Source organism: Pseudomonas sp. W3I7, from assembly GCF_030816095.1.
In the GTDB taxonomy this organism is placed as follows: Bacteria; Pseudomonadota; Gammaproteobacteria; order Pseudomonadales; family Pseudomonadaceae; genus Aquipseudomonas; species Aquipseudomonas salomonii.
This window is the reverse complement of record NZ_JAUSXP010000001.1, coordinates 3314046-3371716: the sequence shown is the minus strand read 5'-3', so window position 1 is coordinate 3371716 and position 57671 is coordinate 3314046. Positions and strand designations below refer to the sequence as shown.

Here is a 57671-nt window from a genome sequence, read left to right as displayed (position 1 = left end):
GGCCGTGTTGTTCGTTGGAGCCGATGGGGATCACCACCGTGCGGCTGCGCTCCAGAAACTGCCCGATCTCGATCCAGGTGGATGTGTGTAGAAGCATGCGACGCTCTCTTTTATCTGTGGGGACAGGCTAACCACCACGGATTGTACGACTACTCGCCACTTGTTGGGGCTTGCAGTTCAAGTACGTCGAAGACTTCAGCCAGCGCTGGTCCGGGTACCAGGAGAACATGAACTGCCCATCCTTGAGTTTGTCTACCACTTGGCGCGCCACTTGCGGGCGCACGGCCGGGCAGCCCTGGCTGCGGCCGATACGGCCTTCGCGCCTGCTCCAGGCCGGGTTGACGTAGTCGGCCGCATGGATCACCAGCGCGCGGTCGCGGGCCTGGTCATTGAAGCCCGGCTCCAGGCCGTCCATGCGCAACGAGTAGCCGTGGGTGCCCAGGTAACTTTCCTGGGTGCGGAACAAACCCAGGCTGGATTGGTGGCTGCCTTCTCGATTGGAAAATTGCGTGGCAAAGTTTTCCCCGGATTTGGCACCATGGGCCACCAGGTCGCGCAGTACCAGGGTCTTCTTGCGCAGGTCGAAGATCCACAGCCGACGGGCGGTCGAGGGCTGGGAGTAGTCAATGACGGCCAGGCGATCCGAACGCTCTTCGCCGTTATTGACCGCGCATTGCACCGCGCTCAGGGCGCTTTTCAGTACCGTGGGATTGAGTTCTGGAGCCGAGCGCGCCAGGCTGCTATACAAAGTAGGAGGGTTGGCAGTGGCGGCGAGCGTAACATTGCTCAGCGAAGCCAGGGCCACGGCGATCAAGCCGGCGCGGCAAATTAAAGTCAGCATGTACAGTACATCCCCCCCGCTGTGGATTGGAGTTGAGTCAATTGTTCAAAAAACACGCATGTTACTTGAGCATTTGCCTGCTCGTTGCACCACTGGTCGCGACAGCTGATGAGCTGCCGGTGGATGCCGTACCGGTGGTTTCGACCAGCCCGGTGCAGTTGGCCCTTTCTCAACTGCCCAGCGTTTGCCCCGACCTTGCCGCGCAGATAGACGCCACGGCCCAAGCGCGCTTGCAGGCGCTCTACCAGCAACAGGGCAATGTGACGCTGTGGTCCGATGAGCGCCGCCACGCACTGCAATCTCAGTTGTTGATGCTGGCCGACGATGGCCTGGAGCCCTCCCACTATAGCCTGCCTATCGTGGAGGCCACGGGTAACATGCTGTGCAGCGATATCGGCAGCAGCCGGCAATACCTGCAAGCCCTGCAGGATTTACATTACGGGCGCCTGCAACAATCGCGTTTCGAGCCGCTGTGGCATTCCCAGCCACCCACCCTCGACCCCAATATTCAAGTGCTGGCCTTCGCCGCCACCGGCCTGCAAGACATGGCCCAAGCCTTTGACCAGGCGCGCCCCAGCGCTGATCTGTACCGCAGTTTGCGCAATACCTATGCCACTGTGCGCCTGCAGCCGTTGCCCCATTGGGACCCGGTCGCCACCGGGCCGCTGCTCAAGCCAGGCATGGACGACCCGCGCGTGCCCGAACTGGCGCGGCGCTTGTACAGCGGTGGCTACCTGGCCCAGGCGCCGACGGGCAACAGCCGGCAGTACCGCGATGAGTTGGTCAAGGCGGTCAAGGCCTTCCAGCTCAGCCACTCGCTGCAGGCCGACGGTGTAATAGGCACAGGCACCGTGGCCGAACTCAATATCAGCCCGGCGATGCGCCGCGACCAGCTGCGCATCAACCTCGAACGCTTCCGCTGGCTGGCCCAGGACCTGGAGCCCGAAGGCGTGGTGGTCAATGTCGCGGGCGCGCAACTGAGCGTCTACCAGAGCGGCATCCCGGTGTGGCAAACCCGCCTGCAAGTCGGGCGTGCCGAGCGCCAGACGCCACTGCTCAAGTCGCGCATTACCCGGCTGACCCTCAACCCCACGTGGACCATTCCGCCGACCATCATGCGTGAGGACAAACTCCCGGCCATCCGCCTCAACCCCGAATACCTGCGCCAGCAAAACCTGCAAGTGCTCGACGCCCAGGGCCGCCCATTGACGGCCGACCAGGTGGATTGGTCGCACCCCGGCAACATTCTGCTGCGCCAGGAAGCCGGCCCGCGCAACCCCCTGGGCCGCATCGTGATGCGCTTTCCCAACCCCTATTCCGTTTACCTGCACGACACGCCGAGCCAGCCGCTGTTTACCAAAGGCCCACGGGCCTTCAGTTCGGGCTGTGTGCGGGTTGAGCAACCGATGATGCTGCGCGACCTGCTGGTAACCCCGGCCGAACGCACACGCACCGAAGAATTGCTCGCCACCGGCACAACCCATGAATTCAGGCTGGCCACGCCGGTGCCGGTGCTGTTGGGCTACTGGACAGTGGAAGTCGATCGCCAAGGCGGGTTGGTGTACTCGCCGGATATTTATGGGCGTGACCCGGTGTTGGTGAAGGCGATGGGGGCGGTGCTGTGATAGAGGCAGGTATCTTCAATCTTATAAGTTTATTTTAGCTTGTGAGCTATAACTAAAAGGTCTTTAGAACTGTCAGATTTGACAGTGGAGTTTGGAATCGATCTAAAGGATTGTTGAGGTTCCATCAAAACTATAAAGGCCAAATCTGATGAATTTTCTTGCTCGTTTATACGTTAAAGTCATCGCATTGGCATTGTTGTCGTGCGTGGCTGTTATCGCACAAGCTCAGAGCTGTACCGATGTATGGAAAACGACCTCTGCGGCAGCAACGTGCATACTTACAGTAAATCCCATTCCTGAGTCCGTGCCGTCACGGACAGCAGATAAGCAAGGTTTGCCCTTCCAAAATTGTGAAATACACGCTTCGTGTTTAACTGGGAAAAGCATTCCTATTGATCCAACTAATATGAAGTCAGTAATGAACGCTGAATACAAGCAAAATGACATCACGGTTTACATTGACTATCTAAGTGGTCTCAAAAACTGTAGTGGGAGATTGCAACAGATGTGTCAGTAAGTTTAGCTCCGACAACTCAAACCTGATTGCCACTTCCTCCATGAATGTATTCCAAGGTGGTGGCAACCGCTTGAGCTGTACTGACGAATGCGGTGTCGATAGTGAACACATTTTCACTCCTGGTTTCATAGTGACGTTCCCATATCGACTGCCATGTGGGCGGTACCAACCCGCTAATATCGCCTGTGCGGCTTTCCACACGGCGCCGATGTTCCCGCAGGTCAGAGCAAACCACTTCAATATCAAGCAGCTCGGCACCCGCTGTCGCCGCCACGGCGTGCCATGCCTCCCGGCTCTCCCTCACCGGGTTCACACAGTCGGCAATCACCGTCTGCCCCAGTCGCAGGTTACTCAAGGCCAGCGCATTCGCCACGCCATAACCGCTGGCACCCACATCGCTGGTCAGTACGTTTGCATCCCGAAGCGCCTGCTCAATCACATCAATACGCAGGTAAACCGCGTTTATTCGACGTGCCAGCTCGCTGGCAATGGTGGTCTTGCCGGTGCCGGGCAGGCCGCTGAATACAATAAGCATGGTCAATCCTTCGAGTAGGGCGCCTGGCCAGTCTAGCGTTGCTTATTTCAAATAGCAGGCGCTGATCCAGTCGGCGGGGCGGGCGGCCAATTGCGCGGCCACGGGTAGGTAGCGCTGATCCAGTTGCGCCGCCAGCCAGAACAACGTGGCGCTGCTTTTGGCATCCCAGGTGCCGCTGTAGCCGGCTTCGCCCACCTTGGCGCGGTCTTTGTCGAACTGTACGTGGGTATGCAGGAATTCCTGGTGGCTGCGTTGCCCGGTGGCGTAAGGCACCAGCCAATCCAGGGCGGCGCGCAGCGACGCGCCATTGGTCTTGAGGTTGAGCCAGTCGCCGCCGTAGGGCTTGGCCGCCAGTGCGGCCTGCACCAGCGGTTCAAGGTCGTAGACCACGTAATGCAGGGCGTCACGGTCCTGGAAGTCGGTGACCGAGCCGTCAGGCAGGATATTGTCGGCCACTTGCTGTTTAAACAGCTGATGGGCCTGCTCAAGCATGGCTCGGTCGTCGAGTGCGGCGGCGGCCAGGGTCACCAACTTGACGCGGTGGCTTTGCCAGTTATTGGTCTGGGTGCCTTTTTTCTGCCCGTGGAATTGCTCGATATGCGCGATGTAGCCATTGCCCAGGCTGCTGATCAAGCGGCGGCTGGCGGCGCGGGTTTCCAGGCGCAAATGGTCGGCGGTCAGCGCATAGGCCGTGATCAGCATATCGAGGTTGGTTTCGTCGATGGGGTTGAAGTCCGGCTGGTAGACATCGGCCCAGGCGGCAAGGTACTCGTCGACTTGCTTGAGGTAACGCGGGTCACCGCTGATGCGCCAGGCCAGCGCCGCCTGGCGCATCAGCGGCCAGTCCTTTTCGGCAACCATGCTTTGCTCGCGAATGCCATGGTTTGGCAGGGTGCCTTCGGTGTGCACATGCGGCAACGGCGCTGGCAGGTCGACCCAATGCCGTTGGGCGGCGGCCAACAGGGCTTTGGTGGCAGGGTTTGCAGCCGCAGGCTGGCAGAGGCTTGCAGCCGTCGTCATCGCGGGCAACGCGGCCAGCAGTAAGGTGAAGGCAAAAGTCGTTTTGTTCATGAGCGGTTCTGTTGGGCAGGGATGCGCCAACGCTAGCACGCGGCTGAAACAGCCTGGATGAAACTCCCGTATGCTTGCAGGCTGATCTCGACCGAGGACCGTCCATGACCTTGCCCTTTGTGAAGATGCATGCCCATGGCGACGATTTCATCATCATCGACCGCCGTGGCCAGGATGACCCGATCACTGCGCAGGTCGCCCGGCGCCTGGGCAACCGCCACACCGGTATCGGCTTCAACCAACTGGCCGTGGTGCTCGACTGCGAAGATGCCCTGGCCCGCATCAAGTTCTGGAACCCCAACGGTACACCGCTGCAAACCTGCGGCAGCGCCACCCGCGGCGTGGCCGACCGCTTGATGCATGAAACCGGCCGCGACACTGTCGTACTGCGCACCGATCGAGGCTTGCTGACCTGTGTGCGGGCCGCCGGGCAGCAAGTGTCGGTGGACATGGGCGCGCCCTCGTTGGACTGGTCTGCCGTGCCGCTGGCCGAAGCGCTGGACACCCGCACCTTGCCCATCGATGGCGCGCCTGCCGCCTGCAGCATGGGCAACCCGCATTGCACCTATTTTGTCGACGACATCAGCGGCATCGACCTGGAAGCCGTGGGCCCGGCGCTGGAAACCCATCCGCTGTTCCCGGCCAACACCAATGTGCATTTTGTGCAGGTGCTGGACCGCTCTCACATCCGCCTGCGGATCTGGGAGCGCGGCGGGGGCGTGCCGCTGGGTTCCGGCTCCTGCTGCTGCGGCGCGGTGGTCAATGGGATTCGGCGCGGGTTGCTGGACGCTACGGTTGAGGTGCAGTGCGACGGTGGCACGGTCACTGTGCAGTGGGATGGGCAGGGCGGTGTGGTGTTGACCGGCCGTGTCGAGCCGGTCATGCAGGGCACGGCGTACCGGGTCTAAAGCGTCACGGTAAAGGTCGTGCCCTTGGTGGCGCAGGAACTCACCACCACGTCGCCACCGTGGGCCTTGGCCAGTTCACGCACGATATACAGGCCCAGCCCCACACTGCGCACCTCGCTGCCTTGGTCGGTGCCACGGGTCATGGGCTCGAACAGCCCGGCCAGCAATGTTTGCGGGATCGCGGCGCCGTGGTTATGCACGGCCACCTGGCAGCCGCTCTCGCCCAGGCGTGAAGTGATGGTGATGGGCATCAACAAGTCGCCGTAGGCCACGCTGTTGGCCACCAGGTTACCAATGATCTGCTGCACCCGGTCGGCATCCAGGCACGCTTGGCCCATACCTTCGGCCTGGTGCTTTAACGTGGCCTTGGGGAAGGCCACGCGCAGTTCATCCACGGCGTGCAGGATCACGCTGTGCAAGTCCAAGGGCTTGGTTTTGATGCTGATCCCGTGGCCGACCCGGGCCTGGGTGAAATCCAGCAGGTCGGCAATCATTCGCTGGGCGCGCTCCGAGGACTGGCCGATATGGCCCAGCAACTGGCGCTCCTTGGGCGTGCGCTCGCTGCGCGCGAGCATGTCCGTGGCCATGCGGATGGCGGTCAGTGGGTTTTTCAAGTCATGGCTGACGATCGCCACCATCTGCTCGGCAAACAACGCGCGGCGCTGGGCGATGGCGTAGGCTTCGCTTAGCTCGGCCTGGGCCTGTTGCAGCGCCAATTCGGTGCTGGTGCGTTCCTGCAACAGGGCTTCGGCAAGCTTGCGCGCATTGAGTAGCTCGCGCTCGTACTTGTCACGGTCGGTGGTGCCGAACAGCGCGATCTCGTGTACCAACGCGCCGGCCTGTTCGCGGGCGCTGGCGTTAAGCAATACGGTCACTTTGTGCCCGTCGTGGTGCACCAGGTCGAGTTTGACTTCGCTCACGCTGCCGCGCATGCGCAGCATGGGTGCCAGGTGAGTCTGGTGGAATATTCGCCCGCCCATGGTCAGCAAGTCCTGGAAGCGCCGCCCGCACAGCTCGGCACTGCGCAGCCCCAGCCATCCGCCGAACAGCGTGTTGGCGCGCAGGATCGTGCCCTCCTCAGTGGTGACGGCCAGCGCACAGGCGGCGCTGTCGAACAGGTCAGCCGACATGGGCCACGGCCCACGGCGCCAGGAAGTCGTCCATCGCCGCCGTGCAGGCCAGGGGCGCGCTCATATGCGGGCAATGGCCGATGTTATCGACCAGGCAATAGGTGCTGTTGGGCAGTACGCTGTGCAGGTATTCGCCCACCGCCACTGGCGCAATCAGGTCGTCACGGGATTGCAGGATCAGCACGGGCGTGGTCAGGCCGATCACGTCCTTACGGTTGTCCGACATAAAAGTCACCCGCGCAAATTGCTTGGCGATGTCCGGTTCGGTGCGGCAGAAGCTGTCGCTCAGCTCGGCACTCAACGCCGTTGGCTCGGGGGAGGCGCCCATGATCACCGGGGCCATGGTGCTGGACCAGCCCAGGTAGTTGCTGTCGAGGGTGTCGAGCAGGTCATCGATATCGCTTTGCTTGAAACCGCCGACGTAACCCACGTCGTCGATATAACGCGGGGAAGGGCCGATCATTACATGGGCGGCGATACGGCCTGGTGCCAGGCGGTCAGCAAGGGTGGCGATCATCGCGCTGACCGAATGGCTGACCAGGATCACCGGGCCGCTGGCGAACGCGTCGATAATCTCGTTCAAATCGCGGGCGTAGCCCTCCAGCGCAGCATATTTGGTCTTGTCGAATGCGCTGAGGTCCGACAGGCCGGCGCCCACCAGGTCATACATCACGACGCGAAAACGCTCGGTAAAGTGCGGCGCCAGATAATTCCACATGGCCTGGTTGCAGCCGAAACCGTGGGAGAACACCAAGGTCGTCGTGCCGTTGCCCATCACACTGACGTTGTTGCGGTGCTTTAGGTTCATGGCGTTCTCTGCTATGGCGCATTGCTATATGTGTGGGCAGTTTAGATAGTCGCGGGCGTGGGGTCACGCGTTATACGTCTATAAGGTAAAGTCGACGCCTCTTCGAAGAAACTTCAGGTAACAAAGCATGCGGCTGTATGTGCGCCAATCCGTCTTGAGCCTGCTGTCCCTGCTGCTGATGGGGCTGTTGAGCATGGCCCAGGCGGACACTTCGCCGATCAAGGTCGCCCTCAACCAGCGGGTGATCGACCTCACCAACTCGCTGGATAACGGCACAACCGAGCGCTTGAAGGCTCAACTCGCCGCCCTCGAACAACGCAAGGGCGCCCAGGTTGCCGTGCTGCTGGTGCCCACTACCGGCGGCGCAACCATCGAGGACTTTGCCAACCAGCTGTTCCGTGCCTGGAAACTGGGGCGCAAGGACGTCAATGACGGCATCCTGCTGGTGGTGGCCAAGAACGACCACACAGTGCGTATCGAGGTGGGTTACGGCCTCGAAGCCACGGTTACCGACCTGCTGGCCCATCGCATCATCGAAGAACACATCACCCCGGCGTTTCGCCAGGGCGACTATGCGGGAGGGATTCAACAGGCCGTCGATGACCTGGGCGTGCTGGTAGACGGCGGCGACCTGCCAAAACCAGTGGGGCCTGAGGTCAACCCGCAGGCTATTGCAGTGTTGTTGGCGTTTATCTTGGGGGGCGTCGGCGGTGTGCTGATCGCCGCCGGCAAGCTGCCTTGGCGCCGGGCGTTAATCGCCACCGTGGCAGTTACGGTGCTGTTGACGCTGTATGGGGGCGGCCGCGACTGGCCGATGTACCTGCTGGTATTGCCGCTGACCCTGCTGATTGGCGGCGCGACTTTCGGCGCGTTGTGGCTGGCGCGCACCGTATTTTATTGCGTGATTGGCGTGTTGGCCTACGTTGCCGGACTGCTGGTGGTGGACCACTTCGTGGCCGTCAACTTCGTCCATTGGCTGGTGTGGCCGTTTGGCAGTGCGTTGGTGCTGGGGTTGTACGTGGGGCTGTTTTTCGTTATCCACCAATCCTGGAAGAATAGCCCGCGCTTCTTCCTGCTGCGGGTGCTGGCGGTGGCAGCGGTGTATGTGGCCGTCGGGTTGCTGCTGGGGCATGGTTACCAAGGCTGGATCATCGCCATACCCGCCGCTTCGGTAGTGGCGTTTATTGTATTTTTGCAGAGCATTTCCGATGGCGGCTCGGGTTCGGGGGGCGGCTCTGGCTCAAGCTCCGGCAGCTCGGGTTCAAGCTCCAGTTCAAGCAGCAGCTCGTCCGGGGGTGGGGGTTCCAGCGGTGGCGGTGGGGCATCCGGTAGTTGGTAAGCGCTAGCGCGGTATGTAGCCTACCCATCCTTTGAAACTGAAGCCGGCGTAGAACAGCTCCACGCCTTCGAATCCGGCTTTAACCATCACCCCTTGAGTACGGAGACTCAATGCCTGTTATCAAGCCGCCGCCCATGATTGTTCGGGATGCCATTGCCGAGGACGCCTTATGCATTGGCGTGCTCGGTATGCAGGTGTTTCTCGATACGTATGCCACCCAAGGCATCCGCGCCTCGATTGCCAATGAGGCGTTGCAAGCCTTTGCGCCGCAGACCATCGCCCAGCTGCTGGCACAGCCCGGTCTCTCGCTGGTGGTGGCTGAGTCGCACGGCCACCTTGTTGGCTTCGCCCAGGTCAAACTGCATGCCACTCATTCGATGATCACAGCACCGGATGCCGCCGAGTTGCAGCGCCTCTACATCCAGGAGCGATTTACCGGGCAGGGCATTGGCTATCGGTTGCTGCAGGCGGCGGAACAGCGCGCGGCCCTGGGCGCCGCGTCTTTATTGTGGGCGACCGTGTGGGAAGGCAATGAACGCGCGTTGGGTTTTTACCCTCGACGTGGTTACGAGGTGCTGGGCTCGCCGACCTATACCTTCCAGGGAGAAACCCACGGCAATCGTTTATTTGGCAAAACCTTGGAGCCCTGCACCTAAGGGCTCAGGGCAGGGGGATGTAGTCGTTCTGCTGGATGATCGGCCGGTGTGCGCCTTGCACCAGGTGAACATAGCGCCCGTCCACCAGATCGATAGGCAGGTAGTCGTCAATGTCCATCACGCCATCGGTATGGGCCTGCGACCAGTGCTGCAATAGCTGCTGCTGGCCCTTGCGCTTGGCTTCCTGTTTGTCGCGGGCCACCACCAGTAAGTAATGGTGGGCCTCGCCGAACACCTTGGCTTCATAACCACCCAGGTTGATGAAGTACAGGTGATGGGCACCGGCAGGCGGCGCCATTTGGCTGAGTTCGACCTTCCAGCCGTCTACGCCATCGACCGCCATCCAGGCGTCGATGTGCATACCCTTGGGGCTGCCGAACCAGCCATCGCGCAATTGCGAGTAGGTGGCTTGCAGCGTGTCCGCCACTGCGAACACCACATCGTGAACTTCGATTTTTGCCCTTGGGTGCTTGCCCCCGAGCATGACCACAAACAGCATTACAGTTCCTGCCTGGTGATTGGGTAAAGGCTAACCATACTTCGATTGAACCCTTTTGTCCGGTCAGTGCCACACTGTTAATTCGCCAACTCATCAGGAGGTTGTTATGCGTACCATTGATCTGGCCGGTGTTCCCGTGCCTGTCATCGGCCAAGGCACCTGGCGCATGGGTGAAAACCCGGACCTGCGCAAAGCCGAAGTCACCGCGTTGCAATTGGGTATCGACGAAGGCATGAGCCTGATCGACACCGCTGAAATGTACGGCGAAGGCGGCGCCGAAGAGGTGGTGGGCGAGGCCATTCACGGCAAGCGCGAGCAGGTGTTCCTGGTGAGTAAAGTCTACCCTCACAATGCCAGCCACAAGGGCGTGCCGCGTGCCTGTGAAGCCAGCCTCAAACGGCTGGGCACCGACTATATCGACCTGTACCTGCTGCACTGGCGCGGCCAGTACCCGCTTGAAGAAACCGTCGAAGCGTTTGAACGTCTGCGCGAGGCAGGTAAGATCGGCCGCTGGGGTGTTTCCAACTTTGACGTCGCCGACCTGCAGGAACTTGCGTCCCCCAACTGTGCGACCAACCAGGTGCTCTACAACATCGAAGAGCGGGGTATCGAGTTCGACCTGTTGCCCTGGTGGCAACAGCACCATTTGCCACTGATGGCGTACTGCCCAATTGCCCAGGGCGGCGAACTGCTGTCCAGCCCGACGCTCAAGCAAATTGCCCAGCGACATGAGGCCACACCCGCACAGATCGCCCTGGCCTGGGTACTGCGCCAGGACGGTGTGATTGCCATCCCCAAGGCGGTGAGCCCCGAGCATGTGCGGCTTAACGCGAACGCCGCGAAACTGGTGCTCGACGAGCACGATCTGGATGCGATTGATCGCGTGTTCGGTGCACCCAAGCGCAAGCATCCACTGTCAATGGTCTAGCAGGCCCGCAGAAACGGTGCCGTCCATGGCTGCCGTTTCTGCGTCACCCAGGGCTAGCCGGCGACCGGGCTACGCCAGTCGTCCGAGCCGGAAGTACCCGCCACTTCGTGCGTCCAGATGATCTTGCGATAGGTGAAATGCACGTCTTCCAGATGCGTGAAGTGCGCGTTTTCCGGTGCCTGGCAGTTGGGCATGCGTGACTGGATGTCGACGATGGTCGCCCCCTCAAGCTCGATGGTGAAATAGTGCTCCTGGGTGCCGGCCGAGGAGGTACGGAACCATTGCAGTTGGCATTTGACTTCCTCGCCACTGGTCAGCGCGCTGAACAGCAGGGGCGATGATTTATCGAAGACCTTGCTGATCATCAGCGGTTTGTGAACGCGCTGGCCAGTTGGCTGACCGGATTGCGGGTCACGGGGAATGATCACCTGATGCGAAAAAGCCTGGACCAGGATCTGGTCTTCATGGCCCTCCTGGTAAATGTTGCCTACCGAGTCCTGGGTGAACGTGCCTGCCGTAATCAGTCCTTGTTTGACACCGGTGATCGAGAGGTATGCGGGTGTTGGCATGACGGGTTTCCTTGCCTGATGGTTGAAGTAGTGCCCAGTCGTAGTTGTGCCGGCTGGGCAAGTTCCTATAACAAGAAACGTGCCTGAAATTAACAAGCCCAGTAAAAGCAGGGGGTTTGCTGGTTATTGAACTTGATTTCATTAAGAAGGTGGTCTTTTAATCAGATTTAAATGAAATTGGTTGCGCAGAAGTGTGCATTAATTTGCTCGTCTAGTTTTTTCGTGTGCTTGTTGGAGGAGAGGGTTAATTGAGCATGGTGTGCTGGTTTTGCTGCGCAAAATGGTGCGCACGCCAATGATTTAAGGGGTTGTAGGAAAATCCTTAAGTGCCGATTTGACACTTGCCGGATGTTATTTGTCCGGCTAGTGTTTGCGAACTTCGTGGAGAGAATGGCGAGGTTTTTATAATCGTGTTTTTTTGCGCCTGAGTGTGCTTCAGGTGTGCAGAATTTAATTGTTTTAAATGGTGTGCGGCCCAAAATGGATTATTCAGGCGCTTTGTGTGGTTATTATATTGAACTTGCCTTAGTGCCCTGTTCGCCAGGTAACTTTGCAGGCGCAGACATGCGCTTTTCAAGTGAATATGAGGCTTTGGAGGCCGAGCTTGGCAAGCTGCAATCGATGCATGTCAGCACCCAGCCGGACTGGCAGGCGGTCATGCAGATCAGCGAAAGCCTGTTGCGTCAGCACACCAAGGATCTGCGGGTGGCGGCCTGGTTGACCTGGGCGTTGTACCAACGCGAATCTTTTCCAGGGCTGTTGGCGGGCCTGGGGTTGATGCGTCATTTGTGTGAGCACCATTGGGCGGTTGTCTATCCGCAAAAAATGCGCACCCGTGGCGCAGCACTGGGCTGGTTGGTGCCGCGCCTGGAGCAGGTGTTTGCACACAGCGTTTCGCTCAAGGATCAACAGCCACTATTTCGCTGCATGCTTGAGCACCTGGCGCACCTTGATCGGCTCTGGTCTGCGCACTTGAGTGATGAGGCGCCGCTGTTGTTGCCGCTGCGCAGGCAGTTGACGCAGCGGTTGGAGCAGGCCGCACAAGCAGAACTGCCAGAAGCCGTTTCGGCGGGTGTGATTGCTCAGGTCAAGCAGGCGGCGACGCGGTTGCTGAGCCCCGAGCCGGCAACAGGTCAGGAAAAAACAGGCAACCCTGCGATAGCCAGCGAAAAAGAGGCCCACAAGTCACTGCGCACATTGCAGGAGCATGGACGGCACTTATGCAACTGGTGGCTGCGCCAGGATGCGACCGACCTGCGCGCCTTGCGCCTTAACCGGGCACTCACCTGGCTGGCACTCAACAGCTACCCGGACGCTGACAGTGACCGCCTCACGGTGCTGCGTGGCCCGACGCCCGACAAGCTCAAGCGCTACCGGGAGCGTTTTGCCCAAGGGCATTACGGCGAACTGTTGCTTGAGCTTGAGGCCAGCCTGGCGGGTGCGTTGTTCTGGTTTGACGGCTTGCGCATGGTCTGGGAATGCCTTGAGGCCTTGCAGGCCGATCTGGCCATGACCGAACTGGAAGTCAGCTTCGCGCTGTTACTGCAACGGCTGCCGGACCTGCCCGAATTCAGGTTTCACGAGGGTGCGCCGTTTGCCGATGCCGCCACCCGGGACTGGATCACGCTTCAGGTCGCTCGGCACTTGCAGCCGCCTGCGCCGTCCGCCGTGGTGGTGGATGCCAACGCCGAACCCTGGGAGGCGGCGTTGCAAGAGGTCATGCCCAGGTTGCGCAAGGACGGGCTCAAGGAGGCAATACACGAACTCAAGCAGGGCATGCGCAGCGCACGCAGCGAGCGCGCGCGTTTTCATTGGCGGCTGGCACTGGCGCGATTGTGCCTATCGGCAGGCAAGCATGAGCTGGCGAAGGTGCAGCTGGAAGGCCTGGACCACGAGCTTCAGCGCGCCAGTCTGGATCGCTGGGAGCCGGAACTGGCACTGCAGGTTGCACAGCTTTTGTATCGCTGTTGCGAGCTTTTGCCGCAAAGCCAGGCCATACGCGAGCGCAAGGAAACTACCCACCGAAGGCTCTGCCACTTCGATGTTGAAGCGGTACTTGAATAGGCTTTTGAACCCCCTCGAAAAAAAGGAGATTTACCGTGGCCAAAGAAGGTTCGGTAGCACCCAAGGAACGTATCAATATCACCTTCAAGCCCGCCGTCGGGGGCGCCCAGGAAGAGGTCGAGCTACCGCTGAAGTTGCTGGTGCTGGGCGACTTCGCCCAGCGCGAAGACCCACGCAAGCTCGAAGACCGCAAGCCGATCGGTATCGACAAGAACACCTTTGATGACGTACTGGCCAAACAGGCACTGGCGTTGACCCTGAGCGTGCCTAATCGCCTGCAGGAACAGCCCGATATCGAAGCGCTGTCGATCCAGGTGCGGGTCAACTCGATGAAGGACTTCACCCCGGCGAACCTGGTCGAGCAGATCCCGGAGCTGCAAAAACTCATGGCGCTGCGTGAAGCGCTGATGGCCCTCAAAGGGCCGTTGGGCAACACGCCGAGCTTTCGCAAGGCGATCGAACAGGCGCTGGCGGATGACGACTCCCGCGCCCGGGTATTGGCCGAACTGGGGTTGAGTGACCCAGCAGCCTGACATTTTCAGTAAAGGACACTGATGCCATGACCATCCCACAGCATGCGCTACCCACCCGAATGGCTGACGAGCACAGCATTCTCGATACCATCATTGCCCAGACACTGCTGAGCGCGGATGACGAGGCCTACAGCATTGCCAAACGCGGTGTCTCGGCGTTTATCGAAGAGCTTGTCAAACCGCACAACAGCGGCGAGCCGGTCAAGAAGCGTCTGGTCGATCGAATGATCGCCGAGATCGACATGAAGCTCAGCGAGCAAATGGATGAAATTCTTCATCACCCGGATTTCCAGGCGCTGGAAGCTGCCTGGAGAGGGTTGCAACTGCTCGTCGATCGCACCAATTTTCGCGAAAACATCAAGATCGAACTGCTGAACGTCTCACGACAGGACCTGCTGGACGATTTCGAAGACTCCCCGGAAACCACTCAGTCCGGGCTCTACAAGCATATTTACAGTGCCGAGTATGGCCAGTTCGGCGGCCAGCCCGTGGGCGCCATCATTGCCAACTACTTCCTTGGGCCAAGCGCGCCGGATGTGAAGCTGATGCAATACGTTTCCAGTGTTGCCTGCATGGCCCATGCCCCGTTTATCGCCGCCGCAGGGCCGAGCTTTTTCGGTTTGGAAAGCTTTACCGGTTTGCCTGACATGAAGGACCTCAAGGATCATTTCGAGGGGCCTCAATTTGCCAAATGGCAAAGCTTTCGTCAGAGCGAAGACGCCCGTTACATTGGCCTGACCGTGCCGCGGTTCCTGTTGCGTACCCCTTACGATCCCCTTGAGTGCCCGGTCAAGACATTTGCCTACCAGGAAAACGTGGTCAACAGCCACGAACACTATTTGTGGGGCAATACCGCGTTTGCCTTTGCCACCCGGCTGACGGACAGTTTTGCCCGCTTTCGCTGGTGCCCGAACATTATCGGTCCGCAAAGCGGTGGCGCAGTGGAAGACCTGCCCCTGCATCACTTCCAGAGCATGGGAGAAATCGAAACCAAGATCCCGACCGAAGTGCTGGTCTCTGACCGTCGCGAGTACGAGCTTGCGCAGGAAGGCTTTATTGCCCTGACCATGCGCAAAGGCAGTGATAACGCGGCGTTCTTTTCCGCCAGTTCGGTACAAAAACCCAAGTATTTCGGTAACAGCGCCGAGGGCAAGGACGCTGAGTTGAACTACCGCCTGGGAACGCAACTGCCCTACATGATGGTGGTCAACCGGCTGGCGCATTATCTCAAGGTGTTGCAGCGCGAGCAGTTGGGTTCATGGAAGGAGCGTACCGACCTGGAACTGGAACTCAACAAATGGATCCGCCAATACGTTGCCGACCAGGAAAACCCCAGCGCCGAAGTGCGTGGGCGACGCCCATTGCGGGCTGCTCGCATCGTGGTCAGTGATGTCGAGGGCGAACCGGGTTGGTACCGCGTCAACCTCAGTGTACGGCCGCACTTCAAGTACATGGGCGCGGACTTCACCCTGTCCCTCGTCGGCAAACTCGACAAAGAATGAGAAAGGGGCAGGGGATACCCGAATATCGCAGCCTGTTTGAGCGTCTCGAAGGCCTGGCACCCGGCAGGGCCGGCAGCGTAGCGTCGATTGCCGCGCACTTGGAGAACATGCTCGGCACACGTGCAGGCAGTGTCTTGACGCTGCCAGACTACGGGCTGCCCGACCTCAATGACATGCGCTTGAGCCTGCATGAGTCATTGAGCCAGTCGCGGCTGTCGATTGAACGGTTCATCCAGGTATACGAACCACGTCTGTCGAATGTGCGTGTCAGGGGCTTGCCCGATACCGGCAACCCTTTGGTCCTGGCGTTTGTGATTGAGGCAACACTGCTCATCGACGGCGTTGTGCAACCGGTGGTTTTTAACGCGCAGTTGGCCGGTGGTGGTCAGGTTGAGGTACAGCCTGATGTCCTTTAACCACTTTTACCAAAGTGAACTCAGTGCCTTGCGCCAACTTGGGCGGCGTTTTGCTGAGCGTAATCCTGCCTTGGCACCCTTTCTCGCGGATTCAGGCCAGGATCCGGACGTAGAGCGTCTATTGGAAGGCTTTGCGTTCCTGACCGGGCGCTTGCGCCAGAAGCTTGCCGACGAGCTTCCAGAGCTGACTCATTCATTGATGCACCTGCTGTGGCCCAACTATATGCGGCCACTGCCGGCCTTCAGCATCCTGCAGTTTGACCCGTTGAAACATGCGTGCACCACGGTCAGCGTAGAACGGGACACGCCGGTTGAAAGCGTGCTGGTCAAGGGTGAGCGCTGCCGCTTTCGTACCTGCTACGCCACCCAGGTGCTGGCGTTGCAACTGAGCCGCCTGGAGTACGTGGCCCAGGGCGCACAAACGCTCCTCAACCTGCGCATGGAGATGAGCGTGGAGGGCAATTTGAGTCAGTTGGCATTCGATCAATTGCGCTTGCACCTTGCGGGTGATCGACAGGTGAGCCAAGGCTTGTATCTGAGCCTGCTGCGTCATCTGGAAGGCATCGAACTACGGCTCTTTGACCCTGAAGGGCTTGTGATCAGTGATCGCGAGGGCCAGCCGTTGTCGCTGCGGCTTGCTGCGAACCAGGTAAAACCGGTGGGGTTCGATGAGGAACATGCACTGATTCCCTATCCGGCGAACACTTTTTGCGGCTATCGCCACCTGCAGGAATATTTTGCATTTGCGGACAAGTATCTGTTTGTCGATGTACTGGGGCTGGATGCATTGCAGGCGCTGCCGCATGAACTGCTCAAGCGGGCCAGGTGTGTAGAGCTGCGTTTCAAGTTAAGCCACCACGCGCATGCGACGTACCGTCCCACTCTGGACAACGTAAAGCTGTATTGCACGCCCATTGCCAACTTGTTCAAACATGATGCAGTGCCCATTCGCCTGGATGGCAAGCAGGATGAATACCTGCTGCTGCCGGGTGGCATAGCGCGGGGCAATGCCGCAGTCTTTTCCGTGGACCAGGTGACCGGATGGCGCCCGGGTGGGCTGGGCTACCAGGCGTATGTGCCATTCGAATCCTTCGAGCATGGCAGTGGCAATGCCACTTCAACGCGCACGCCCAGCTACAGCATTCGTCAGCGCTCGTCGGTGCAAAGTGCCGAACTGGATACCTGGTTGAGTTTTGGCACTGGCCCAGGCCATGAGCAGGAAACCCTCTCGATTGAATTGACCTGCACCAACCACAACCTGCCACAGCTGCTGCAAGTGGGAGAGATCAACCAGCCTTGCGAACAAACACCGGAATTCCTGACGTTTCGCAATATCTGTGCGCCGACGGCGAGCTTTGCTCCGCCTCTGGACCAGGACTTCCTCTGGAAGTTGATCAGCAACATGTCGCTCAACTACCTCTCGTTGACCGATACCAGCGCCCTGAAAGTCATCCTCCAGACCTACGACTTGCCGCGCTACCACGATCGACAGGCACACAACGTCAGTCAGCGAAGACTGGATGCGTTGAAGGCCATCCGTCATCAAGCCGTCGACCGAATGCATCGAGGGCTGCCAATACGCGGCCTGCAGGTCGACCTGAATATTGACGCCAACGGCTTTGCCGGCCAGGGCGACCTGTTTGTCTTCGCCTCGGCACTCAATGAGTTTTTTGCCCTCTACGCCGGCCTCAATTCGTATCACGAACTGCGGGTCACCAGCACACAAGGAGACGTGTATCTATGGCCACCCCGGATGGGTCGGCAGGCCCTGCTTTGACCGCTCTAACACGCACCATTCGCGAGTATTCGTTGTTCCAGGCGGTGCTGCAGGTGATCGAACGCCTGCGCGACAGCCATCCATCGCTGGATGACGACGCGCTCTATGACCTGCTCGAGTTCCAGGCCAACCCAAGCTTGGGGTTCCCTGGGCACGACATTGACCGGGTGGCTTTTTTTGTCGAACACGGACAGTTACGCGCTCGCCTGCGGCTTAACGTGCTCGGCCTGTTTGGCGCCGGTTCGCCATTGCCCGGGTTTTATCAAGAGCAGGCGAGTGGCAGCGTGAGCCGTGGCTTTCTTGACGTATTTCACCATCGCCTGCAGAGGTTGATGCTGCCGATCTGGCGCAAATATCGCTATCGAGCGAGTTTTCGCACCGACGCCAGTGATGCTTTTTCCGCACAGATGTTCGCGCTGGTCGGGTTGGGCAGCCACCAAATTCGCGACGCGGCGCAATTGGACTGCAAGCGATTGTTGCCGTACCTGGGGCTGCTGAGCCTGCGAGTGCACTCGGCCACCTTGATCGAAACGGTGCTGCGTCATTACTTCAAGCACAGCCGTTTGTTCATAGAGCAATGGGTTGAACGCACGGTGGTTATCGCCCAACAGCAACGCAATCAACTCGGGGCGGCCAACAACGTGCTTGGCGAAGACCTGCAGCTTGGGCTCCAGGTTGCCGATCGCAGCGGCAAATTCAGGGTGCATGTCGAGGGCTTGAGCTGGCCACGCTTTCACGCGTTTCTACCCGCTGGCAACGCCTGCAAGCCGTTGTGCTCGCTGGTTCGCCTGATGCTGCGCACGCCACTGGAATATGACGTGCGCCTGGTACTGGCCGAAGGCGAAGTGCGGCCGCTGCATATTGGCGAGCGCAACGTGTGTCGTCTCGGTTGGACCAGTTGGTTGGGGTACGAGAGTGCCGACGGTGTGGTCACTCTGGCCAGCAACTCTGATTAGGGACTGATGATTATGATGAATGTAGACCTGCAACAACTGATCCGGACCTTGACGCCTCAGACGCGCCTTGACCTGGCGCGTTCCGCCGAGCGTTGTGTAACGCGTGGCGGCAAGGAAGTGTTGGTTGAGGACCTGCTGCTGACGCTGCTGGAACATGCCGAGGGGCTTTTGGTAAAGGCGCTGGCGGATGCCGAAATTGCGCCAGGTGAGCTTCAGGCCCTGTTACTGCTCAACGGCGAACAAAGTGCATCGCGCAGCCCGGTGTTTGCCCCGGCACTCGTGCAATGGTTGCAACAAGCGTTAATGGTTGCCCACCTGGAGTTGGGGCAGGTTGAGGTCGGCGCCGGTGCTTTATTGCTGGCACTTCTGCGTCATCCGCTGCAACACGCGGGCAGTGCTTATCAGCCGTTATTGAGCCGCTTGGACGCGCAACGCGTGCGTGATTTTTTGTTGAGCCGGGGCTGCGAAACCGCGCCGTTGCGACCAGGCGAGTCACTGTTGGAGCGCTTTACCCATGACCTGACGCATCAGGCTCGTGAAGGGCGGATCGACCCGGTCCTGTGTCGTGACGCGCAGATCCGTCAATTGATCGATATTCTTGTGCGTCGGCGCAAGAACAACCCGATTCTGGTGGGAGACGCGGGCGTGGGCAAGACCGCCATCGTCGAGGGGCTCGCATTGCGAGTGGTTGCCTCACAGGTGCCCGAGCCACTCAAAGGCGTACGCATACTGACCTTGGACATGGGTTTGTTGCAGGCCGGCGCCAGCATCAAGGGCGAGTTCGAACGGCGGCTCAAAGGTGTGATCGACGAGGTTAACGCCTCACCACAGGCCATAATCCTGTTTATTGACGAGGCACATACCCTGGTGGGTGCCGGCGGGCAGGTGGGTGGAGGCGATGCCGCCAATTTGCTCAAGCCCGCCCTGGCGCGTGGTCAATTGCGCACCATCGCCGCCACGACCTGGTCCGAGTACAAAAAATACATCGAAAAAGACCCGGCGTTGGCACGGCGCTTCCAGCCGGTAAAAGTCGGCGAGCCGAGTGTTGCGCAGGCAGTCTCCATTTTGCGCGGGTTGGTGCCGGTGTATGAAGCCAGCCACGGCGTCTATATACGTGACGATGCGGTGGTGGCAGCAGCACAACTGAGCGCTCGATACCTGGCAGGGCGACAGTTGCCGGACAAAGCCGTCGACGTACTGGATACCGCCTGTGCGCAAGTGCGTATACGCCTGACGACGGCGCCTGAGGCGTTGCAGCAGCTGTGCGCTGAATGGGCTGAGGGCACTCGCCAGCGTGTGGCGCTTGAGCGCGATGTTGAAGCCGGCTTGCCCGTTGACCAACCGGCGTTGCAAGCACTTGCCCAGCGGTTGGACGCTCTCGAGCTTGAGCGCCAGCAAATCGAGCAGCGCTGGATGCAGCGTGAACAGCAGCAAGCCAGCCATGAAGTATGCCCACGGGTAGTCGCCCAGGTCATCAGCGGCTGGACCGGCATCCCGGTTGAGCAGCTGGCCTTGGAGCACAGTGAGCGCGTCCTGGGTTTTGCCGACGCCCTGCGCGAGCGAATTATTGGGCAGGAACCGGCGGTGCAGGCGCTGGATCGTAACCTGCGAGCGGTGGCTGCGGGCCTCAATAATCCTGAGGCGCCGGTGGGCGTATTTTTGCTCGCCGGCCCAAGCGGGGTCGGCAAGACCCAGACGGCGCTGGCGCTGGCGGACTTGCTGTACGGCGGTGAGCGGTTTGTGATCACGCTGAATATGTCGGAGTACCAGGAGCAACACTCGCTGTCCCGATTGATCGGAGCGCCTCCCGGTTACATTGGTTACGGCGAGGGCGGGGTGCTGACGGAGGCCGTGCGCCAGCGACCTTATTCGGTGGTGTTGCTCGATGAAATCGAGAAGGCCGACCCAGAGGTGCTGAACCTGTTCTATCAGGTCTTTGACAAGGGCCTGGCCAATGACGGTGAAGGCCGCGAAATTGATTTTCGTAATACGCTGATCCTGATGACGTCCAACCTGGGCAGCGATTGCATCAGCGCACTGTGCGCCGATGGCCGGCGCCCTGAGGCAGCGGCCTTGGAGGAAGTGATTCGCCCGGTATTGCGCGCTCACTTCAAGCCGGCGCTGCTGGCCCGCATGCGTGTCGTGCCGTATTACCCGCTCGCGGGCGAACGCTTACAGGACGTGGCAAGGCTCAAGCTGGCGCGCCTTGGCCGAAGGTTGCGCGCGCGCGAACTGGTGTTCAGCTACAGCGCCGAACTAGTCACGCACATGGTCGAGCGCTGTATGCACCAGGACAGTGGGGCGCGTTATATCGACCAGTGGATCGAGTCCCACCTGCTGCCGCCGATCGTTGATCGTCTGCTCGGTGCGATGGCCGTTGGCGAAGCCCTCTCGGCCACCCACGCGACGCTGGATGGCAGCGGTGTGCCAGTGTGTGAGTTCAGCCTATGACGCACAGCCCATTCAAGCCGTTGCCTGATTCGCTGGCCTACGCCGACCAACTGCTGGGCTGGTTTACCCGCCTGGGCTTCGAGCGCGAGGAATCGAGGTTGGCGGACCTTTGCGTCACGGCCGCTGCGCAGTTGAGCCAGTGCGACCTGTGCCAACTGTATGCACGGGATGAAACCACGGGCCAGCCGGGGCTGATCGCTCAGTATTTTCCCGACGGGGAACCCGCAGGCCAGCGGGCCGCAAGCGTAGATGTTCAGCACCAGCAGTTATTGCACTACGTCCTTGATCATGGGCGGGAACTGACCATTGATGAACTGTGCAACAGCGCCTATGACAGCGGTTTTCTACCCTTGGCGGCGCTGCCTTGGCACTCGCTGACATGCCTGCCCTTGTTTAATCGGAGCAAGGCGGTGTGCGGCGTTCTGCTTTGCGCCAGCCTGCGCCCTGCGCAATTGCACGGCTACGCCGCTTCTTTGGGCCAATTGGGCAGCTTTGCCCTGGGCCAATCAACCCTGTTGCGGCTTGCCCAGCCCAGGCAAGTCATGCTTGTTCCCCCGTGCAATACACCCTTGACCGGCGCCTATGGCTTGATCGGCAACAGCACTGCGATGGAGGCCACTTGCCGCCTGATCGGCAAGGTTGTGCAGGCCCCGTTTACCGTGCTGTTGCACGGTGAAACAGGTACGGGCAAGGAGGTGGTGGCGCGTGCGATTCACGCCGCCGGCCCGCGCAGCACGCGAGCGTTTGTGGTGCAAAACTGCGCAGCCTTCCCTGAGGGCTTGCTGGAGAGTGAGCTGTTCGGCTACCGCAAAGGCGCGTTCACCGGTGCGGAGCGTAACTATGCCGGGCTGTTTGACGCAGCCGATGGCGGCACACTGCTGCTGGATGAGATTGGCGATATGCCGCTCTCCCTGCAGGCAAAACTGCTGAGGGTTCTACAAGAAGGTGAAGTGCGCCCGCTGGGCGCCAATACCGCTCACAAGGTCGACGTGCGAATTATCGCCGCCACCCATCGCGACCTGCTGGCAATGGTCAGCCAGGGGACTTTTCGCGAGGACCTCTATTACCGATTGGCACAGTTCCCTATCCAGTTACCGGCATTGCGTGAGCGCGACGGCGATGTGCTGCTGCTTGCCCGGCACTTTGCTGAAAAGGTCTGCGCGGCACTCGAAAAACCGCTGGTCAGCTGGTCCAGCGCAGCGCTTGATCAGCTCTCCGGCCACGCCTTCCCAGGCAATGTGCGTGAGCTCAAATGCCTGGTCGAACGGGCGGTGCTGCTGTGTGATGACGGGGTGATTTTACCTGCGCACCTGTCGCTGTCATCGGCGCCCGCAGGTGCAACCCTCGAGGCAACCCTGCGTCAGCGCATGGAGCGGGTGGAGCGGGTCTTTCTGATCGATTGCCTGCACAAGAACCGTGGCAATCGAACGCGCACTGCGCGTGAACTTGGGGTAGCGCGTCGCACGCTGCTGTACCGGCTTGCGCGGTTGAATATCCCCACTCGAGGGGAATGTTGAATGGCGTATTCACGCTGGCGTGCTCATGGGCTCTGCGCTTACCCGTTTGTCTTATCTACCTGGGAGAACCCCGATGCCTGATCGTCCATGGCGAGCCGTGGTGCTTGTGTTGTGTTTGCTGAGCGGCTGCAGCGCCAATTACGTGTTTGATGATGCTGACTATCGTCCTTTGGGTGACCCCCAAGCGACCCGTCGCGGCCAATGAAATGGAGCCTTTCATGCAATTAGTGCTTGAGGTGTGTGAGGGCGGGGGCGGTGAGCCGCCACCGCGCAAGGTGTTCGATGGAATGGGCGGCGTGGTGGGTCGTGGAGCCGGTTGCGACTGGATTATTCCTGACCCCAGTCGCTTGCTTTCCAGTCACCACGGGTTGATCGCTTACCGTGACGCGCGTTATTTCCTGACGGATATCAGCAGTAACGGTATCCGTGAGGTGGGCAGTGGCAAGTCGCTGCAAAAGGGGCAGGCGCGGCTGATCGTGGAGGGTGATGTTTTCCAGTTGGGGCCGTTTGCTGTCCGTGCGCGGTTGATTGAGCGCGTGACATCGCATCGCCAGCCATTATCCAGCGCGGGCGGGGTGATACCCGAGGACGCTTATCTGGGCCTGGACCCCGTTCATGAATGGGATCGCCAATCGATGCACGGGGCGCCGCCGTGCGAGCTGGACGCCTTGAACGACGTACAAGAGGCACCGAGTGCCTGGATGTCGGGTGACTGTGTTGAGCGCGATTACCTGGCCTTACCCGCACAGGCAGACGCTCCGGCAGACAGGGTCGAGTCTGTATTGCCTGACTCGCAGGCGCCCGCGGCCGACGAAGGGTTCTGGGCTCAGTTCGCCACGGCGTTGGGGGTCAGTGTGCAGGCGCTCGATTGCGCTGGCCGCGAGGCATTGGCGATTAAGGCTGCGCATTTACTCAGGCACGCAATTGATGGGTTGCAACAGAACCTGCGCACTCACGAGGAACTGCACAGCGAATTGAGCCTGGACGCGAGCACCTTGATCAAACGTCCGAACGCGTTGAAAGACAACCTGAGCATGGATGCTGTGTTGGCGGCGCTGCTGGGCATGGGGGAGTTGGCGCAACCCAGCGCCGAAGCGGCCATTACGCAGGTGTACCGGCAAATGCAAGTGCATCAGGTCGCGCTGCTCGTTGCGTGCCGCACGGCGCTGCGCACCTCGCTGGCGACGTTTGCCCCCGGCCATTTGCAGGCCGGTTTTGCGCGCGATGACAAGGTGCCAAGGTTCTTTACCGACAGGGCGCATTGGCGGTCCTACCAGCGCCATTATCAACGCTTGGTTGAAGCAGATGCATTGAACTCGGGCCCGTTGCGCGGCGATTTTGCCAAGGCCTATGAGGAGCAGGTACGCCTGGCCTCAGCCTTGTTTGCCACACCGCCAGGAGGATGCCCATGACCCGTGTCGCTCTACCTCTTTTGCTCGTATTGATGCTGCTGGGGGGGTGCAGCAGCCTGTCACCCTTTTCCACACTGACCAAGCTCGACCTGACGCTGGTCGCCAGTGACGAAGTGAACCCCGACCTGCATGGGCGCCCCTCTCCGGTGGTGGTGCAGCTGTTCGAACTCAAGCATCCAGTGGCATTTGAAAACGCGGATTTTTTCACGCTGTATGGGCATGCCGAGCAGGCACTGCCCAAGGACTGGGTGAGCAGCGAGGAACTCGAGTTGCGCCCCGGCGAGCAGGTGGCCCTCAAGCTCAGGAGCGAACCGCAAAGCCGTTACGTGGGCATCATCGCGGCGTATCGCGATTTGCCCCATGTGCAATGGCGTTGGGTGCTGCCGCTGGCGCCACAGCAAGTGACGCGAGCGCACCTGGTGCTTGACCAGGCGGGCATCCGTGCTGGCGACCCGCTCGTCAGCGCCTTGGAGAATTGAGATGCAGATTCATAAAGTCATCTGGCAGGAAGGGATGTTGCTGCGCCCCCAGCACTTGCAACACAACGACCGTTATTACCAGCAGCAGCTCAACCGAACCCGTTTGCTGAGCAGTGATGCCTGGGGTTTCATGAGCCTGGACATCGATCTGCAGTACCTGGGCCTGGGCAAGTTGGTGGTCAATCAAGCCAGTGGCGTGTTGCCGGACGGCAGTCTGTTCGAGTTGACCACCACCATGGCGCCACTGGTACTGGAGGTGCCGGCCAACGCGGGCAGGCAATCGGTGTACCTGGCGTTGCCGATGGCGACCGGCAACCAGGTTGAAACCCGCACGCAGGAGGCGCCGGATGTGCTGGCGCGCTACATCGCCTGTGACGTTGAAGTGGCGGACTCCAATGCGGGCCGGGACGCGCGTTGCCAGATCAGTTGCGCCCGCCCGGATTTGCGCCTGTTGCTGGGTGAGCAGCCGGGTGATGAGGTCTACGTCAAGCTGAAGATTGCCCAGGTGCTGGAATGCTCTGCGCAGGAGGGGCTGCGGATGGAGCCTGATTTTGCCCCGACGTTTATTTATGTGCAGGGCTCGGGGTTTGTTTCGTCCTGCCTCAAAGAAGTGATCAGCCTGCTGGCCAGCCGGGGAGATGCGATTGCTGAGCGGATTGGCGGCAATGGCGCCACGGCGGGCGCGCAGATTGCCGACTTTCTGATGCTGCAACTGATCAATCGGGCCGAGCCGGTGTTGCGTCATTACCTGACTCAGCCGCAAGTGCGTTCAGAGGCGTTGTTTCGCGAGATGCTGTCGATACTGGGTGAACTGGCGACGTTTGCCAGTGACAGCAAACGTGCCACCCAGCAGGTGCGCTACCTCCATGGCGACCAGGGCGCGAGTTTTCGTGGGTTGATGGCGGGGTTGCGCACGGTGCTGTCGATGGTCTTTGAGCAGCATGCCCTGGAGCTGGTACTGCAACAGCGCCAGTATGGGGTGATGGTCTGCCCGGTGGCCGATCTCAAGCTGTTGGGCAGCGCGACATTCATCCTGGCGGTCGCGGCTCAATGCGATTCGGAAGAACTGCGCCATCGTTTGCCGGCCCATCTCAAGGTCGGCCCCGTAGAGCGCATCCGTGAACTGGTCAACCTGCACCTGGCGGGCATCAAGGTCAAACCGCTGCCGGTAGCGCCACGCCAGATCCCGTTTCATGCCGGTAAAACCTATTTCATGCTCGAGCTCAGTGCCCGTGACATCGCACAACTGGAGCAATCAGGTGGTTTTGCGTTCCATGTCGGCGGCGAGTTCAGCGAGTTGGAACTGACCTTCTGGGCTATCAGGAATTGAACATCATGAACATGGACAGTGAATACCCGCCGGATGAGAAAACCGTATTGCTGGACCGTAACGGCCACGGCCCGGCACAGGGGCCGGTAACGGACTTCGTCTCACCACCGCGTTTTGAGCAGTTGGAAGACCGCATGGTCTACGCCGCCGCTGTACAGGGCGCGCAACGTTTCAACGTGGGCCTCAACCCGCTGGTGACAGCGGCCTGGGAACTGATGTCCGAGGTGCTTGAGCTCAAACTCGGCAGCGGCCGGGAGAACCTGCAGACGCTCAACGACCGCCTGGCCGCGAGCCTCACACGTTTTGAGGTCCGCGCCCAGCATGAAGGCATTGAAAGCGCCCAGGTGATTGCTGCTCGCTATGTGCTGTGCAGCGTCGTTGATGAGGCGGTAGTCACCACGGCGTGGGGGAGCCGCAGCGACTGGTCGAAGATCAGTCTGCTAAGCCGTTTTCACAACGAGACCTTTGGCGGCGAAAAGTTTTTCCAGCTGTTGGAGCGACTGTCTCGCGACCCGGTAAAACACTTGGCCATGCTGGAGCTGATGTACCTGTGCCTGTCGATGGGGTTTGAAGGCAAATACAGAGTCATGGAGCGCGGCGTGACCGAGCTTGAGGGCGTACGTGACGCGCTGTATCGCCAGATAAGGCACGTGCGTGGCGCCCCGGTTTCTGTGTCTGCCTGTGCCTCCCGACCGCAGCAGGCACGCCGCAAGCGGCTGCGCACGCTCTCTGCAACCTGGTGTGTGGCGTTGGGCGTGATCGCTTTGCTGGCCATGTATTCGGCAACTGCCTGGGTACTGGGACAGGAGCGAGCCCATGCATTGCAACCCTTTCAATCTTCGGCGCCGGAACTGACTCCGACGCCCTTGTAACGCTGGGAACATTCAATGAACGCTTTTTTCAAGGGCGCGGGCACCCTGCTGCGCATCGTTTGGGTATGGAGCTTGTTTCTGGTGCTTTGCAGCGCCTGCCTGGTGTGGTTTTTCGGGCCTCTGCTGGCGGTGGATGACCACCGGTTCTGGCAGGGCGCTACGGCTCGCCTTTTGACCATCAGCACGTTGTTTCTGCTATGGGGGCTGGCGATGGCTGTTATGGGAACACGCCGAAGCGTGCTGCCCCGGATCGAGGAAGACCAGGCTGACCGTCAGCACCCTGGTCTGGTAGAGGATGAGCGCAAACAGGTGCGGGGACGTTTCAAGGAGGCGCTGCATACCTTGAAAACATCTCGCCAATATGTCGGGCGCAGCCTGCGCGCACGCAATGAGCTGCCCTGGTACTTGTTGATCGGACAGCGAGGCAGCGGCAAGAGTGCTTTGCTGGCGGCCAATGGCTTGCAGCGCCCGCCGGATCACCTTCAGGCCGTATCATCAGGGGCCGGTGCTTACTGTGAGTGGTTCTTCGCCGATCAGGGCGTCCTGATGGAGAGTGCCGGGCGCTACCTGGACCAACCCGACCGCGCAGTCGATGCCGCAGGTTGGTCGACGTTACTCGGGCTGCTCAAATCCAGGCGCCGGGTGCGGCCACTCAATGGCGTGGTGGTGACGTTGTCGGTGGACACCCTGTTGGGCAGCAATGAGCATGATCTGGAGCGCCATGCACGGCATGTGCATTCCCGGTTACAAGATATCCAGCAGAGGTTGCATATCGATATTCCGGTTTATCTGGTGCTGACCCACGCTGACCACATCCCGGGCTTTAGCGCGTTTTTTGATACGCCGCACGACAGCGCCGCAGAGGGCGTACTCGGTGAGCTGATCACTGGCGGCCCCACGGGTGTGCCCATGGCGCAGGTACGCCAGGCGTTCGAGGCGTTGCTGCAGCGCGTGAGTGGCGAACTGGTGCAGCGCCTGCACCAGGAGCGCAATGTCGAACGCCGTGGCCGGATGCTGGATTTTGTGCCCCAGGTGGCACGCATCGGTGAGCGTTTGTGCCTGTTTATCGACGTGGCGTTCTGCGCCCATCGCAATCAGCGCATCCAGGGGTTGCGAGGTTTCTATTTGACCAGTGCTGGTGAGCGGCACGAACGCTTTGTGCAAGGTCTTTTCAACCAAGTGATTTTCGCCGAGGCCGATCTTGCGGGGTTGCACACCGAGGAGCATCAACGCATTCGTTGGCAGCAGGCGGGATGGGCGAGCGCCGTAGCGTTGGCCATCGGTGCGGCGGGCATGCTCTGGATGCACAGCTATGGGATCAACCACCAACGCCTGGAGCAGTTGGCGCAGTTAGGTCAGGTGGATACGTCGGCCCCGACCGATGCGGACCAGACCTTGGCGTTACTGACGTTGCTGGACAACCGCCTGGCGGCGACGCGGGTGTTTCCGCTGGTGTCGGAGGCGGGCGTGCTGGAGAGAGCCGGACTGTTTCAGGGCGAAGTGAGCCGACCGCCGCTAGTCAGTGCCTACAACGATGCCCTGCAGCAAATGGTTGTGCAAGTCGCTTCGCTGCTCGAAGAACAGGTGCGATCGAGCCTTGGGGATCGCGAACGGTTACTGGATAACCTGCGCGCCTACCTGATGCTCAATCTGCGCGAGCGACGTGACGCCGGGTGGCTGGCGGAGCGCGTGGCCAGCCGGTGGTCCGAGCGCTTTGCCGGTGAGGCTGCGACGCAGGCGCGCCTGAGTGAGCACTTCGCCCGGCTGCTTGAACAACCCTTTGCCGCGCCACTCAATGATGAGTTGGTCGCCCAGGCTCGCCAGGTGTTGCGCGGAGAGTCGCTGGCAGATGTGGTGTATCGCGTACTGCGCGAGCAATCGCACACGCTGGAACCCAGCCGCCTCACGGACGGCACTGTGTTCACGGCGCTGGACCAACCGATTGCGGGGTTTTACAGCAAACGCTATGTGCAGTATTTCGACCAGCAAGGCCCGCGACTGGTTAACGCGATTGTCCTGGACAATTGGGTGCTGGGGCAGGCGACTGACCTCAGTGCGATGGAGTTGCGCCGGTTGATCGTCGAGCTGCAACAGCGCTACTTCAGTGAGTACGCCGATGCGTGGAGCCAGGCCTTGGGCCAGGTTCGATTGCGCGAAACCGATAACCTGCGCCAGGACGCCGAACAATTGGCGCGCCTTACCTCGGCGCAATCACCGCTGGTGTTGCTGTTACAGCAGGTGCGTGAAAATACCCGTTTGCTATCCACCGATGACCCGATGGCAGCGGTGCACCAGGAAGTCGGTGACGTGGCGGCTATCGCTCAGTCGATGGCTGCCCGTGTACATGCAGGCGTCTTGCCCAAGCCCACAGGCGATGACGCCGCAAGACGCGCCTTGCAACGCCGTTTCGAGCCCTTGCATCAACTGCTTGATGAGCAGCAAAACCCGGGTGAACAACTGACCCAGGCATTGCGCCAGCTTGATGCTGTGCACCTGCAACTGGCGGCGCTGAATCGCGAAGGGGCGCCGGAGCAGGCGGCGTTCCAGATGGTGAAACGGCGTATGGAAGGGCAACAACCCGGGTTGGGACAGTTACGCGACAGTGCCGCACGTTTGCCGCTGCCGCTCAAAGGTTGGGTCGAGGGGCTTGCCGACGACAGTTGGCGGCATTTGTTCGATGAGGCCTATACGCATGTAAACCAACGCTATCAGAGCGAGGTGTATAGCCTGTATGCCAGGGCTATCCGCCAGCGTTACCCGTTCAATGCCCATGCCAGCAGCGACGTGGCGTTGGGCGATTTCGAGGAGTTTTTCAAACCCCAGGGCGTGCTGGCAAGGTTCCATGACCATTACCTGCGCCCGTTTATCAGCGCCGACGGCGGGCGTTATCGCTTGCGCGGCCTGGAAGGCCAGAGCCTGCCCATGTCACGCGCGTTGCTGGAGCAACTCGGCAAAGCGCAGACCATCCGCCGTGGTTTTTTCGGTGGCGACCCCGCCGAACTGGCGGTTCGCTTTACATTGGCGCCTTATAGCCTGGACCAGGCGGTCAGCCGCGCGGTGTTCAGCTTTGGCGGTCAGCAGCTGGAGTACCGCCATGGGCCGATTGTTCCTGTGACGTTCCAGTGGCCCAGCGAAGTGGAAAATGGTCGCAGCAGCCTGGTCTTGGAGCGCGGCGCACAGCGGCCATTGGGGATCGAGAAGAACAGCGGGGCCTGGTCGTTGTTTCGCTTCTTTGACTTGCTGCACAGCGAGCCCGCCAGTGGGCGCGACGCGCAGCTACTCAAGTCCGATCTTGCCGGTTTGCGTGCCAATTACCTGTTGGTCAGCCAGCGTACACCCAGCCCGTTTCAGATGGACGCGTGGCGCACGTTCCGTTTGCCGGAGCGACTATGACCGCGTCGCAAGCCGCTGCCAACAGCGCGGCACGCAGCCAACGTGGCAAGGCCAGGCCACGCAACGAAGATGCGTTCCTCGACTGCCCCCAGCAGGGTTGCTGGGCGGTTGCCGACGGTATGGGCGGCCACCGCGCCGGACACCGGGCGAGCCAATGGGTGATCGACAGCCTTGCCGCGTTGCCGGCCCAGGGTACGTTCGATCAGCGCATTGATGCGGTGCGGCGATGCCTGCAACGGCTCAATCAGAGTTGGGGGGATAACGCCTCTGCGCCGGCCGAAGGTCGCGACGACAGAATGGGCAGTACCGTCGTGGTCCTGCTGCTGGAGAGCCGGCGCGCAGCGTGTATCTGGGCGGGGGATAGTCGCTGTTACCTGTGGCGAGGCGGGCGGTTATATCAGCTGTCGCGCGATCACTCATTGCTGCGCCAATTGATGGATGAGCAGCGGTTGAGCCTGGCACAGGCCCAGGCGCATCCCGACGCCAGGGCATTGACCCGCGCCGTCGGCGCACGGCACCCGCTGAAACTCGAGGTGCTGGAGTTGGGCGTGCAGCCAGGCGATGTATTTGTGCTGTGCAGTGACGGTGTGTACCAGGCGATGACGCACGCCGAGCTGGGCTGCGCCATGGACAGCGGGACGCCACAACAGGTGGTGGCACGGCTGTTCACCGCGGCGCTCCGCGGCCCGGCGCGGGATGACCTGACGGCCGTGGCGGTGTGCGCATGACCACGGCACCTGGCATGCCCACCTTGCTGGCGGGGCGTTATCACCTTGAGCGCGTGCTGGGTTCGGGCGGCATGGGCGTGGTCTACCGGGCGCGCGACCTGCTGCATGAGCAGTTTGGCGAGCGCTGTTCCAGTGTGGCAATCAAGATGCTCGGCGAGAATCTCCGCCTGGCGCCCGATGCACATGTGCTGCTCTACAGCGAGTTCGCCCTGACCCGCAGCCTGCAGCATGAGCGTGTGGTGCGCATGTTTGCGTTCGAGGTGGATATCAGCACCCAGATGGCTTTTTTCACCATGGAGTTGATGCGCGGCATGACCCTGGACCGGCTGCTGCTGGAGGGGCCCGATGGCTTGCCCTGGCGTGAGTTGCAGCCCCTGGCCGTGCAATTGCTGGATGCCGTGGCGTATGTGCATCGCCAGGGTGTACTGCATGGTGATGTAAAACCGGTGAACATCATGCTGGGTGACGACGGTATTCGTTTGTTCGATTTCGGCCTGGGGCAGGCGACGGCAGAGGCGATGGCGGGGCTGGCGAGTGTGAGTCGTGACCGGTTCAGTGCCTGGACTCCGGCTTATGCGGCGCCGGAGTTGTTGGCGGGCGGTGCGCTGACGGCGAGTGCTGATCTGTATGCGGTGGCGTGTGTGGTGTATGAGTTGGCCCATGGCAAACGCTTGGGCGAGCGTCGGGCCACTGAGCGGCTGGAGCGCCCCCAGCAGATGCCCGCAGCGTGCTGGCCAGCCTTGCGCTTGGCGTTGGCGATGGATCCTGAGCGCCGAACGATCAGCGTGGAGGAGTTGGGCGAGGTGATGGCGCGTTGTCGATGGCGCTGGTTCAGGTAGCTACACAACGTCTGTTAAACACAACGTCTGTGGCAAGTGGGCTGTTGTGGCGAGCAGGCTTGTCCTGCGTTGGGCCGCGAAGCGGCCCCAGTGAAGGCATTGCAACTTTTCTGAAAGAACTCAGCCTCTGGGTTTGGGGCTGCTTCGCAACCCAACGCAGGACAAGCCTGCTCGCCACAGGAGAAATTGGCAGCTTTAACGTTGTGTAGATATCTATGGCTGGCCATCGCAGGCAAGCCAGCTCCCACATTAGCTACCCAGCCAAGTCATGCAGCCGGCAGTACTCTTCCCACCCCAACCCGGCCATCTGCGCGACTTCCTTGTGCACTTCCAGGCGCTGAGCCTCAAAGGCTTCGGCCGATTCGGCCGTCAACTTCAGCGTCAGCTCCCAGGCAAACAGATGCTGGCGCTCAGCCTCGGCCTCGAAAGCCTCATGCAAGCGCTCGGCGCGATACTGCGCGAGGGTTTCGCCTTTGGCTTGGGCGGCCAGAGGGTTGAGGGTGTTCAGTTGCGTAGCCACCTGGGGGTGTTCACTCAAGAAACGGTCCAGGGCGCGCTGGTGGTTATCAGCGGGTTCTGACAAGGGCTTACTCCTGATTGGATGAAGTCAATAGATGGGGGCACGCACAAGGCTTTGCAATCAGCCAGCGGGCAATCGCCATGCAGGCGGGCAGGGTCGCTGGCCTGGCAGCGGGAACACCGGTTTGAAGGCTAACCCGACGGCCCCGACAAATCGCGCAAACTGAAATTAATTCTGAATAATTAATCGTAGTGCGGCAAAAGCCTTTCGCTACCGGTAGGTGGCCGTGTAGCGTTACATGGGATTTGGGCACTGCCAAGCATGGGCAGAAAGCGATACGGGCAGAGGGACGGGGCATGTCGCAAACGCTGTTCAAACTTTTCCTCACCCAGCGCCTGGCTGCCTTGGCCAGCACCGAGTCATTACGCGCAATTCGCGAGGGCTTGTTGTGGATCCTGCCGTGCCTGCTGGTGTCCGCCGGTTTCCTGATCTTGTCCGAATGCGCCAACGCGGTGGGCTTCGATCCGCAGGTGGTGGCTTTTCTGTCGGGGTTGCATAACCAGATCAGCTCGGTGATCCCGCTGCTGGTGGCGGCCTCCATTGGCTACATGCTCGCCATCCAGCACCGCCTGCCACAATTGCCGGTGGCATTTTTGTGCCTGGCCCACGTGGTAGTCGCCACGTTTGTGTTGCGTGACTACCCGCGCGCATCGGCGACGTTTGTGTTGTTTATCGCCATCGCTTCGCCACTGTTGAATGTGCCGGCAATCGCCTGGCTGCACCGCTTTCGCTGGACGCGCCTGGTCAACGAAGACCTGGTGGGCCACAACCTGCGCGGCACCATCAATATGGTGGTGCCGGGCGCCATTACGGCGCTGTTGCTGGTGCTGGTGTTGTCATTGCTGTTGCAGATTCCCTCTGTGGCGCAACTTCAGGGGCCGCAGGTACTGGATGCGCTGCAATCGCCGTATGGCAGCGGGTTGTTTGTCACCCTGATGAACTCATTGCTGTCGGTTTTTCGGCATTCACGGTGTGTACGCCATGCAGCCGCTGTTCGACGTACTGGACCAGGCCGTGGTGCTCAATGGCGCTGCGCTGGCGGCGGGTGAGCCGATCAAGTACCTGCTCAACAGTGGCCTGCTCGGCTCTTTCGCGTTTATCGGTGGGTCGGGCGGGGCGTTGTGTTTGCTGTTGGCGATCCTGCTGTTTTCCAAAAGCCAGTCCATGCGTTTGCTGGCGATGGCCAGCCTGCCGCTGTCGTTGTTCAATGTCAGCGAAGTGCTGTTGTTCGGCTTGCCGATCATTCTCAACCCGCGTTTGTTTATCCCGTTTTTGCTGGTGCCGGCGTTCAACACCCTGCTGGCCTTGACGGTGGTGCAGTTGGGCTGGGTGTCGCCGGCAGTGGCCAGCGTGCCATTTACCGCACCTGTGCTGCTCAATGCTTACCTCAGCACCCACGGCGATATCGCGGCAGTGCTGCTGCAAGTACTGCTATTGGGCCTGGGCACCCTGGTGTATGCGCCCTATGTGCGCGCGATTCATCGCCAGTCCAGTGATGGCGGTACGGTGTACCTCAAGTCGCTGGACATGACCTTCCGCGGCCTCGAAGAGAAAGGCCGCTTGCTGGAACTGGACCCGGTATTGGTGTCCCACAAGGCTGCCGCCCGTCAGGCCGTCGAACTCAGCCGAATCCAGCAGATCAGCGATTACGAGTTCTACCTGGAATTCCAGCCCCAAGTCTCGACCCGCACCGGCCTGTGCACCGGCTGTGAGGCGCTGATGCGCGCGCGGGACGGCCAGGGCACGGTGCATTCGCCGTGGGAATTCCTGCAATGGCTGGCCCAGGCGCGGTTGATGCCGGACGTGGATGTGTGGGTGGCATCCCAGGCCGTGCGCCAGTATCAAAAGTGGCAAAAGATCGGCTTTGACTTGCCCATGACCATCAATATCTCCAGCGCCACACTGACCCAGGCCGGCTATGGCGAGCGCCTGGTGGAGATCCTCGCCCAGGCCCATGGCCAGGTCTCGGTGGAAATCACCGAAGACGCATTGGTCGGTGATATCCAGGCCACCCGCCAGACCATCCAGAGGCTCCAGGCGATCGGCGCCAAGGTGTATATCGATGACTTCGGTACCGGGTTTTCGGCCTTGAGCTATCTGCACCAGTTTCCGGTGGATTTTATCAAGATCGACCGCAGTTTCGTGGTAGCCCAGCGCGACCCCAAAGGCGCCCAGGTATTGACCGGCATGCTGCGCTTTTGTGAGGCGCTGAACCTGGGCGTGGTGGTCGAGGGCGTGGAGACCGCCGAGCAGTTGGCCTTTTTGAACACTGGCACCGAGTTGTTTATCCAGGGCTGGTATTTCAGTAAGGCGCTGCCCGGCGACCTGTTGCCGGGCTTTGTCCGCAGGCGGGCGGCGGCTCAGCTGTAAGCCTGCGCGGAGGCGTATTCGCGCTGGGTCTGTTCGATCTCTTCGACCAGAGCGTCGATACCCGCCAGCCGTGCACGGTTGTCATGGTCCCAGGGGTGAAAGCCCGGTTTGAAGTAGTGCAGCCACGGCCGCAGCATGCGTGGGAACACGCCCTTGGGTCCGTATAGAAACTTGAGCATGCGCCAGAATCCCTTGAGGTGCGCACCGGCTTTGCGGTCGGCCAACAGCAGGCGCACGTGGAAATCAAACACCACCAGCCAGAACAGCAGCGTGGTGGTCAACATGGTGCCGGTGCGCAACAGATAGCGCATCGGCCCAGGCTTGATCACGGTGTTCCACACATCGAACGCCACGGCCTTGTGCTCGGTTTCTTCGAGGGCGTGCCAGTACCACATCTGCTGGTAGCCCTTGAGTGACTTGCCAAAACGCGATGGGTCGCTGAGCAGGATTTCCGCGAGCATCGCAGTGTAGTGTTCCAGAGCGATAGTCACTGCCAGGTTGAACGACGGTGGCAGGTGTTTCTTTTGCAGGTCGAGGAAGAACTTCAGGCGCTTGTCGAGGGTGTGCGCCGGCAGACCGGCCCGCTTGCAAGTGATCGTTGTAGGCCACGTGTTCGCGGCTGTGCATGGCCTCCTGGCCGATAAACCCCTGGATTTCTTTCTTCAACGCCGGGTCGTCGATGCGCTGGCGGTAGTGGCGCACGCTGTCCATGAAAAACAGCTCGCCCTGGGGAAACAGCAGCGACAACGCGTTGAAAAAGTGCGTGATGAACGGGCCTTGTTCGTGCCAGTCCTTGATGCGCTCGGCAGGCAAGGCAAAACGGATATCGCGACGGATCGGCAGCATGGTGCGTGCTCCTGTTCAGAGACGGGTTTCGTCGTTGGTTTCGAACACCGGCGTGCGCGGTTTGGGCGCCATACGCTTGCTGGCGAACACCACCAGGGCTTGATAGGCCGCCGGCAGGCAACGGGCGAGCAGGTCGAGAAAATACGCGTCGCGACCGATCAACACGCGGCGCTTGTTCTTGCGCACGCCGTGCAGAATCACCTTGGCGGCCTGGTCGGCGTCGGTGATGAAGAGTTTTTCGAAGTCGGCGCGGGCCTGTTGCTCGCTGTGGATCAGAAAGCCGGTCATGTTCGCGTCGATGCGGCTGCTGCGGCAGATATCGGTGCGAATGCCGCCGGGGTGCACGCAGGTGGCGGATACACCGCAGCCTTGCAGGTCGAGCTCCTGGCGCAGGGATTCGGTAAAGCCGCGCACGGCAAACTTGGTCGCGTTGTAGCCGCTCATGCCCGGCTGGGCAAACAGGCCGAACACGCTGGAAGTATTGACCACATGCCCTTCGCCGCTGGCTTTGAGGTGTGGCAGAAACGCCTTGGTGCCGTGCACCACGCCCCAGAAGTTAATGCCGACGATCCACTCAAGGTCGGCATAGTCCACGCCCTCGACCGTGCTCGACAGCGCCACGCCGGCATTATTGAAGATCAGGTTGACCTGGCCATGCTCCGCCGCGCAGCGTGCGGCCCAGTCTTGCATGGCCTGGCGGTCGGCCACATCGACGACGTGGGTAGTGATCATGACCGGCGACAAGGTGGATGACTTGATCAGCGCCAAGGTGTGTTCCAGGCCTTGGCTGTTCTTGTCCGAAAGCGCCAGGTGGCAGCCTTCGCGCGCCAATGCGAGTGCCAGGGCGCGGCCCATGCCGGAAGCTGCGCCGGTGATTGCCGCCACGCGGCCCTTGAATGACTTCATGACAGGCTGCCTTCTGCAGTGGGTTGCGGGGCCGCAACCGGGCGCGGCGCAGAGGCCGGCAACGGGTTGGCGAGGTAGTCCTTGAGCGCAAAGTGGCGGGTGACCTGTTTGAAACGCCAGGTCGAGCCGGGCCACAAGGTGGTGTTCTTGCCGGTGCGCGGGTCCAGGTACCAGCTCTGGCAACCGCCGGTGTTCCAGATGGTGCGCTTGAGCTTGTCCTGCAACTGTTGGTTGTAGGCCTGCTCAACGGCGGGTTTGACCTCGACCGTGGCAATGCGCTGGTGTTGCATGTGCTTGAGGGCATCGAGGATGTAGGTGACCTGGGCCTCGATCATCAGAATCATCGAGTTATGCCCCAGGCCCGTGTTAGGCCCGACAATCAGGAACAGGTTGGGATAACCCGGCACCGTCGTGCCTTTATAGGCATGGGCGCCATCGCGCCAGGCGTCCATCAGGTCGATACCGTCGCGACCGATGATGCAGTCGCGGGGCAGCGGGTCGGTGGCCTGGAAGCCAGTGCCGAAAATCAGGCAGTCGGCCGGGTGCTTGATGCCGTCGCTGGTAATCACGCCGTCGGCTTCGATGCGCAGCACCGTGTCGGTCACCACCTCGACATTGCTGCGTGACAGCGCCGGGTAATAGTCATTGGAGATCAACACGCGCTTGCAGCCGATGGTGTAGTCCGGCGTCAGGGTTTTGCGCAGGGAAGGGCGCGCCACCTGTTTGCGCAAGTGACGCAGGGCGATCTTCTGCACCATCTTCATCAGCCGTGGATGCAGGGCAAAGCCCACCACGCGGCCTTCCAGCGCCCAGTAAAAGGCGCTGCGCACCAGGCGTTGGGTAAACGGCAGGTGTTTGAAGGCCCAGCGTTCCACCCTTGAAATCTCGCGATCCGGCTTGGGCATGATCCACGGTGGCGTGCGCTGGAACAGGTCCAGGTGCGCCACCTGCGGGGCAATCTGCGGCACGAACTGGATCGCACTGGCGCCGGTGCCGATCACCGCCACGCGCTTGCCTTTCAACGAATAGTCGTGATCCCAGTGCTGGGAGTGGAAGCGTTTGCCCTTGAAGCTGTCCAGCCCTGGAATATCCGGCAGCGCCGGACGCGACAGGCCGCCCATGCCCGACACCAGCACCCGCGCACTCATCTTGCGGCCGTCGCTGAAGCTCAGGAGCCAGCGTTGCTGCTGCTCATCAAACACCGCACGTTGCAGGCCCATGCCGAAGCGCAAATAAGGCGCTAGCCCGAACCGCTGCGCGCACTGCTCAAGGTAAGCGCGGATCTCCGCCTGTGGCGCGAATTGCCGCGTCCAGTTGGGGTTGGGTGCAAACGAAAACGAGTACACATGGGACTGCACGTCGCAGGCGCAGCCCGGGTAATGGTTGTCACGCCAGGTGCCGCCGAGGGTATCGGCCTGCTCGGCGATAAAGAAGTCGGTAAGCCCGGCTTCCTTGAGTTTGATCGCCATGCACAGGCCGGCAAAACCTGAACCGATGATGGCGATGTCGATGTAGTCACTGTGGGCATTCATAGGCTGTCCTGCATGGGCATCAGATGTGCTCCTGTTTTTGTTTTGTCTTTTAGATAGAACACCATTGCAAAGAAAAAATGAATTAATTATTTTAAAAAAGATTTTAAATAATCTACCTGAAAATATCGCCTACGCTAGGACCTTGTTCCCAATGTGCGCCTTGTCCGACGGACGAGCATGCTGGGCAGCAAGTCCGGGTCCAGGGTGTGGACGGTGGCTGAGGCCTTGACCAATACCGGTCAGGGAGCAGCAGCAGGGAAGCAGAGGACCGAGCTATGGCGGTTGAATGGATTGTCGCTGCGGGTGTGCTAGTGGGTGCCAGTGTGCTGTTATGGGGCTTGAGTGCCTGGATGACGCGGCGCATAGAAGCCACCGTTCCGATCAACGGGCGTTTCGTCGAGGTCGATGGCGAGCGCTTTCATTATGTAGACGAAGGTAAAGGCCCACCGCTGGTGATGATTCACGGGCTGATGGGCAGCAGTCGCAACCTCACTTATGCATTGTCCGGGCAATTACGTGAACGCTTTCGGGTGATTACCCTGGACCGTCCGGGCTCCGGCTATTCCAGCCGGGGCGCACACACGGCGGCAGACCTGCCGGCCCAGGCCCGGCAAATAGCCGCGTTTATCAAGACCCTCGACCTGGATAAACCGCTGGTGCTGGGGCATTCCCTTGGCGGTGCGATTGCCCTGGCGTTGGCGCTTGATCATCCGCATGCGGTGTCCGGCCTGGTCCTGGTCGCGCCGCTGACCCACCCGCAGCGCCTGTTGCCGCTGGTGTTTTTGTCATTGGCGGTGCGCCCGGCGTGGTTGCGTCGCTGGCTGTCGCACACCCTGACCATGCCCGTTGGGCTGCTGACCAAAGGTTCAGTGGTCAAGGGCGTGTTCGCTCCCGATGCTGCGCCACCGGACTTCGCCACCCGTGGCGGCGGCCTGTTGGGGATGCGCCCGGACAACTTCTACGCCGCCTCCACCGAGATCAACACGGTCAACGATCACCTGCCGGACATGGTCAAACGCTACCCGCAACTGACCCTGCCCATCGGCCTGATCTATGGCGCGCGCGACAAGGTGCTGGACTTCCAGAAGCACGGCCAGGCCCTGGCGAGCAAGGTGCCGGGCCTGAAGCTGCAAGTGGTGGAGGGCAGAGGCCATATGCTGCCGATCACCGCCACAGAGCGCGTGGTGGCGGTGGTGGAGCAGATTGCCAATCGAGTCAAGCCGCCCCAAAACGACCCGCTGCCGCAGCGGCCATTGGCCCTCGTGAGTAAGTAGCTGGGCAAGTAGCTGAGTAAAAAATTGTACTACCCGACTCGCGGTTCAACGGCGTCGATGCCTGCTTTAGACACCTGACCAAACGGCTGAAAAAGAGACTGCCCGGTCACGTAAAAAAGCCTTCGAGAAACTAGTTGACGACCTAACGATTCCGCGCTATTAATTTTAAAAAATTATTTCAATGTGTAATTTGAAACAATTTTTGAAATGCCTAAGAGCGAATAAAATAATGAAAAAAACGCCTTTTATCGCATGTCCAATCTGCCTCGTTCGGAGGCTGCCATGAATCAGACTATGGCAACCCCAACTGTCTGGACCGACGGCAAGCGTCACCTGTGGTGGCTCGGCATCATGCCGCTGGCAACCCCGCTGTTGTCCGGCGCCCTGGCAATGACCACCGGCGTACAGCAACTGTGGTGGGTCGGTGTGCTGGTGATCTTCGGCCTTATCCCGCTGATCGACGGCCTGCTCGGTGAAGACGTCAGCAACCCACCCGAGTCCGCCGTCAACCACCTCGAATCCCAAAGCTACTACCGCTGGATCGTCTACACCGGTGTGTTGTTCGTCATCTCGTCGGTGGTGTTCACCGGCTGGCTCGCCGCCGGCGGCATCGACTGGATCATCAGCGGCGGTCTACTGAACACCACCGCCCACCTGGACCCGTCGAGCTGGCTGGCCAAGGCCGCCGCCTTCATTACCGCGCGCACTGAGTTGCACGGCGCCGTCAGCTGGTTCACCTACCTGGGCATGGCGATGTCCACCGGCGCCGCCACTGGCATTGCCATCAACACCGCCCACGAGTTGGGGCACAAGCCCAAACCGCTGGAAGTGTTCCTGGCCAAAGTCACCCTGGCGCCGACCTTCTACGGGCACTTCTACACCGAACACAACCGTGGCCACCATGTACGCGTCGCCACCCCGGAAGACCCGGCCAGCTCGCGCCTGGGTGAGAGTTTCTGGGCGTTCCTGCCGCGCTCGGTGTGGTTCAGCGCCGTCTCGGCCTGGAACCTGGAGCGCGAACGCCTGCGCAAACTCGGCTTGCCGGCTCTGCATTGGAAGAACGCGGTGCTCAGCGCCTGGATGTACAGCCTGGTGTTGTGGGGCGCGATGATTGCCTGGTTGGGCGCGGCGGTGATTCCGTTCCTCATCATCCAGGGCATCTACGGGTTTTCGTTGCTGGAAGTGGTCAACTACGTCGAGCACTACGGGCTTAAACGTCAGAAGTTGCCCAACGGTCGTTATGAACGTTGTTCACCTCGGCATTCGTGGAACAGTAATCGGATTGTCACCAATATCTTTCTGTTCCAACTTCAGCGCCACTCCGATCACCATGCCAACCCGACCCGTAGTTACCAGTCGTTGCGCCACTTTGATGAGTCGCCGCAACTGCCTTACGGTTACGCCAGCATGATTGTGTGGGCCTATGTGCCGTACTTGTGGCGACGTCGCATGGACCATCGTGTATTGAATCACTATGCCGGGGATATCACCCTGGCCAACCTTCAACCCTCACAGCGGTTGAAGTACCTGGAGAAGTACAGCAACAGCGCGACGCCGTTTTAATCTGAACTAACGCGTGTGTGGGTGAACGCGGGGTCTGTGTACCGCGCAGGCCTTCTTCGCCCGGGATTCATCGGTTTTATTGCAAGTGAGTGGTTTGACCCGACAACAATAATTTCAAGGGAAGGACGTACACCATGCAAAGCCCTGCCACCCTTACTGCCCATGTCATCCTGGCCGCACTCGGCCTGATGGTTTACCAACAGGCCCAGGCTGCGCGGATCGAGCCGGCCGGCAGCGCCTTTACGGCCCAAGGCCCGATCAGCTTTTCCAAGGGCGCGTTGATCAGTGCCGACTGCACCATCAAAGTGGCCGGCAAGGTCGCGGCCGATGGCTCGTCGGTGAATGTCGATAAAGTTGAATTCGACGGTGGCCTTAAATGCAGCCGTGTCGAGGCCATCAACTTACCCTGGGTATTAATTGCCAAAGACACTAAAAGCGGCTCGATGTCGAACATCAGCGTGGATGTGCATGCCTTTGGTTTAGGCGGCAAGTGCGGCCCGTCCACCGCCGACGGTACCTGGGATAACGCCACCGGCAAGTTGGAAGCCGCCAATGTGCCGATTGGCGAAGACTGCAAGATCAAGACGGTGTCGATCAAGATGCCGCCGACCTTCAAAGTGGTCGAATAAACGAATTCTAAAACTGTAGGTGTCAATGCATTGAAATTTGGCTGGAAAGGGAAGTTCTGCAGTTTCACCGTGACCTCTCGTTCATGGCCATTACCCCTGGCGAAATGATTCGCCATAACATGTGAGGAAAAACAATGAAAAGCTTGAAAACCCTCGTTTGTGCAACTTCTTTTGCTCTGTGCTTTGGCGCGGCTTCGATGGCGAGTGCGGCTTCCATCACCCCGGATGGTCCGTTCTCGACTAACGCCGGCAGCATCGTGGTGAAGTCGCCTTCGTCCTTCGGTGCTGCGGTGACCTGCGGCATCACCTTTACCGGCAACGTTAGCGGTGGCGTGGCTTCTATCAATGGTGCGACCTTGACCGGTGGCGGTCTGTGCGGTTTGCCAACTCTGACTAACCTGCCTTGGGTGCTCACTGCTGCAACGGGCACTACCGGTACCGTGACCAACGTCGGCTACAAGATCAGCTCGGTCCCGGCCACCAACTGCGGTCCTACCCCTATCGCTGTGACATGGACTCCAGGCTCCAAGACCCTGTCGGCTGCCAACCAATCGCTGAACGGCAACTGCACCGTGGTTTCCCTGAGCGTGGTGGCTCCGACACTGTCGGTTAACCCGTAAGCGCTTCACTCCGTTAAGGGCTGATCACCCGTGAAGGCAGGAGTCTCGAAAGAGACTCCTGTTGAGGGAATGGAAGGTCGAGGGAACTGACTATGAGTCGTTTAGTGCGACGGGCTTCGATCACTTTGGTGCTGGCAGGCTGGATAGGGATTGTAACGGGTGCACAGGCCGCAGAGTTTGCGCCTGCGGGGCCATTCTCGAGCGGCGTTGGCACGTTCACGATAAAAACACCTTCTACGTTTGGCGCCCCGCTGACGTGCGGGGTTGCCATGTCGGGCAATGTAAGTGCCTTTACCGGCGTTCATATAAGCACTGTTTCAATCACAGGCGCTGGCTATTGCAGCTTGTTGAAACCTAAGTTGAGCTGGAGGATGACTGCCTACTCGATGACGTCAGCCTGGGTGGATGACGTGGGCTTTTCAGTAACCGGTATCCCTGGCAGCAATTGCGGGCCAACTGAGATTTACGCAAGTTGGAATAACGCGACACGTCAATTAACCGTTTTTAATCAAGCCTTGTCAGGTAATTGCACACTTGAACGGCTGGACATCGTTTTGCCAACACTGTCGATCGTTAACTGAATGACAAGGCATGTCGGACTAAGCCGCTGCGATAATAATAGGGGTCATACATGAATAATAAAAAACACCATGCACGCACACTGCTCGGATTGGCATTAGTCGGGGGGTTGATCACGACAACCCCGGTACACGCGGGCGGCTTCTCCACGCCAACCTACGGCGCTCCTGGCTGGGGCCGAGCCTTTGGTGGTGGTTCGCTATTCAAGAACGACCCCAGTGCCGCCTACAACAACCCGGCGGCGATGGCGTTCATTGACTCCACCATTGCGCAACAAACAGTTGACTACGCACGCGTCAAGATCAAATACAGCGGCCAGGCCTATGACTATGCCGGCAACCCTGTGACCAATACACCGGTACTTGATGATCAAGGGAGCATGGGCGACCCGGTGCCCAATAACAATAATGGCGGACAAGGTGGTTTTACCGCATGGCTGCCGACCGGGTTTCTGGTGATTCCCATGGGCGACCGTTTTGCGTTCGGCCTGAGCCAGGTAGTGCCACAGGGGATGCGCACCACCTGGAATGAAAACTCGAAGTTTCGTGATTTTGCCGTCGATACCAAGATCGAGACGGTTGGCCTGACGGGCTCACTGTCGTTCAAGGTCAACGATCAATTCTCCATTGGTGGCGGTGCGATTGTTCAACGCAGCCAAGGCTTCGTCAGCCAGAACGTGGACTTGTTATCCGCCGCCGCTGTTTCCCCGGGGTTGGGGGGCTCGGCGTTTCCTTCCGGCGTAGGTGAGTCGTTGATTCGCGTAAAGGTGGATAACGTTTCGGTGGGCTGGTTCGGTGGTGTGGTCTGGAAACCGACTGACAGAGATACGCTGGGTCTGAATTATCACGCCAAAATCAAAAACAAGATGACCGGCAAATACAACTTCAAAACGGATGCCATCGGCCGCAACGCCATGACCAACCCCATCGGGCCAAATGGCGAAACGCTGGTGGAATTGGCTTACCCTGGTTTAAAGCTATTCCCGGACGGTGCTAACGCGAGCACTCAGCTGGATATTCCCGCCACTGCGTCGATTGATTGGGTGCACCAATTCAACGACCGCTGGACCCTGGGCATGAGCGCAACCTGGACCGAATGGTCGTCCTTTCAGGACCTGACACTCAAGTCCGACGGCATGACCATTGTCGCGATCCCATACAACTACAAGAACGCGTGGATGACATCCATCGGTGGTGACTACAAAGCCACGGATGAGCTGACACTGCGCGCCGGTGTGGCGTATGACCAGACCCCTACGCGCAACTCCACACGTGACCCACGTATTCCCGATGGGGATCGCTATTTCCTCGCCTTTGGCGCCGGTTATGACATCAAGGCAGTGCCGGGTCTGTCCGTTGATGCCGCGTATTCCCACCAATTCGTGCAGAAGGTCAATCTCAAGACTAAAAACGAGGACCGCCTTGGTGCTGGGCAACTGAGCGGGACGGCGGAGTCGTCTGGCGACGTGGTGAGTGTGTCGGCCACTTATAAGTTCTGATCCAGTAGCGCCGCTGCAGGAGAGGGCATCAAGCGCATCTTGATGCGCTCGACCTGCGGCATTTCATCCCTTGGTTGTTGGCTGACGCGTTCGGGCGCGTTTTTTTTGCTCAGAGCATTAAATAAAAATTTCAAAACAAAATTTGAATTCACCCTTGCAAGTTTGTAGTGTGGTTTTACGCCCTCGTTCATCCCGAACGAGCGACGCGCATGCCATACCCTGAATTGAGTAGAGGTATCCCCATGGTTATCTGGTTATTGATGGGTGTCGCCGCCGCGATTGCCCTGGCCTATCGACAAGCCACCGCGGCCCTGTGGCTGGGCGTCGGCCTGGTCTGGCTGGCGCTTGGTTATCTGTTCAATGTGGTCGCAGGTTTTGGCGCCAGCGTCGCAGCCATCCTGGTGGTACTGCCCGCCGTGCTGATGACGATCAAACCGCTGCGCCGCACGCTGCTGACCAGCAAGGCGCTGGGCCTGTTTCGCACGATCATGCCGGCGATGTCCGACACCGAGCGCGCCGCCATCGAGTCCGGTACGGTGTGGTGGGACGCCGAGCTGTTCAGCGGCAAGCCCAACTGGCAGCGTCTGCTGCAGGCCGCACCGGCGAGCCTCAGCGCTGAAGAACAGGCGTTTCTCGACAACGAAGTGGAAACCCTCTGCGACATCGCCAACGACTGGGAAACCACCCAGGTTTGGCAGGATATGTCCCCCGAAGGCTGGCAGTACACCAAGGACGCCGGCTTCCTCGGCATGATCATTCCCAAGCAGTACGGCGGCAAAGGCTTCTCTCACTATGCGCATTCGCAGGTGGTGATGAAGCTGTCGACGCGTTGCTCGGCGGCGGCGATTTCGGTGATGGTGCCCAACTCCCTCGGCCCGGCGGAACTGCTGCTGCATTACGGCACCGATGCCCAGCGCAATTACTATTTACCGCGCCTGGCACGCGGCGACGACATTCCGTGCTTTGCCCTGACCAGCCCGTATGCCGGCTCCGATGCTGGGGCGATTCCAGACCTGGGCATCGTCTGCAAAGGTGTGCACGAGGGCGAGGAAGTGCTGGGTTTCAAAGTGACCTGGGACAAGCGCTACATCACCCTCGGCCCGATTGCCACGGTGCTGGGCCTGGCCTTTCGCGCCGAAGACCCGGACGGATTGCTGGGCAAGGCCGGCTCACTGGGGATTACCTGTGCGTTGATCCCCACCTCCCATCCGGGCGTGAACAGCGGTCGTCGGCATTGGCCGCTGAACGCGGTGTTCCAGAACGGGCCGACCACCGGCAAAGATGTGTTTATTCCGCTGGAATGGGTGATCGGCGGCCGTGAACAGGTCGGCAATGGCTGGCGCATGCTGATGGAGTGCCTGGCGGCCGGGCGCGCGATTTCGCTGCCGTCGGCCAACGTCGGCCTGGGCAAGGTGGCGGTACGCGGCACCACGGCTTATGCGGCGATGCGCAAGCAATTCGGCCTGCCTATCGGCAAGTTCGAAGGTGTGCAGGCGCCCTTGGCGCGCATGGCCGGGCATTTGTATGCCTGCGATGCGGTGCGCAAGGTGTCGGTGGCGTCTTTGGATGCCGGTGAAAAGCCTTCGGTGATCTCGGCAATTGCCAAGTACCACGTCACCGAGCGCGCGCGGATGATCGTCAATGATGGCATGGACATCGTGGCCGGCAAAGGCATCTGCATGGGCCCCAACAACTTCCTGGCCCGCGCCTACCAGCAAAGCCCGATTGCGATCACGGTAGAGGGCGCGAACATCATGACCCGCTGCCTGATCATCTTTGGCCAGGGGCTGATCCGTTGCCATCCGTATGTGTTCCGCGAGATGGAAGCGGCGCACAACCCGGATCGGCGCAAGGCCCTGGAAGCCTTCGACAGCGCAATGTTTGGCCATCTGAGTTTCGTGTTGGCCAATACCGTGCGCGCTGCAGTGCATTCGTTGACCGGCGGGCGCTTGCTTGCCGCACCGGCCAAGACCGACCCGGCGCTGGCGTCCTACTACCGCCAGGCCAATCGGCTGTCGGTGGTGCTGGCGTTGATCTCGGATGTGTCCATGGGCGTGCTCGGCGGTGCGCTCAAGCGCAAGGAAAGTATCACCGGGCGCCTGGGCGATATTCTGTCGCAGCTGTACATCTTGTCCTGCGTGCTCAAGCGTTTTGAGGACGACGGTCGGCCTCAGTCCGACTTGCCGCTGGTGCACTGGTCGGCCCAGGACGCATTGCTGCGCGCCCATGAAGCCCTCGCCGAAGTGCTCGACAACTACCCGTCGAAACCGGCGGCAGCCGTGGTGCGCACCTTGAGTTTCCCGTTTGGTATTCCCCTGCACAAACCTTCGGACCGCCTGCTGGCCCAAGTGGCCGAGGTGGTGCAAACCCCCGGTGAAACCCGCGACCGCTTGCTGGCCAATTCCTACATCCCGCGCCCGGAAATCGACAAGCTGGCCTACGGCGAGCTGGGCTTCCGTTTGTTGCCGCAAGTGGAGTTGATCGAGGCGCGGCTCAAGCCCGCGATCAAGCAGGGCCTGATCGAACCGATGCCGATTTCCGCCACCGCCTTCACCGGCTGGCGGGTCAAGGCGCGGGCGCTGGACCTGATCAGCGATGAGGAAGACAGCTTGCTCGGGCGCTACGTGGAATATGCCGACCACGGCATTCAGGTTGACGACTTCCCGCAGGATTTTGGTTTGCTGGAGGCTTTGCAGCAGCGTCAGCAGGCGTTGGAGCCCAAGGCCAAACGCCGTACTACACAGGGCGAAAACGCCTCGGTGAACTAGGAGGAACGCGATCAAAATGTGGGAGCGGGCTTGCTCGCGAATGCGGTCTATCAGCGGCATATGTGTGGGCTGACCCACCGCTTTCGCGAGCAAGCCCGCTCCCACAGTTGATTGGGTTTACACGGCAAGACAGTGTTTGTGAGTGGAACTATCAATGAGTGACAGCTACCTAGCCTTCGTCAATTCCCCTTGGGGCCGGCGCCTGGCCCAGGCCATCGGCCTGCCGCAACCCTTGCCCTTGCAACGCCACCGCAGCGGCCAGCAGGGCCTGGCCAACCCGGTGATTGTCGCCGGGGCAGGGCGCCTGGGCGCGCAGATGCAACAGCTCTTCAAAGACACCGACACCGTCGTCGCCACGCCGGCAACCCTCAAGGCACCGTCCACGGTCAAGGTGCAAGGCGCGGTGTTCGACGCCACGGCCGTGCTCGACCTGCAACAACTCGACGAGCTCTACCTGTTCTTCCACGCCAATGCCAAGCGCCTCGGCCAGCACGGCCGCGTGGTGGTGCTCGGCACGGCGCCGGAACATTGCCAGGACTTGCCCCAGGCCATCGCCCAACGTGCCCTTGAAGGGCTGGTGCGCTCGCTGGCCAAGGAATTGCGCCGGGCGATCACGGTGCAATTGATCTACGTGGCGCCGGGCGCCGAAGACGCGCTGGACAGCAGCTTGCGGTTCTTTTTGTCACGCCGCTCGGCCTATGTGTCGGGCCAGGTGGTGCGCCTGGAAAAACCCGTGGACGCCCAGGTGGCGGTGAACTGGGACAAACCCTTCGCCGGTCGCCGTGCCCTGGTCACCGGCGCCTCGCGCGGCATCGGCCTGGCGATTGCCCAGGTGCTGGCCCGCGACGGCGCCCACGTGGTGTGCGTGGACGTGCCCCAAGCCCAGGCAGCGCTGCTTCAAGCCGCCGACAGTGTGAACGGCTCGGCCTTGCCATTGGACATCACCGCAGCCGATGCGGCCGCGCTGTTGCAGGCGCATGTCAGCCAATACGGCGCGTTTGACGTGGTGGTGCACAACGCCGGGATCACCCGTGACAAAACCATCGCGAAGATGACCGAAGTCGCCTGGCGCAGTGTGCTGGCGGTCAACCTCGAAGCGCCGTTGCAGCTCAGCAGTGCATTGTTGCAGGGGCAGGGCTTGAACCCCGGCGGGCGGATTGTGTGCGTGTCGTCGATTTCCGGTATCGCCGGCAACCTCGGGCAAAGCAACTACGCCACCTCCAAGGCGGGCGTGATTGGCCTGGTGCAGGGCCTGGCACCCCGGGCGGCCGCGCTGCAAGTCACGGTGAATGCGGTGGCGCCGGGGTTTATCGAGACCCAGATGACCGCGAAGATCCCGCTGATGATCCGTGAGGCCGGGCGGCGCATGAACTCGTTGTCCCAGGGCGGGCAGCCGATCGATGTGGCCGAGACCATCGCCTGGCTGGCGCACCCGGCGTCCGGCGGGGTCAATGGCCAGGTGGTGCGCGTGTGCGGCCAAAGCCTGCTGGGAGCCTGAACCATGGACTATGTGACGCAGATCATCGACCCGCCACCGTCGCGCACTCAGTTGTTGCTGGACGGCGTGCGCGCACTGCGCAAACCCAAGCTCGACGGGCCGCCGCCGCTGCCCACCGCGCGCCTGGTGCGCTCGGCGGTGGAGCTGAGCGCCGCGGGCATCGCCGACTATGGCCGCGCCTGCGGGTTTCGCCGTGAGCAGGGCGTGCCGCTGTCTTATCCGCAGGTGCTGGCGTTCCCACTGCATTTGATGTTGCTGACCCGGCCGAGCTTTCCGTACCCGGCCAGTGGCATGGTGCACCTGGCCAATCGCATTCGTCAGCACCAGCGTTTGCATGAAGGCCAGGCCTTGCGCCTGGAAGTGTATTGCGAACGCTGGGTGGCGCACCCCAAGGGCCAGGCGCTGAGCATCGCCACCCGCGCTTTTGCGGCGGATACGCTGGTGTGGGAAAGCGACAGCCTGTACCTGCGCCGCGACGTCAAAGACCCGGTTGGTGAGCCTTGGGAAGACGTGTTGCCCCTGCAGGAAGATGGCCTGTTGCGCACCCAGCGCTGGGTGCTGCCCGCCGACCTGGGGCGCAGGTTCGCCAAGGTCTCGGGGGATTTCAACCCGATTCACACCTCGGTGATCGGCGCCAAAATCTTCGGCTTTCGCCGCGCCATCGCCCATGGCATGTGGACCCTGGGCCGCGCACTGGCGGCGCAGCAACCGCCGGGCGGCCTGGATCAGGCCCAGGCGCATTGTGACTTCAAGCTGCCGATCTTCCTGCCCGGCCAGGTTGCGTTGTGGAACCGCCCGGTGACCGGCCCGCGCCGTGAGTTCGAAGTGCGCAATGCTGCCGGTGACAAACCGCATATGCGCGGGCTATTTATCTGGAACGAGAGCCATCAATGAGTGACTACAGCTTCAACCCGGCCCCGACCCGCCGCGTGGCGATTATCGGCGGCAACCGTATCCCGTTTGCCCGCTCCAACACCGTGTATGCCCACGACAGCAATCAGGACCTGCTGGTGGCGGCCCTGCAAGGTCTGGTCGAGCGCTATAACCTGCACGGCCAGCGCCTGGGCGAGTTTGCTGCGGGCGCGGTGATCAAGCACTCGCGGGACTTCAACCTGGCGCGTGAGGCCTTGCTGTCCACCACATTGTCGCCTGATACGCCTGCCTACGACGTGCAACAAGCCTGCGGTACCGGGCTGGAAGCGGCCTTGCTGGTCGCCAACAAAATCGCCCTCGGCCAGATCGAAGTGGGCATCGCCGGCGGTGCCGACACCACTTCCGATGCGCCCATCGGCATCAACGAATCGCTGCGCCACACCTTGCTGGCGGCCAATCGCGCCAAGGGCATGGGCGCCAAGGTGAAGGCCTTGCTGCTGAAGGTGCGCCCGTCAATGTTTTTCAAACCGTTGCTGCCGCGCAATGGCGAGCCGCGCACCGGTTTGTCCATGGGCGAGCACTGCGAAGCAATGGCCAAGCGCTGGCAGATCAAACGGCTGGCCCAGGACGAGCTGACGCTCACCAGTCACCAGCGCCTGGAGGCGGCCTATAAACGCGGTTTTTTCGACGACCTGATCAGCCCTTATCGCGGGCTGGCGCGCGACAACAACCTGCGTGCCGACACTAGCCTTGCGAAGCTCGCCGGCCTTTCGCCCGCCTATGATCGCCAGAACGGCACGCTGACGGCGGGTAACTCCACGCCGCTGACCGATGGCGCCTCGGTGGTCTTGCTGGCCAGCGAAGCCTGGGCGGCCGAACAGGGTTTGCCGGTGTTGGCCTACCTGCGTACCGGCGAAACCGCTGCGGTGAACTTTGTCGACGGCACCGAAGGCTTGTTGATGGCCCCGGCGTATGCCGTGCCGCGCATGCTCAAGCGCGAGGGCCTGGGGTTTGCCGACTTTGACTTTTTTGAAATTCACGAAGCCTTCGCCGCCCAGGTGCTGTGCACGCTCAAGGCCTGGGAAGACCCCGAGTATTGCCGCGAGGGTCTAGGCTTGGCAGCACCGCTGGGCGCCATCGACCGCAGCAAGATGAACGTCAATGGCGGCTCCCTGGGCTGTGGCCATCCGTTCGCCGCCACCGGTGGCCGGCAACTGGCGGCGCTGGCCAAAACCATTCATGAGAACGGGGGTGGGCGCGGCCTGATTTCGATTTGTGCAGCCGGCGGGCTGGGCATTACCGCCATCGTCGAAAAATAGCCTGATCAAAAACAACAATAAGGAGACTGCCATGAACGCTGTAAGCCAGGAACACACCGAACGGGTCTGGTTGAACGCCTACTTGCCGGGCGTGCCGGCGGACATCGAGACCGGTATCGAGGCTTACCCGTCGCTGCGCGAGGTGTTCCTGGAGCACCTGGAAAAATTCCGCGAGCGGGTCGCCTACGTCAGCATCGGCACCGAAATGACCTACGCCGACTGGCAGTTACAAGGCCAGGCGTTTGCCGCGTGGTTACAGGGCCAGGGTGTGAAAAAGGGCGACCGGGTGGCGCTGATGATGCCCAACTGCTTGCAGTACCCGATCTGCCTGCTGGGCACGATCCTGGCCGGTGCGGTGGTGGTCAACGTCAACCCGTTGTACACCTCCCATGAACTCAAGCATTTGCTCAAGGACAGTGAAGCCGAAACCCTGGTGATCTTTGAAAACTTCGCCCACACCTTTGAAAAAGTCGCGCAGGGCAGCCGTGTCAAACGCGTGGTGGTGGCGGCGATTGGCGATCTGCTCGGCACTTTCAAGGGCGCGGCGATGAACTTCATCCTGCGTCAAGTGCAAAAGCAGGTGCCAAAATTTCACCTGCCTGGCGCAGTGCGCTTCAACAACGTGTTGAAACAGGGGCGGGCGCTGAACCATTTTCCGGTGGCGATGCACCTCGATGAGCTGGCGTTTCTGCAATACACCGGCGGCACCACCGGGGATGCCAAGGGCGTGATGCTCAGCCACCGCAACATCATCGCCAACCTGCTGCAAGCCAAGGCCTGGGTTGGGGACCAGTTGGACCAGGACAAGCAGGAAACCAACGTGACCTTGCTGCCGCTCTATCACATCTTTTCGCTGACGGTGAACTGCCTGATGTTCATGTGCCTGGGCGGGCGCAACATCCTGATTGCCAACCCGCGGGATGTGAAACGGGTGCAGATGATTTTGCGCAAGGAGCGCTTCAATGGCATCGCCGGGGTCAACACCTTGTTTAACGGCTTGCTCGAAAACAAAGAATTCTGTGCGCGGGATTTCTCTGACTTGCGCATGGTCATCGCCGGCGGCATGGCGACGCACACGGCGGTGGCCAAGCGTTGGAAAGAGGTGACCGGGCTGCCGATCATTGAAGGTTATGGGCTCACCGAGTGCTCGCCGGTGGTGAGCATCAGCCCGATCAACATTGCGCGCATGCGCGAAATGGAATTCACCGGCAGCATCGGCGTGCCGCTGCCGTCGACCTGGGTGCGGTTTATGCGTGAGGATGGTGAGCTGGCGGAGATTGGCGAGCAGGGTGAACTGCAAGTGCGTGGCCCGCAGGTGATGCAGGGGTACTGGAAGCGGCCCAAGGAAACGGCTGAAGTGCTGGATGCCGAGGGCTGGCTTTCCACCGGGGACATTGGGGTGATGGATGAGCGTGGGTATATTCGTCTGGTGGACCGCAAGAAGGACATGATCCTGGTTTCGGGGTTTAACGTGTATCCCAATGAGATTGAAGACGTGGTGGCCTTGCATCCCGGTGTAGGGGAGGTGGCGGCGATCGGGGTGGAAGATCCGGTGACGGGGGAGAAGGTCAAGATCATTGTGGTGCGCAAGGACCCGAGCTTGACCCAGGAGCAGATCCTGGCCCATTGCCGGGAATATCTCACGGGGTACAAGGTGCCCAAGTATGTCGAGTTTCGCAGCATTGAATTGCCCAAGACCACAGTGGGTAAAGTGCTGCGGCGGGCGTTGCGTTGATTTGAGGGGTTGGGTGCTTTAAGAGTGGGAGCAGGCTTGCCAGCTCCCACAGGTTGACCGCGTTCAGGCCGTTGTGGCTCCACATGGTTTGACTTGAAATACAGTCAAAATGTGGGAGCGGGCTTGCTCGCGAAGACGGTGTATCAGTCACCTGATGCATCGCCTGACACGCCGCTTTCGCGAGCAAGCCCGCTCCCACAGGTTGATCGCGTTCAGGCCGTTGTGGTTCTGCATGGCTTGATGTGAAACACAGCCAAAACTGTGGGAGCTGGCTTGCCTGCGATGGCGTCGGGTCAGCCAGCAAATTTGTCGCTGGAAAACCGCCATCGCAGGCAAGCCAGCTCCCACCTTTGACCGAGTATGACTCTGCTGTTGCTGTTGCTGTTGCTCTGGCCCTTACGTCCTTTTCGATGACGAAGGGGGAAGACCTTTTGGTTTCTTTTGCGTCCTTGCAAAAGTGACCCGCCGTAAGGGCGGAACCCTAAGCAGCCGTTACCGCAGCAACGGATATGTACACAACAGCGATGCCAGTCACCGAACACACCAACGGACCCACCGCACGCTCAAGCATACACACTCGGATTAACCAGATTGTTCGGCCGCTCCCCAGCCAGTGCCATCAGCAAATTTTCCACCGCACAGGCGGCCATCGCCTCCCGCGTTTCGTGGGTCGCCGAACCGATATGCGGCGTGGCCACCACATTGTTCAAGCGCAATAACGGCGAGTCATGATTCAAAGGCTCGCGCTCAAACACATCCAGCCCCGCCGCCCGAATCGTGCGTTGTTGCAGCGCCTCGACCAGCGCCGCTTCATCCACCACCTTGCCGCGTGAAATGTTGATAAAAATGGTGTCCGGCCCCATCAACGCAAACTCTCGTGCGCCAATCAGCTTTTCGGTTTCAGCCGTGAGCGGCAAGGTCAGGCACACAAAGTCAGCCTGCTGCAACAAGTCCGGCAAGCTACGAAACTGTGCGCCAAAGCGTTCCTCTACCCGTGGCTTGGGCGAGTGACTGTGGTAGATCACCGGCATGCCAAAACCAAAATGCCCACGCTGAGCCAGGGCTTCGCCGATGCGGCCCATGCCGATAATACCCAGGGTCTTGCCATGCACATCGGTGCCGAAATGCGCCGGGCCGATGTTTTTGCTCCACTGGCCGGCGCGCACCATATCGGCCAGCTCGACCACCCGGCGGGCAGTGGCCAGGATCAACGCAAAGCCGGTGTCCGCCGTGGTTTCGGTCAGCACGTCCGGGGTATTGCTGAGCAGGATGCCGCGTTGGGTCAGGTAGTCGATATCGTAGTTGTCGACGCCCACCGACACACTGGCCACCGCTTCGAGCTGGGGGGCCAGGTCGAGCAGCCTGGCATCCAGGCGCAGGCTCGCACCCAGCAGGCCGTGGGCGTTGGGCAAGGCGTCACGCAGCCGCGCCAGGCCGGGTTCGTCGAGGGCGTCGATCAGGGTCACATTGACCTGTTCGTGCAGGCGAGCCATCAACGGCGCGGAGAGTTTTTTGTACAGGACCACAGACTTTTTCATGAGGTTTTTACCTTCAACTCCAGGGTGGGCACCGGCACACGATCGCTGGCGCCGGGCTTGAGGAAAATCGTCAGCACCACGGCAAACATCAGCGCGCCGCTCATCAGCAGGTAGGAGGCGCCGGGTGAGCCGGTGCTGCTATTGAGGTAACCGACCAGGTACGACCCGCCGAACGAGCCCAGTGCGCCCATGCTGTTGATCAGCGCCATGGCGCCGCCGGCGACGTTGGCCGGGAGGATTTCCGGGACGATGGCGAAAAACGGACCGTAAGGCGCATACATGCACGCCCCGGCGATGACCAGCAGGGTGTAGGACCACCAGAAGTGCTCAGCGCCCAACGCGTAGGACGCGTAGAAGGCGATAGACGCGATCAGCAGCGGCGGCCACACAAAACGTTTACGCTTTTGCAGCTTGTCCGAGCCCCACGACACCGCCAGCATGCCGATCACCGCCGCCAGGTACGGCAGCGCCGAGAGCCAACCGGCTTCGACCATGTCCATCTGCAAGCCGGCCTTGAGGATCGACGGCAGCCACAATACGAAGCCATACACACCGATGCTCCAGCAAAAAAACTGCAGCGCCAGGATGATCACCTTGGGCGAACGAAAGGCTTCGGCGTAGTTCTTCACCGCCTTGATCCCGACCTGTTCGGCGGCCAGGGCGCTTTGCAGGTCGTGTTTATGCTGCTCGCTCAGCCACTTGGCGTCGGCGGGTTTTTCATCCGCCAGCTTCCACCAGATAAACGCCCAGATCACCGCCGGCAGCCCTTCGATGATAAACATCCAGCGCCAGCTGAAGTGCTGCACCAGGTAGCCCGACACCACCGACATCCACATCATGGTCACCGGGTTGCCGAGGATCAGGAAAGTGTTGGCCCGTGAGCGTTCGGCACGGGTAAACCAGTGGCACAGGTACACCAGCATCGCCGGCATCACCGCCGCTTCGACCACGCCGAGCATGAAGCGAATGGCGATCAGCATATAGGCGTTGGACACCACGCCGGTCAGCGTGGCCAGGCTGCCCCACAGAATCAGGCTGACGAAAATCAGCTTTTTAACGCTGCGTTTTTGCGCGTAGATCGCTCCCGGCACCTGGAAGAAAAAGTAGCCGAGAAAAAACAGCGCGCCCAGTAACGACGACATGCCGGGGGTGATCATCAGGTCTTCGGCCATGCCGGAGGCCGCGGCGAAGCCATAGTTGGCGCGATCCAGGTATGCCAGGCTGTAGGTGATAAACACGATAGGCATGATGTACCACCAGCGGCGGGTGGCGAGTTTCACAGTTTCCATGGGGTTGCTCCTGAGCTTGTTGTAGTTGTGGCAACAGGGAGTGGGTCATGCAACAGATCGGCTGGGTAATTCAGAGCGGGTGGGCAAACCTTCCATATCACCAAGGCTTTGCACGGCGCGGCTGCCGATCCAGTTGCCGCGCTGTACCGCCTCGGGGAAGCTCAGGTTTTCGAGCAGGGCGCTGATCATGCCGACGGCAAAACCATCACCGGCGCCCACGGTATCCACCACGGTTTCCACTGGCACGGCGGCAATAAAGCCTTGGTCCATGTGGGTGCGGTAGTAGGCGCCGTCCGCGCCCAGCTTGATCGCCACGGCTTCGGCGCCCTGGTCGAGGTAGAACGCGGCGATGTCGGCCGGGTCGTCAAAACCGGTGAGCAGGCGACCTTCGCCCAGGCCCGGCAAGACCCAATCAGCGAGGGCCGCGAGGGCGTTGATTTCGCGGATCATCTGCGCTTGGCTGGCCCACAACGACGGCCGCAGGTTCGGGTCGAACGACACGCTGCGCCCGGCCTTGCGCATCTGCGTCATCAGTTCCACGGACAACTCGCGGGTGGCCTCGGACAAGGCGGGCGGGATGCCGGTGGCGTGCAGGTGGCGCGCTTGCAGCACGGCGGGGCTGATCGCGGCAATCGATAAGTGGCTGGCCGCCGAACCTTTACGGAAGTACTCCACCTGCGGGTCGGCGCCGGCGTCTTCGCGGGACTTGAATTGAAAGCCGGTCGGGTGCAGCGGGTCGACCGCCACGTGGCGGCAATCCAGGCCTTCGTTCTTCAGCGTGTCGACCACAAAGCGCCCCAGGGAATCGTCGCCGACACGGCTCAGCCACGTCACATTGAAACCCAGGCGCGACAGGCCGATGGCGACATTGCTGTCGGCCCCGGCAATGCGCTTGTGAAACTGCGCCACCTGGGCCAGGTCGCCGGTCTGTTCGGCGACAAACATCGCCATGGTTTCGCCAAACGAAAGGATATCGATCTCAGACATGGGCGTTCTCCGCACGGGGCTGGCCAAGGAGGGCGAGGGCGGCGACCTGCTGCGCGGTGACGGCAACCAGGTCGTCGCCTTGCAACGGGAATTCCACGGCCCGGGTAATACCTTGAGTCATATGTTTGAGCAGTTGTTCCCACAGATGCAGGTCAGTGGCGCCGGGCGGCAGGGCCACCAGCTTGCCGTCCTGGCGCCGCGCCACGGCTTTGCAGTGCAGGTAGTCCACATGCCGGCCCAACAGGCGTGCGGCGGTGAGCGCGGATTGGTCCTGCCACTGCCAATTGCCGATGTCGAAGGTCATTTTCACCGGCAGGCCCAGGCGTTCCACCTCAGTGAAGAAGCGCTGCATCGGCTCGATGCGTCCGCCGTGCAGGGTCTGGTCGTTCTCCACCAGCAGCTTGACCGGGTGACGGTTGAGCAGGGCCTGCAGGCTTTGCAGGTCGTTGGTGTCGGTGAAATAACCGAGAGAAACCTTCAGCCAGCGCGCGCCGAAGGCTTGGGCGCGGTCCAGGGTGGCGCTGAGCTCCGCATTCGGCTGGGCGCGCCCGGCCACCCACAGCTCCAGCGGTGACGAGAACACCGATTCCAGACCGTGCTCGGCAGCGGCTTGGGCGAGGGCGGCGGGTTGTTCGCTGGTCAACAGTTCTTCGCGCCACTCGATGCGCTGGGCGCCGGCGGCCACCAACAGTTCGACAAAACTCAATTGGCCCTGCTGGCGTACCAGGTCGGCGCCGTAGCTGGATAGGCTGATGGAAACGGGGTATTTATGCATTGTTATGTACCTCTGAAACCGGTTTCATTTTTATACGAAAATAATGTGGGAGCGGGCTTGCCTGCGATGGCGGTGTGTCAGTCAATGCGGCGGTGACGGCATGATCGCTATCGCAGGCAAGCCAGCTCCCACAAGGGATTGGGTGGAGCCACGGATTATCAGTTCCGGCAAAAAATCCAGGGTGCGCGGTGGCGCGTCATCGCCGCGCAAGCGTTTAAGCAGGCAGTCGAAAGCGCTGGCGCCAATCGCGTCGGTGGGTTGGGCGAGGGCGGTGATGCCGTTGCCCACCAGCGGGTACCAGTCGAGGTCATCCAGGGCAATCAGGCCGATGTCATCAAAGAGATTGCAGCCCAGCGTTTTGAGCGCGTGGGTGCAGGCCAGCGCAGCCACACCATTGGCGCAGAACAAGGCTTTGGGGCCTGGCTTGGCAAGAAAGGTTTGCAGGTGGTTTTCCAGCCTGTCATCGAGTTCCAGCACCGCGCCGGTCAACCCTGGGCGGGCCGCAATCTCGGCAGTGAAACTGGCCTGACGCTCCACGCGTGAACTGGTGCCATCGGCCTTTTCGCTCACCAGCAACAGGTCGCGATAGCCCTGCTGTGCGAGGTGCTGCACGGCAACACGCACCGCTGCAGGGTTATCCAGGCCGACCATATCGCTGTGCAGCGGCTTGACCTTGCGGTCTACCAGCACCAGGGGCATTTCCCGCTGCAACTCCAGCAGTTGGTCAAGGTGGTGGCCGAGGGTGTTCACAATCAGCCCTTCGATGTTGTACGAGCGCAACGCCGACAGGTGCTGGC

Annotated in this window: 49 protein-coding genes and 2 pseudogenes (2 of these 51 cut by a window edge); 33 read left to right on the top strand and 18 right to left on the bottom strand. The window is 60.7% G+C overall.

Annotated features, from left to right (window positions below):
• Both QF043_RS15640 and QF043_RS15635 read right to left on the bottom strand, forming a co-directional pair.
• On the bottom strand, positions 1-97 hold the beginning of the coding sequence (locus QF043_RS15640; RefSeq protein WP_305459573.1) for a creatininase family protein. 650 nt of this gene lie to the left of the window's left edge; 97 of the gene's 747 nt are visible here — the first part of the coding sequence; it begins with the start codon at positions 95-97; the stop codon falls past the left edge of the window.
• A 30-nt stretch (positions 98-127) separates the two neighbouring features.
• A complete protein-coding gene (locus QF043_RS15635) occupies positions 128-841 on the bottom strand; it encodes a murein L,D-transpeptidase catalytic domain family protein (RefSeq protein WP_056859212.1) in 714 nt (237 codons plus the stop codon).
• A 41-nt stretch (positions 842-882) separates the two neighbouring features.
• Between QF043_RS15635 and QF043_RS15630 the strand changes: the two genes are divergently transcribed.
• A complete protein-coding gene (locus QF043_RS15630; RefSeq protein WP_307419244.1) occupies positions 883-2466 on the top strand; it encodes a murein L,D-transpeptidase in 1584 nt (527 codons plus the stop codon).
• Between the two features lie 533 nt (positions 2467-2999).
• Here the strand turns inward: QF043_RS15630 and QF043_RS15625 are convergent.
• Together QF043_RS15625 and QF043_RS15620 are read right to left on the bottom strand one after the other, a co-directional pair.
• Positions 3000-3518 carry an AAA family ATPase gene (locus QF043_RS15625; RefSeq protein WP_307419243.1) on the bottom strand — a complete coding sequence of 173 codons (519 nt, stop codon included), beginning with the start codon at positions 3516-3518 and terminating at the stop codon, positions 3000-3002.
• Between the two features lie 42 nt (positions 3519-3560).
• Positions 3561-4589: an alginate lyase family protein gene (locus QF043_RS15620; RefSeq protein ID WP_307419242.1), complete on the bottom strand. Its 1029-nt coding sequence runs from the start codon at positions 4587-4589 to the stop codon at positions 3561-3563.
• 104 nt (positions 4590-4693) lie between these two features.
• Between QF043_RS15620 and dapF the strand changes: the two genes are divergently transcribed.
• On the top strand, positions 4694-5497 hold the full coding sequence (gene dapF / locus QF043_RS15615; protein WP_307419241.1) for a diaminopimelate epimerase: 804 nt from the start codon (positions 4694-4696) through the stop codon (positions 5495-5497).
• Here dapF and QF043_RS15610 read toward each other — a convergent pair.
• A complete protein-coding gene (locus tag QF043_RS15610) occupies positions 5494-6627 on the bottom strand; it encodes a PAS domain-containing sensor histidine kinase (protein WP_307419240.1) in 1134 nt (377 codons plus the stop codon). The genes dapF and QF043_RS15610 overlap by 4 nt on opposite strands.
• Positions 6617-7435 (bottom strand): alpha/beta fold hydrolase, encoded by an 819-nt coding sequence (locus tag QF043_RS15605; protein ID WP_307419239.1) that lies wholly within the window; start codon positions 7433-7435, stop codon positions 6617-6619. Before QF043_RS15605 ends, QF043_RS15610 begins: the two co-directional genes overlap by 11 nt.
• A gap of 127 nt (positions 7436-7562) precedes the next feature.
• Between QF043_RS15605 and QF043_RS15600 the strand changes: the two genes are divergently transcribed.
• Complete coding sequence (locus tag QF043_RS15600) at positions 7563-8774, top strand: YgcG family protein (protein ID WP_307419238.1); 1212 nt, start codon at positions 7563-7565, stop codon at positions 8772-8774.
• 110 nt (positions 8775-8884) lie between these two features.
• Entirely contained in the window at positions 8885-9430 is a 546-nt protein-coding gene (locus QF043_RS15595; protein WP_307419237.1) for a GNAT family N-acetyltransferase, read from the top strand.
• Positions 9431-9434: 4 nt separating this feature from the next.
• On the opposite strand, the gene QF043_RS15590 is transcribed toward QF043_RS15595, so the two are convergent.
• Positions 9435-9929, bottom strand: a complete 495-nt coding sequence (locus tag QF043_RS15590; RefSeq protein WP_307419236.1) for a DUF1543 domain-containing protein — start codon at positions 9927-9929, stop codon at positions 9435-9437.
• Positions 9930-10035: 106 nt separating this feature from the next.
• On the opposite strand from QF043_RS15590, the gene QF043_RS15585 reads away from it, so the two are divergent.
• Positions 10036-10857 (top strand): aldo/keto reductase, encoded by an 822-nt coding sequence (locus QF043_RS15585; RefSeq protein ID WP_307419235.1) that lies wholly within the window; start codon positions 10036-10038, stop codon positions 10855-10857.
• A 53-nt stretch (positions 10858-10910) separates the two neighbouring features.
• Here QF043_RS15585 and QF043_RS15580 read toward each other — a convergent pair whose 3' ends face one another.
• Entirely contained in the window at positions 10911-11426 is a 516-nt protein-coding gene (locus QF043_RS15580) for an Hcp family type VI secretion system effector (protein ID WP_017136833.1), read from the bottom strand.
• 480 nt (positions 11427-11906) lie between these two features.
• Between QF043_RS15580 and tssA the strand changes: the two genes are divergently transcribed.
• The 16 genes from tssA (at position 11907) to QF043_RS15500 (ending at position 31695) form a co-directional block, all read left to right on the top strand.
• Complete coding sequence (tssA, locus tag QF043_RS15575; protein WP_307419234.1) at positions 11907-13490, top strand: type VI secretion system protein TssA; 1584 nt, start codon at positions 11907-11909, stop codon at positions 13488-13490.
• A gap of 35 nt (positions 13491-13525) precedes the next feature.
• Positions 13526-14023 (top strand): type VI secretion system contractile sheath small subunit, encoded by a 498-nt coding sequence (gene tssB / locus QF043_RS15570; protein WP_307419233.1) that lies wholly within the window; start codon positions 13526-13528, stop codon positions 14021-14023.
• Positions 14024-14049: 26 nt separating this feature from the next.
• Positions 14050-15525, top strand: coding sequence for a type VI secretion system contractile sheath large subunit (tssC, locus tag QF043_RS15565; RefSeq protein ID WP_305459586.1), 1476 nt, complete (start codon positions 14050-14052; stop codon positions 15523-15525).
• On the top strand, positions 15522-15941 hold the full coding sequence (gene tssE, locus QF043_RS15560; protein ID WP_373460697.1) for a type VI secretion system baseplate subunit TssE: 420 nt from the start codon (positions 15522-15524) through the stop codon (positions 15939-15941). Before tssC ends, tssE begins: the two co-directional genes overlap by 4 nt.
• Complete coding sequence (tssF, locus tag QF043_RS15555; protein WP_307419232.1) at positions 15931-17718, top strand: type VI secretion system baseplate subunit TssF; 1788 nt, start codon at positions 15931-15933, stop codon at positions 17716-17718. Before tssE ends, tssF begins: the two co-directional genes overlap by 11 nt.
• Positions 17682-18674: a type VI secretion system baseplate subunit TssG gene (gene tssG / locus QF043_RS15550; RefSeq protein WP_307419231.1), complete on the top strand. Its 993-nt coding sequence runs from the start codon at positions 17682-17684 to the stop codon at positions 18672-18674. Before tssF ends, tssG begins: the two co-directional genes overlap by 37 nt.
• Before the next feature lie 12 nt (positions 18675-18686).
• Complete coding sequence (locus QF043_RS15545) at positions 18687-21125, top strand: AAA family ATPase (RefSeq protein WP_307419230.1); 2439 nt, start codon at positions 18687-18689, stop codon at positions 21123-21125.
• A complete protein-coding gene (locus tag QF043_RS15540) occupies positions 21122-22642 on the top strand; it encodes a sigma-54-dependent Fis family transcriptional regulator (protein ID WP_307419229.1) in 1521 nt (506 codons plus the stop codon). The genes QF043_RS15545 and QF043_RS15540 overlap by 4 nt, the downstream gene beginning before the upstream one ends.
• A gap of 73 nt (positions 22643-22715) precedes the next feature.
• Positions 22716-22847: a type VI secretion protein gene (locus QF043_RS15535; RefSeq protein WP_138815911.1), complete on the top strand. Its 132-nt coding sequence runs from the start codon at positions 22716-22718 to the stop codon at positions 22845-22847.
• Positions 22848-22860: 13 nt separating this feature from the next.
• A complete protein-coding gene (tagH, locus tag QF043_RS15530; RefSeq protein ID WP_307419228.1) occupies positions 22861-24054 on the top strand; it encodes a type VI secretion system-associated FHA domain protein TagH in 1194 nt (397 codons plus the stop codon).
• Positions 24051-24533 carry a type VI secretion system lipoprotein TssJ gene (gene tssJ / locus QF043_RS15525; protein ID WP_307419227.1) on the top strand — a complete coding sequence of 161 codons (483 nt, stop codon included), beginning with the start codon at positions 24051-24053 and terminating at the stop codon, positions 24531-24533. Before tagH ends, tssJ begins: the two co-directional genes overlap by 4 nt.
• A gap of 1 nt (position 24534) precedes the next feature.
• Entirely contained in the window at positions 24535-25863 is a 1329-nt protein-coding gene (gene tssK / locus QF043_RS15520; protein ID WP_307419226.1) for a type VI secretion system baseplate subunit TssK, read from the top strand.
• 5 nt (positions 25864-25868) lie between these two features.
• Complete coding sequence (icmH, locus tag QF043_RS15515; protein ID WP_307419225.1) at positions 25869-26735, top strand: type IVB secretion system protein IcmH/DotU; 867 nt, start codon at positions 25869-25871, stop codon at positions 26733-26735.
• 15 nt (positions 26736-26750) lie between these two features.
• On the top strand, positions 26751-30128 hold the full coding sequence (gene tssM, locus QF043_RS15510; protein WP_307419224.1) for a type VI secretion system membrane subunit TssM: 3378 nt from the start codon (positions 26751-26753) through the stop codon (positions 30126-30128).
• Complete coding sequence (locus QF043_RS15505) at positions 30125-30856, top strand: PP2C family serine/threonine-protein phosphatase (protein ID WP_307419223.1); 732 nt, start codon at positions 30125-30127, stop codon at positions 30854-30856. Before tssM ends, QF043_RS15505 begins: the two co-directional genes overlap by 4 nt.
• Positions 30853-31695: a serine/threonine-protein kinase gene (locus QF043_RS15500; protein WP_307419222.1), complete on the top strand. Its 843-nt coding sequence runs from the start codon at positions 30853-30855 to the stop codon at positions 31693-31695. The genes QF043_RS15505 and QF043_RS15500 overlap by 4 nt, the downstream gene beginning before the upstream one ends.
• 253 nt (positions 31696-31948) lie before the next feature.
• Here QF043_RS15500 and QF043_RS15495 read toward each other — a convergent pair whose 3' ends face one another.
• The gene (locus QF043_RS15495; RefSeq protein WP_307419221.1) at positions 31949-32278 is read right to left on the bottom strand and encodes a DUF6388 family protein; all 330 of its coding nucleotides are present in this window, start codon (positions 32276-32278) and stop codon (positions 31949-31951) included.
• Between the two features lie 293 nt (positions 32279-32571).
• Between QF043_RS15495 and QF043_RS15490 the strand changes: the two are divergent.
• A pseudogene (locus tag QF043_RS15490) lies at positions 32572-34645 on the top strand (EAL domain-containing protein).
• On the opposite strand, the pseudogene QF043_RS15485 reads toward QF043_RS15490, so the two are convergent.
• The 3 genes and pseudogenes from QF043_RS15485 to QF043_RS15475 form a co-directional block, all read right to left on the bottom strand.
• Positions 34636-35491: pseudogene (locus QF043_RS15485) on the bottom strand (metal-dependent hydrolase). The pseudogenes QF043_RS15490 and QF043_RS15485 sit on opposite strands and share 10 nt — an antisense overlap.
• Positions 35492-35506: 15 nt before the next feature.
• Complete coding sequence (locus QF043_RS15480) at positions 35507-36397, bottom strand: SDR family oxidoreductase (RefSeq protein ID WP_236372700.1); 891 nt, start codon at positions 36395-36397, stop codon at positions 35507-35509.
• Entirely contained in the window at positions 36394-37929 is a 1536-nt protein-coding gene (locus QF043_RS15475) for an NAD(P)/FAD-dependent oxidoreductase (protein WP_307419220.1), read from the bottom strand. The genes QF043_RS15480 and QF043_RS15475 overlap by 4 nt, the downstream gene beginning before the upstream one ends.
• Before the next feature lie 275 nt (positions 37930-38204).
• Here QF043_RS15475 and QF043_RS15470 point away from each other — a divergent pair, with 275 nt between their 5' ends.
• From QF043_RS15470 to QF043_RS15445, 6 genes are all read left to right on the top strand, one after another.
• Positions 38205-39203 (top strand): alpha/beta fold hydrolase, encoded by a 999-nt coding sequence (locus tag QF043_RS15470; protein ID WP_307419219.1) that lies wholly within the window; start codon positions 38205-38207, stop codon positions 39201-39203.
• A gap of 282 nt (positions 39204-39485) precedes the next feature.
• A complete protein-coding gene (locus QF043_RS15465) occupies positions 39486-40766 on the top strand; it encodes an alkane 1-monooxygenase (protein ID WP_307419218.1) in 1281 nt (426 codons plus the stop codon).
• Positions 40767-40900: 134 nt separating this feature from the next.
• Positions 40901-41395, top strand: coding sequence for an alkane oxidation protein activator PraA (gene praA, locus QF043_RS15460; protein WP_307419217.1), 495 nt, complete (start codon positions 40901-40903; stop codon positions 41393-41395).
• Positions 41396-41529: 134 nt separating this feature from the next.
• Positions 41530-42015 carry an alkane oxidation protein activator PraB gene (gene praB / locus QF043_RS15455; protein WP_307419216.1) on the top strand — a complete coding sequence of 162 codons (486 nt, stop codon included), beginning with the start codon at positions 41530-41532 and terminating at the stop codon, positions 42013-42015.
• Positions 42016-42107: 92 nt separating this feature from the next.
• Positions 42108-42596, top strand: coding sequence for an alkane oxidation protein activator PraB (gene praB / locus QF043_RS15450; protein WP_307419215.1), 489 nt, complete (start codon positions 42108-42110; stop codon positions 42594-42596).
• Between the two features lie 50 nt (positions 42597-42646).
• Entirely contained in the window at positions 42647-44092 is a 1446-nt protein-coding gene (locus QF043_RS15445) for an outer membrane protein transport protein (protein ID WP_307419214.1), read from the top strand.
• Here QF043_RS15445 and QF043_RS15440 read toward each other — a convergent pair.
• Complete coding sequence (locus tag QF043_RS15440; RefSeq protein WP_307419213.1) at positions 44080-44283, bottom strand: hypothetical protein; 204 nt, start codon at positions 44281-44283, stop codon at positions 44080-44082. The two genes, QF043_RS15445 and QF043_RS15440, sit on opposite strands and share 13 nt — an antisense overlap.
• Before the next feature lie 51 nt (positions 44284-44334).
• Between QF043_RS15440 and QF043_RS15435 the strand changes: the two genes are divergently transcribed.
• The 5 genes from QF043_RS15435 (at position 44335) to QF043_RS15415 (ending at position 52285) form a co-directional block, all read left to right on the top strand.
• Positions 44335-46860 carry an acyl-CoA dehydrogenase gene (locus tag QF043_RS15435; protein ID WP_307419212.1) on the top strand — a complete coding sequence of 842 codons (2526 nt, stop codon included), beginning with the start codon at positions 44335-44337 and terminating at the stop codon, positions 46858-46860.
• A 154-nt stretch (positions 46861-47014) separates the two neighbouring features.
• The gene (locus tag QF043_RS15430; protein WP_307419211.1) at positions 47015-48358 is read left to right on the top strand and encodes a 3-oxoacyl-ACP reductase; all 1344 of its coding nucleotides are present in this window, start codon (positions 47015-47017) and stop codon (positions 48356-48358) included.
• A 3-nt stretch (positions 48359-48361) separates the two neighbouring features.
• The gene (locus QF043_RS15425) at positions 48362-49252 is read left to right on the top strand and encodes a MaoC/PaaZ C-terminal domain-containing protein (RefSeq protein WP_307419210.1); all 891 of its coding nucleotides are present in this window, start codon (positions 48362-48364) and stop codon (positions 49250-49252) included.
• Positions 49249-50550: an acetyl-CoA C-acetyltransferase gene (locus QF043_RS15420; protein ID WP_307419209.1), complete on the top strand. Its 1302-nt coding sequence runs from the start codon at positions 49249-49251 to the stop codon at positions 50548-50550. Before QF043_RS15425 ends, QF043_RS15420 begins: the two co-directional genes overlap by 4 nt.
• 31 nt (positions 50551-50581) lie before the next feature.
• Positions 50582-52285 carry an AMP-binding protein gene (locus tag QF043_RS15415; protein WP_307419208.1) on the top strand — a complete coding sequence of 568 codons (1704 nt, stop codon included), beginning with the start codon at positions 50582-50584 and terminating at the stop codon, positions 52283-52285.
• A 563-nt stretch (positions 52286-52848) separates the two neighbouring features.
• Here the strand turns inward: QF043_RS15415 and QF043_RS15410 are convergent.
• From QF043_RS15410 to QF043_RS15390, 5 genes are all read right to left on the bottom strand, one after another.
• Positions 52849-53823 (bottom strand): NAD(P)-dependent oxidoreductase, encoded by a 975-nt coding sequence (locus tag QF043_RS15410; protein WP_307419207.1) that lies wholly within the window; start codon positions 53821-53823, stop codon positions 52849-52851.
• Positions 53820-55112 (bottom strand): MFS transporter, encoded by a 1293-nt coding sequence (locus QF043_RS15405; RefSeq protein ID WP_307419206.1) that lies wholly within the window; start codon positions 55110-55112, stop codon positions 53820-53822. Before QF043_RS15405 ends, QF043_RS15410 begins: the two co-directional genes overlap by 4 nt.
• A gap of 45 nt (positions 55113-55157) precedes the next feature.
• Positions 55158-56099 (bottom strand): sugar kinase, encoded by a 942-nt coding sequence (locus QF043_RS15400; protein ID WP_307419205.1) that lies wholly within the window; start codon positions 56097-56099, stop codon positions 55158-55160.
• A complete protein-coding gene (locus tag QF043_RS15395) occupies positions 56092-56874 on the bottom strand; it encodes a sugar phosphate isomerase/epimerase (protein WP_307419204.1) in 783 nt (260 codons plus the stop codon). Before QF043_RS15395 ends, QF043_RS15400 begins: the two co-directional genes overlap by 8 nt.
• Before the next feature lie 81 nt (positions 56875-56955).
• Positions 56956-57671 carry the 3' portion of a LacI family DNA-binding transcriptional regulator gene (locus QF043_RS15390; RefSeq protein WP_307419203.1) on the bottom strand. It continues 346 nt past the right edge of the window, so the window shows 716 of its 1062 coding nt (coding positions 347-1062); its start codon lies beyond the right edge, outside the window; it ends in the stop codon at positions 56956-56958.

What these genes read in the sequence shown, in the direction of transcription:
- QF043_RS15470 (WP_307419219.1), top strand. Translation starts at nt 38,205, where the DNA reads ATGGCGGTTGAATGGATTGTCGCTGCGGGTGTGCTAGTGGGTGCCAGT.
- QF043_RS15435 (WP_307419212.1), top strand. Translation starts at nt 44,335, where the DNA reads ATGGTTATCTGGTTATTGATGGGTGTCGCCGCCGCGATTGCCCTGGCC.
- QF043_RS15395 (WP_307419204.1), bottom strand. Translation starts at nt 56,874, where the DNA reads ATGCATAAATACCCCGTTTCCATCAGCCTATCCAGCTACGGCGCCGAC.
- praB (WP_307419215.1), top strand. Translation starts at nt 42,108, where the DNA reads ATGAGTCGTTTAGTGCGACGGGCTTCGATCACTTTGGTGCTGGCAGGC.
- QF043_RS15620 (WP_307419242.1), bottom strand. Translation starts at nt 4,589, where the DNA reads ATGAACAAAACGACTTTTGCCTTCACCTTACTGCTGGCCGCGTTGCCC.
- QF043_RS15540 (WP_307419229.1), top strand. Translation starts at nt 21,122, where the DNA reads ATGACGCACAGCCCATTCAAGCCGTTGCCTGATTCGCTGGCCTACGCC.
- QF043_RS15480 (WP_236372700.1), bottom strand. Translation starts at nt 36,397, where the DNA reads ATGAAGTCATTCAAGGGCCGCGTGGCGGCAATCACCGGCGCAGCTTCC.
- QF043_RS15545 (WP_307419230.1), top strand. Translation starts at nt 18,687, where the DNA reads ATGATGAATGTAGACCTGCAACAACTGATCCGGACCTTGACGCCTCAG.
- dapF (WP_307419241.1), top strand. Translation starts at nt 4,694, where the DNA reads ATGACCTTGCCCTTTGTGAAGATGCATGCCCATGGCGACGATTTCATC.
- tagH (WP_307419228.1), top strand. Translation starts at nt 22,861, where the DNA reads ATGCAATTAGTGCTTGAGGTGTGTGAGGGCGGGGGCGGTGAGCCGCCA.
- QF043_RS15420 (WP_307419209.1), top strand. Translation starts at nt 49,249, where the DNA reads ATGAGTGACTACAGCTTCAACCCGGCCCCGACCCGCCGCGTGGCGATT.
- QF043_RS15430 (WP_307419211.1), top strand. Translation starts at nt 47,015, where the DNA reads ATGAGTGACAGCTACCTAGCCTTCGTCAATTCCCCTTGGGGCCGGCGC.
- tssA (WP_307419234.1), top strand. Translation starts at nt 11,907, where the DNA reads ATGGATTATTCAGGCGCTTTGTGTGGTTATTATATTGAACTTGCCTTA.
- QF043_RS15415 (WP_307419208.1), top strand. Translation starts at nt 50,582, where the DNA reads ATGAACGCTGTAAGCCAGGAACACACCGAACGGGTCTGGTTGAACGCC.
- QF043_RS15500 (WP_307419222.1), top strand. Translation starts at nt 30,853, where the DNA reads ATGACCACGGCACCTGGCATGCCCACCTTGCTGGCGGGGCGTTATCAC.
- QF043_RS15625 (WP_307419243.1), bottom strand. Translation starts at nt 3,518, where the DNA reads ATGCTTATTGTATTCAGCGGCCTGCCCGGCACCGGCAAGACCACCATT.
- QF043_RS15475 (WP_307419220.1), bottom strand. Translation starts at nt 37,929, where the DNA reads ATGAATGCCCACAGTGACTACATCGACATCGCCATCATCGGTTCAGGT.
- QF043_RS15400 (WP_307419205.1), bottom strand. Translation starts at nt 56,099, where the DNA reads ATGTCTGAGATCGATATCCTTTCGTTTGGCGAAACCATGGCGATGTTT.
- icmH (WP_307419225.1), top strand. Translation starts at nt 25,869, where the DNA reads ATGAACATGGACAGTGAATACCCGCCGGATGAGAAAACCGTATTGCTG.
- QF043_RS15585 (WP_307419235.1), top strand. Translation starts at nt 10,036, where the DNA reads ATGCGTACCATTGATCTGGCCGGTGTTCCCGTGCCTGTCATCGGCCAA.
- praA (WP_307419217.1), top strand. Translation starts at nt 40,901, where the DNA reads ATGCAAAGCCCTGCCACCCTTACTGCCCATGTCATCCTGGCCGCACTC.
- QF043_RS15595 (WP_307419237.1), top strand. Translation starts at nt 8,885, where the DNA reads ATGCCTGTTATCAAGCCGCCGCCCATGATTGTTCGGGATGCCATTGCC.
- QF043_RS15580 (WP_017136833.1), bottom strand. Translation starts at nt 11,426, where the DNA reads ATGCCAACACCCGCATACCTCTCGATCACCGGTGTCAAACAAGGACTG.
- QF043_RS15425 (WP_307419210.1), top strand. Translation starts at nt 48,362, where the DNA reads ATGGACTATGTGACGCAGATCATCGACCCGCCACCGTCGCGCACTCAG.
- QF043_RS15465 (WP_307419218.1), top strand. Translation starts at nt 39,486, where the DNA reads ATGAATCAGACTATGGCAACCCCAACTGTCTGGACCGACGGCAAGCGT.
- tssJ (WP_307419227.1), top strand. Translation starts at nt 24,051, where the DNA reads ATGACCCGTGTCGCTCTACCTCTTTTGCTCGTATTGATGCTGCTGGGG.
- tssC (WP_305459586.1), top strand. Translation starts at nt 14,050, where the DNA reads ATGACCATCCCACAGCATGCGCTACCCACCCGAATGGCTGACGAGCAC.
- tssF (WP_307419232.1), top strand. Translation starts at nt 15,931, where the DNA reads ATGTCCTTTAACCACTTTTACCAAAGTGAACTCAGTGCCTTGCGCCAA.
- QF043_RS15535 (WP_138815911.1), top strand. Translation starts at nt 22,716, where the DNA reads ATGCCTGATCGTCCATGGCGAGCCGTGGTGCTTGTGTTGTGTTTGCTG.
- QF043_RS15635 (WP_056859212.1), bottom strand. Translation starts at nt 841, where the DNA reads ATGCTGACTTTAATTTGCCGCGCCGGCTTGATCGCCGTGGCCCTGGCT.
- QF043_RS15590 (WP_307419236.1), bottom strand. Translation starts at nt 9,929, where the DNA reads ATGCTGTTTGTGGTCATGCTCGGGGGCAAGCACCCAAGGGCAAAAATC.
- QF043_RS15445 (WP_307419214.1), top strand. Translation starts at nt 42,647, where the DNA reads ATGAATAATAAAAAACACCATGCACGCACACTGCTCGGATTGGCATTA.
- QF043_RS15610 (WP_307419240.1), bottom strand. Translation starts at nt 6,627, where the DNA reads ATGTCGGCTGACCTGTTCGACAGCGCCGCCTGTGCGCTGGCCGTCACC.
- tssM (WP_307419224.1), top strand. Translation starts at nt 26,751, where the DNA reads ATGAACGCTTTTTTCAAGGGCGCGGGCACCCTGCTGCGCATCGTTTGG.
- QF043_RS15440 (WP_307419213.1), bottom strand. Translation starts at nt 44,283, where the DNA reads ATGAACGAGGGCGTAAAACCACACTACAAACTTGCAAGGGTGAATTCA.
- tssK (WP_307419226.1), top strand. Translation starts at nt 24,535, where the DNA reads ATGCAGATTCATAAAGTCATCTGGCAGGAAGGGATGTTGCTGCGCCCC.
- praB (WP_307419216.1), top strand. Translation starts at nt 41,530, where the DNA reads ATGAAAAGCTTGAAAACCCTCGTTTGTGCAACTTCTTTTGCTCTGTGC.
- QF043_RS15410 (WP_307419207.1), bottom strand. Translation starts at nt 53,823, where the DNA reads ATGAAAAAGTCTGTGGTCCTGTACAAAAAACTCTCCGCGCCGTTGATG.
- QF043_RS15605 (WP_307419239.1), bottom strand. Translation starts at nt 7,435, where the DNA reads ATGAACCTAAAGCACCGCAACAACGTCAGTGTGATGGGCAACGGCACG.
- QF043_RS15600 (WP_307419238.1), top strand. Translation starts at nt 7,563, where the DNA reads ATGCGGCTGTATGTGCGCCAATCCGTCTTGAGCCTGCTGTCCCTGCTG.
- tssG (WP_307419231.1), top strand. Translation starts at nt 17,682, where the DNA reads ATGGCCACCCCGGATGGGTCGGCAGGCCCTGCTTTGACCGCTCTAACA.
- QF043_RS15405 (WP_307419206.1), bottom strand. Translation starts at nt 55,112, where the DNA reads ATGGAAACTGTGAAACTCGCCACCCGCCGCTGGTGGTACATCATGCCT.
- QF043_RS15505 (WP_307419223.1), top strand. Translation starts at nt 30,125, where the DNA reads ATGACCGCGTCGCAAGCCGCTGCCAACAGCGCGGCACGCAGCCAACGT.
- tssE (WP_373460697.1), top strand. Translation starts at nt 15,522, where the DNA reads ATGAGAAAGGGGCAGGGGATACCCGAATATCGCAGCCTGTTTGAGCGT.